Consider the following 54,769-nt stretch of genomic DNA (forward strand, 5'->3'; position numbering starts at 1 on the left):
TGGCCGGGAACCGCGTCGGATGCTGACCCCTCACCCATAAGCGGATCTTGGGGAGGGCTCAACAACCTGTCGTTGGACGTGATGGTGCGGGCGGCAGGACGCTGCCGCCATGACCACCCCGACCGCGTATCCGTCCTCCCGTCTTCTCACGGCACGCCTCGGCGCGTTCGTCGGCGACGTCCGCGAGGCCGTCGGCCGGGGTCTGGCGCCCGATGTGACCGCCTATCTGGTCGGTGAGCGGCTCGCGCCCCACCTCGGCGCGGACGATCTGCTCACCCCCGGGCAGCGCGAGGGCGACCCCGACCGCTACCGCCAGCACATCCTGCACGCCGAACCCGACGGCAGCTTCTCGATCGTCGCGCTGGTGTGGCTGCCCGGCCAGCGCACGGCGATCCATGACCATGTGTCCTGGTGTGTGACCGGCGTCCACGAGGGCGAGGAGCACGAACGGCGCTACCGCCTCGTCCCGGACGGCCCGGGCTCGCGGCTGATCGCGGTGGAGGACGTGATCAACCCGCGCGGCGCGGTGTGCGGATTCGCGCCGCCCGGAGATATCCACAGGGTGTGGAACGCCTGCGGGACGAAGGCGATCTCGATCCATGTCTACGGGGCGGACATCGCCCGCCTGGGCAGCAGCGTCCGGCGGGTCTACGACCTCCCGACGGCGGACGATCATCTTCCGGTAGCGGACGGCCACCTTTCGACCGCAGACGGCCACCTTCCGACCGCGGACGGCCACCTTCCGACGGCGGACGGTCAGTGACGCTGACCGCCGCGCCCGGCGGGGCGCGGCAGGCCACCGGATGGCGGCCGCCCGCCCCGGCGTACGGGCTCGGGCTGGCCGTGGCCGGGGTCGGGGCCGCCTGGGGCGTCCACCGGCTGCTCCCCGCCGTCCCCCTGCTGACCGCCGCCGTGGTGCTGGGCATCGTCGCCGCGCATCTGCCGGGGGCGCGCGGCCTAGTCCGGGGCGTCTGCCGGGCCGGGCTCTCGCTCGCCGGAAAGCGGCTGATGCGCCTGGGCATCGTGCTGCTCGGCCTCAAGCTCAGTCTGAACGACGTGCTGGGCCTGGGCTGGGCCACTGTGGCGATGGTCCTGGGCGTGGTCGCCGCCACCTTCTGCGGCACCTGGTGGCTCGGCCGCCGGATGGGGCTGAGCGGCGACCAGCCGCTGCTGATCGCGACCGGCTACTCGATCTGCGGGGCGTCCGCGATCGGCGCGGTGGGCGAGGTGTCGGACAGCGATGAGCGCGATGTGGCCACCTCCGTGGCGCTGGTGACGCTGTGCGGCACGCTCGCCATCGCCGTCCTGCCGCTGCTCCAGCACCCCTTGGGGCTCGGCGACGAGGCGTTCGGCCGGTGGGTGGGTGCCAGCGTGCACGACGTGGGCCAGGTGGTGGCCACCGCGCAGACCGCGGGGCCGTCGGCGCTGGGCGACGCGGTGCTGGTCAAGCTGGTGCGGGTGGCCCTGCTCGCGCCGCTGGTCGCGGTGCTCGCGACGTCCGTACGGGCGCGGGGGCGCGCCAATGGGGCGGGGGGCGGGGAGGCGGAGCGGCGGCGGCCGCCGCTGGTGCCGCTCTTCGTCCTCGGCTTCCTCGCGATGACGGCTCTGCGCAGCACGGACGTGCTGTCCGCCACCGTCCTGGACGGCGCCGCCACGGCCCAGGAACTCCTCCTCGCCGCCGCCCTCTTCGGCCTCGGCAGCGCCGTCCACCTCCCCTCCCTCACCCGCACCGGCGCCCGGGTCGCCGCGCTGGGGCTGTGCGCGTGGGTGGTGATCGCGGGCGCGTCGTACGGGGGCGTCCTGCTCACCACGTAGGCCGTCAGCTGTACCTAGGCCCAGCGGCCGAGCGCGGCTCCGTCCCGCGACAGGTGTGACGGCCCGGGACGCCACTTACCCTGACGCCATGACCCCTCGCGACCCCCTCGATGTCGGTGCCACCGACGCCGCCGTCGCGGACAGCGCCCTGCCGCCCCAGGCGGCCGCCGCCTCCGCCGTCCACCCCGAGCCGGCCGCCGGAGACCTCGGCCCGGCTGCCGCCGGTGACCTGGACCTGGCGGGCGACGGCGACGACGGCGGCACCGGCGGCACCGTACTGGGGAGGCGCTACCGCGCCCTCACCCTCGGCATCGTCACCGTCGTCTCCCTCATCGCCTTCGAGGCGAGCGCGGTCAACACCGCGATGCCGGTCGCGGCCCGCGCGCTGGACGGGGTCGAGCTCTACGCGTACGCGTTCTCCGCCTACTTCACCGCGAGCCTGTTCGCGATGGCCCTGTCGGGGGAGTGGTGCGACCGCAAGGGGCCGCTGGCGCCGCTGTTCGCCGGGATCGCGGCGTTCGCCGCCGGGCTGCTGGTGGCCGGTTCGGCACAGCGGATGTGGATGTTCGTGGGCGGGCGCGCGGTGCAGGGCATAGGCGGCGGGCTGGTGATCGTCGCGCTGTACGTGGTGGTGGGCCGCGCCTATCCGCAGCGGCTCCAGCCCGCCGTGCTGGCGGCCTTCTCCGGCGCCTGGGTGCTGCCGGTCATCGTCGGCCCGCTCGCCGCCGGGGCCGTCACCGAACACGCGGGCTGGCGCTGGGTGTTCCTCGGCATCCCGGTGCTGGTGCTGCCGCCGCTCGCGGTGATGCTCCCCGCGCTGCGCGCACTGCCCCCCAGCGAGCTCTCCGCGGGCATGAACCGCCGCCGCATCCTGCTCGCGCTCGCCGTCGCGGTGGGCGCCGGACTGCTGCAGTACGCGGGCCAGGACCTCAACTGGCTCTCCCTCGTCCCGGCCGCCGCCGGGCTCGCCCTGCTCGTCCCCTGCGTGCTGCGGCTGCTGCCCAAGGGCACCTTCCGCGCCGCCCGCGGCCTGCCGTCGGTGATCCTGCTGCGCGGGGTGGCGGCGGGGTCCTTCCTGGGCGCGGAGAGCTTCGTCCCGCTGATGCTGGTGACCCAGCGCGGACTGTCCGCGACCGCCGCCGGGCTCTGCCTCACCGGCGGCGGCCTCACCTGGGCCCTGGGCTCCTACACCCAGAGCCACCCCCGCCTGGAGCCGCACCGCGAACGGCTGATGGGTCTCGGCATGCTCCTCATGGCCGTCTCCATCGCCATGGCGCTCCTGGCCCTCATCGACTCCGTACCCGCCTGGATCGTGGCCGTGGCCTGGGTGATCGGCGGCTACGGAATGGGGCTGGCCATCTCCAGCGGGAGCGTGCTGCTGCTGAAGCTCTCCCGCCCGGAGGACGCGGGCAGCAACTCCGCCTCCCTCCAGGTCTCCGACGCGCTCGGCAACATCACACTGGTCGGCCTCAGCGGTGTCCTCTTCGTCACCTTCGGCGGCGGCGAGATCGCCCCCACCGGCACCGCGGCCAGCCACCAGCCGGCCGCCTTCGGGGCGGTCTATGTGGCGATGACGGCGGTGGCGCTGGCGGGCGTCTGGGTGACGACGCGGTTGCGGCCCGAAAGCCGATAGCACCATGTGGTACCACGCGGTACCATCGGCTCATGGCAGCACTGAACCTACGCTTTACGGACGAGGAGCTCGACGCCTTGCGCAAGCGCGCGGAGGCGGAGGGCCGGAGCATGCAGTCGTTCGCCCACGACGCGGTGATCGCTGCGATCAACGAGCACTCCCGGCTGTTCAACGAGGCCGCCGCCCATGTGCTGCGGGCGAGCGAAGAGCTCAACCGGAGGCTCGCCTGATGCACTACCTCACCCTGCCCGAGCTGCTGAACCTCGCGGAGCGGCTCGGGGCCGACGAGGTGCGCGACTACGGGCTGCTGGAGTCCGCGCTGGCCCGTCCGCAGGCGAGCGTGTTCGGACAGGACGCCTACCCGGACGTGTGGCAGAAGGCGGCGGCGCTGATGGAGTCGCTGGCCCGCAACCACGCCTTGGTGGACGGCAACAAGCGCCTGTCCTGGTACGCGACCTGGGTTTTCCTCCACATCAACGGACACCCGCTGAACGCGGACTTCGACGTCGACGAGGCCGAGCGCTTCGTGCTGAGCGTCTGCCAGGGCGAGCTGGACGTGCCGAAGATCGCGGAGGGGCTGACCCGGTTCACCAACGGAATGTGAGCCTGGTCCCACCCTCGGGTGGGATCAGGGCGTACCCCCGAAGCGTGAGGACGGCACCGGTAGGCTGACGCGGTTCCCGATCGACCCCGCCGAGCCAGCCCGACGGAGACCGTGAGTACTACTGCCGCCTCCACCAGCCATCACCTCTCGCCCGCCTTTCCCGGCCGGGCGCCTTGGGGTACCGCGAGCAAGCTGCGCGCCTGGCAGCAGGGCGCGTTGGACAAGTACATCCAGGAGCAGCCGCGGGACTTCCTCGCGGTGGCGACCCCCGGCGCGGGGAAGACCACCTTCGCCCTGACCCTCGCCTCCTGGCTGCTGCACCACCACGTCGTCCAGCAGGTGACGGTCGTCGCGCCGACCGAGCACCTGAAGAAGCAGTGGGCGGAGGCCGCCGCGCGGGTCGGCATCAAGCTGGACCCGGAGTACAGCGCGGGCCCGCTGAGCCGCGAGTACCACGGCATCGCCATCACCTACGCGGGCGTCGGCGTACGGCCCATGCTGCACCGCAACCGGATCGAACAGCGCAAGACGCTCGTCATCCTCGACGAGATCCACCACGCCGGCGACTCCCGCTCCTGGGGCGAGGCGTGCCTGGAGGCTTTCGAGCCGGCCACCCGGCGGCTGGCCCTCACCGGCACCCCGTTCCGGTCCGACACCAACCCCATCCCCTTCGTCACCTACGAAGAGGGCAACGACGGCATCCGGCGCTCCTCGGCCGACTACACCTACGGCTACGGCAACGCGCTGGGGGACGGCGTCGTGCGCCCCGTCATCTTCCTCTCCTACAGCGGCAACATGCGCTGGCGCACCAAGGCGGGCGACGAGATCGAGGCGCGGCTCGGCGAGCCGATGACCAAGGACGCCGTCTCCCAGGCGTGGCGCACCGCGCTCGACCCGCGCGGCGACTGGATGCCGAACGTGCTGCGCGCCGCCGACCAGCGGCTGACCGAGGTCCGCAAGGGCATCCCCGACGCGGGAGCGCTCGTCATCGCCTCCGACCAGGACTCGGCCCGCGCCTACGCCAAACTGATCCGCGAGATCACCGGCACCAAGGCGACGCTCGTACTCTCCGACGAGGCGGCGGCCTCCCAGCGGATCGAGGACTTCACCCACTCCGACGACCGCTGGATGGTCGCGGTCCGCATGGTGTCGGAGGGCGTGGACGTTCCCCGGCTGGCGGTCGGGGTGTACGCGACCACCATCTCCACCCCGCTCTTCTTCGCCCAGGCCGTCGGCCGCTTCGTACGGTCCCGGCGGCGCGGCGAGACCGCCTCCGTCTTCCTCCCCACCATCCCGAACCTGCTCGGCTTCGCCAATGAGATGGAGGTCGAGCGCGACCACGTCCTGGACAAGCCGAAGAAGGACGACGAGGAGGAGAACCCGTACGCGGAGGAGGAGAAACTCCTCGAGGAAGCCGAGAAGCAGCAGGACGAGGACACCGGCGAACAGGACCAACTGCCCTTCGAGGCACTGGAATCGGACGCGGTCTTCGACCGGGTGCTGTACGACGGCGCCGAATTCGGCATGCAGGCGCATCCGGGCAGCGACGAGGAGCAGGACTACCTCGGCATCCCGGGACTCCTCGAACCCGACCAGGTGCAGATGCTGCTCCAGAAGCGCCAGGCCAAGCAGATCGCGCACAGCCGCAAGAAGCCGGACACGGAGGCGGATCTGCTGGAGCTTCCGGCGGAACGGCGGCCGGTGGTCACCCACAAGGAGCTACTTGAGCTCCGCAAGGAGCTCAACTCGCTGGTCGGGGCGTATGTCCACCAGAGCGGAAAGCCGCATGGTGTGATCCACACCGAACTGCGCCGGGTGTGCGGTGGGCCGCCGAGCGCGGAGGCGACGGCGGGGCAGATCCGCGAGCGGATCAAGAAGGTCCGGGAGTGGGCAACCCGCATGCGCTGACGCGCGCACCTTTCCCCTCCCCGACGCCTGACGCTATGCGACTACGCCACACGGCAGGGACTCCGCCCCGGGATCCGGGGGCGGGCCCGGACGCCCCCTGGCGCGCTGGCCTCCTGGTGCGCCGGGGCGGCGGGCCCTGGTGACTGGGGTGGCGTGTCTTTCCCCTTCCCGCCCCTTCCCGTAACAGGGGCTTCGCCCCTGGCCCCTGGGCTCGGGGGTGGAGCCCCGGCCGCCCCCTTGCGCGCTGGTGCGCCAGGACGGGGCCCCGCCCCTTCCCGCAGCGTCGATATGCGGCTCAGCCGCGTGGCAGGGGCTTCGCCCCTGGGTCCCGGGGGTCGGGGGCGGGGCCCGGACACCTTCTGGCGCGCTGGCCCGCCCGGGGCTTCGCCCCAGGTCCCGGGGTCTGGGGCGAAGCCCCAGTTACGGGGAGGGGCGGGGAGGGGAACAGCCCGCCGCAGGCGTCCCGCCCTCCGCAACCCCCTTTCGAAAAATTTCATGAACCGGTCGCAGACCCCCCTCATGAAACCGGGCAAACCGGGATGGTTTGGGGCGCTCCCGCGCCGCATCCTTTGGCAGCTCCGCTCGTATTCTGGACAAACCCTTCCGCAAAACGGACCAGCTCGCTAGCGTTCGGGCACGCACACGCCCCGTGGCAGCGCCGCCGCGGAGCGCAGCCGGTGCGTGACCACCGCGACCGGCGGCCTCTTCGCGCGCCGTCGTCGGGACCGGCGGGGCACCGCACGAGGAGCCGCCACTCATCACCGAGGAGGGGGCGTCGTGACCGCGGAGACCTCTCAGACGCTCGATCGGGGACTGCGCGTCCTCAAACTGCTCGCCGACACCGACCACGGGCTGACCGTGACCGAGCTGTCCAACAAGCTCGGCGTCAACCGCACCGTGGTCTACCGGCTGCTGGCCACCCTCGAGCAGCACTCCCTGGTCCGCCGGGACATCGGCGGGCGGGCGCGCGTCGGGCTCGGCGTGCTCCAGCTCGGCCGCCAGGTGCATCCGCTCGTACGGGAGGCGGCGCTGCCCGCGCTGCGTTCCCTCGCCGAGGATGTCGGCGCGACCGCCCACCTCACCCTGGTCGACGGCACCGAGGCGCTCGCCGTCGCGGTCGTCGAGCCGACCTGGACCGACTACCACGTGGCCTACCGGGCCGGATTCCGGCATCCGCTCGACCGGGGCGCCGCCGGGCGCGCGATCCTCGCCGCCCGTGCCGGCCGCCCCGACGACCCCGGGTACGCCCTCACCCACGGCGAACTGGAGGCGGGCGCGAGCGGCGCGGCCGCCCCGCTCATCGGGGTGACGGGGATAGAGGGCAGCGTCGGGGTCGTGATGCTCTGCGACTCGGTCCCGGAGCGGGTCGGCCCCCGGGTGGTCGACGCGGCCCGAGAGGTTTCGGACGCCTTGAGGTGAGGGCGGGCCGCCGCCCGGCGGCCCGGTGGTGGCGCTGGGCCCGTGCCCGGCGCGGCCGGGGGCACGCACCCCCTGAACCCGCCCGCCCGCGCGGGGCCCCGCGCGGGCCCGTATCGGGCGGCCGGGCGCCACGGTCGGGTCAACGCCGCCCCCGGGCGGCCCCGTGGGGCCGGGGTGGCGGCTCGTGCCTCCCGGCGGTCAACTAGATTCGCACCATGCCTGCCGTCTCCCGCCGCGCCCGCACCCTCGCGCTCTGCTCCGCGCCCGTGCTCGCCCTGCTCGCGGTGGCCGCGTTCGCGCCGCTGCCGTTCACTGTCGCCCAGCCCGGTTCGACCGTGAACGTCCTGGGTTCCGACCGCGGCAAGCAGGTGATCAGCGTCTCGGGGACCGGTACCCGCAAGACGGCCGGGCAGCTGCGGATGACGACGATCCTGGCGACCGGCCCGGAGGCCACCGTGCGGGTGAAGGACGTGGTCAGCGGCTGGTTCGCCACCGACCGCGCCGTCATGCCGCATGACTCGGTCTACGTCGGCGGCACCACCAAGGAGATCGAGCGGCACAACTCCGAGGAGATGCGGGAGTCCCAGTCCTCGGCCACCAGCGCCGCGCTCGGCTATCTCCACCGCTCCCCGCGCGACGTCAAGGTCACCCTGCGCCTCGCCGACGTCGGTGGTCCGAGCGCCGGGCTGCTCTTCTCCCTCGGCATCGTCGACAAGCTGGATGGCGACGGCCGCGGCGGCGACCTCACCGGCGGCCGGACGATCGCGGGCACCGGCACCATCGACGCCAAGGGCAAGGTCGGGGCCGTGGGCGGGGTCCCGCTGAAGACGCAGGCCGCCAAGCGGGACGGCGCCACGGTCTTCCTGGTGCCGAAGGCCGAGTGTGCCGACGCCACGGCCGAACTGCCCAAGGGGCTGCGGCTGATCCCCGTCACGACCCTCAAGGGTGCGGTGACGGCTCTGCGGGCGCTGCGGTCGGGCGGCGCGGTCCCGCACTGCTGAGCGGCGCCACGGCCCCCTCCTCCACCGAAATCGCCGTCCCCTCGTCCATCCCGCGCCAGGCCGGGAAGACCAGCGGGCTGAGCGTGGCCAGGAAGTAGACACCGCCCGTCACCAGGAAGGCGGCGGTCAGCCCCACCCCCTCCACCAGGCACCCGGCCGCGAGCCCGCCGAGCGGCATCACCACCCACACCCCGGCGGTGAGCGCCCCCGAGACCCGGCTGCGCAGCTCGTCGGGAACGGCCTCGTACGTCACCGTGGTCAGGATCGGGTTGAGCATCCCCGCCGCGACCCCGCTGATCGCCATCGTCACGGCGAGCGGGGACACCCCGGGCACGAACGCGGCGATCAGGAACCTCGGCAGCCCGCACACCAGGAAGCTCACCGCGAAGACGGTCCGGCGCGGAAAGCGGTCGCCGACCGCCCCGTACAGCAGCGCCCCCACCAGCGCCCCGCCGCCGAACAGGGCCGTGAGCAGGCCGAGTTGTACGGACCCGCCCAGGTGCCGCTCGGCGTGGACCGGCAGCAGTACGGAGGACAGACCCTGGTCGAGGCCGTTGGTGACCATGACCATCAGCACGATGGCCAGCAGCAGCCGGTGGCGCAGCAGGAAGCGGTACCCCTCGCCCAGCTCGGCGCGGTAGGCGCGGGCGGACACCGGGACGACGGGCTTGCGCGGCGCGGCGGCGGGCAGTCCGCGCAGCCCCGCCATGATCAGCACCGCGGACGCCGCGAACGTGGCCGCGTCCAGCAGCAGTACGGACGGCGGGCCGAGCAGCGCGATCAGCAGCCCGCCGAGCGCGGCGCCCAGCATCCTGGCCCCGCGCGAGGCCCCGTCGTAGAAGCTGGCCGCACGGCTGAGGGTGGTGCCCGCCCGTTCGGCCAGCGCGGGGACGAGCACCTGGCGGGCGGTCTCGCCCGGCGCGTGGAGCAGCCCGCAGAACGCCATCAGCGCACACAGCTGCCAGAACCGCAGCAGCCCGGCGAAGTGCAGCACCGGAATCGTGGCGACGGCCACCCCGCACAGCGAGTCGGAGGCCATGGAGACCCGCCGGCGGCCGATCCGGTCGATGACCGGCCCGCCGATCACGGCGGAGACGACCACCGGCAGGGTCGCGCAGAAGGAGACCAGCCCGGCCTTGGCGGCGCTGCCCGTGGTCTCCAGGACGAACCACGGGACGGCGATCAGGGTGAGGGAATTGCCCGCTATGGAGACGGTGTTGGCGGCGAGGACGAGTAAGAGTGGTCTTCGGCCGTCCCCGCTGTTCCCCCGGCGCTCTCTGTCTCCTGTGTCGTCAGAGCTCATATCAGTGGTCGAACCGGGCGGTCAGACCGGATTGCGGCAGCCGCGGCGTGGCCAGCCGCAGCCCGACCTCCACCAGCGTCCAGCCGACCCGGGCGCGCAGCACCCGGGCGCGGGCGGGACGGGAGCGGCGGGGCGGCCGGGACGCCTCGCGGGCCTCGCGGGCCTCGCGGCGGAGACCCTCGGCGCGTATGTGGTGCAGCCACAGATGGATGTCGTCGCCGTACATGTGGTTCCCCCCAGGGATCGGTCAGTCCTCGTCGCGCGGGAAGGCGTGCAGATGGACGCGGTACGGGGCGGAGCCCTCGGTCTCCCGGTCCACCTCCTTCTCGCGGTAGCTCTCGATCAGTTCGTGCACCTTGTCGCGCATTTCGCGGGCGAGTTCAGGGGTGAGACGAAGGTGGAAGTCGCTCATGTCCGAGGCCGACACCCACTTCTCCGACCACTCGTGCAGAGTGCCCAGCCAGGTGGACATCTGCTCCGTGTGCTGGGTGGCCACCTCGTGCAGCACGGTGTTCACCGCCCCCCGTACGGCCGGGTCGGGGTGGGCCAGGAACTTGTCGGCGTTCCAGCGCGTACCCCTGTGCGTCGCCTTCCACCACCGCTCCCGCCCCTTGCCCCGCCCCGGGTCGTCCTCGACGAAGCCATAGGTGGCCAGCTGACGCAGATGGTAGCTGGTGGCGCCGCTGGACTCCCCCAATCTGTCGGCCAGTTGGGACGCGGTGGCCGGTCCGTACTCGCGCAGCGCTCCAAGCAGGCGCATCCGCAGCGGATGCGCGAGCCCGCGCAGGGTGCGTGGGTCCAGCACCCGTACTTCGTCGGACGCAGGCTCTTCGTTCTCTGCCATGAGCGGCAGCGTAAGCATGCAAAGACTCAGTTGCAACACTTTCTTTGCAACGGAGTCTTTGGATCCGCTTCAGGGGTCCAGGCCCAGTGCTCAGTCCCGCGCCGCCTGCCGCACCAGCGGGATGATCCGCAGCGGCACCGGGTTCTCCATCACGATCGCCGTCGAGGCCCGGACGATCCCCCCGAACCCCACCACCAGGTCGATCACCCGCTGGAGGTCGGCGTTGGACCGGGCCACCAGTCGGCACAGCATGTCCCCGTGGCCCGTGGTGGTGTGCAGCTCCAGCACCTCGGGAACGGTCGCCAGATGGGCCCGTACGTCCGGCCCCTGCCCCTGCTCGATCTCCAGCGTCGCGAAGGCGGTGACCGGGTAGCCGAGCGCCGCGGGGTCCACCTCGGGGCCGAAGCCCCGGATCACCCCCTGCGCCCGCAGCCGGTCCAGCCGCGCCTGCGCCGTGCCGCGGGCGACACCGAGGCGGCGCGACGCCTCCAGCACCCCTATCCGCGGCTCCTCGGCGAGCAGCTCGATCAGGCGGGCGTCGAGCCCGTCGATTCCCATGCGGTCCCCCTCCAGGTCCCGGGCTTTTCTCCAGGTGTCCTCTGTGACGGTGGTCACCCTGTACAGGATGCGCTGTCGGGTGCAGCCGCGGCTATACACACTGACCAGCGATTTCGTGAAGTGTTGCGCACCTTGAGCCACCGAGGGACGCTTCGAAGTATGACTGAGACGACAGAGATGCTGCAGCAGGGGGACGCACGGCACGCCGACCCGTTCCCCGTGAAGGGGATGGACGCGGTCGTCTTCGCCGTCGGCAACGCCAAGCAGGCCGCGCACTACTACGCCACCGCGTTCGGCATGAAGCTCGTCGCCTACTCCGGCCCGGAGAACGGCAGCCGGGAAACGGCCAGTTACGTCCTCGTCTCGGGCAGCGCCCGCTTCGTGTTCACCTCCGTCATCAAACCGGTGAGCGCCTGGGGCCGCTTCCTGTCCGAGCATGTCGCGGAGCACGGCGACGGGGTGATCGACCTCGCGGTCGAGGTGCCGGACGCGCGCGCCGCGTACGCGTACGCCCTCGAGCACGGCGCCACCGGGATCGAGGAGCCGCACGAGCTCAAGGACGAGCACGGCACGGTGATCACGGCCTCGATCCGTACCTACGGCGACACCCGCCACACCCTCGTCGAGCGCACCGGCTACTTCGGCCCGTACCTCCCCGGCTACGCCGAGGCCGAGCCGATCGTCGCCCCGCCGGCGCGCCGGAACTTCCAGGCCGTCGACCACTGCGTGGGCAATGTGGAGCTCGGCCGGATGGACGAGTGGGTCGGGTTCTACAACAACGTCATGGGCTTCACCAACATGAAGGAGTTCGTGGGCGACGACATCGCCACCGAGTACTCCGCGCTGATGTCGAAGGTCGTGGCCGACGGCACCCGCAAGGTGAAGTTCCCGCTCAACGAGCCCGCGGTCGGCAAGAAGAAGTCCCAGATCGACGAGTATCTGGAGTTCTACGGCGGCCCCGGCGTCCAGCACATCGCGCTCGCCACCAACGACATCGTCGGCACCGTGCAGGCGATGCGCGCGGCCGGGGTGAGCTTCCTGGACACGCCGGACTCGTACTACGACACCCTGGGGGAGTGGGTCGGCGACACCCGCGTCCCGCTGGAGACCCTCCGAGAGCTGAAGATCCTCGCCGACCGGGACGAGGACGGCTATCTGCTCCAGATCTTCACCAAGCCGGTCCAGGACCGGCCGACCGTCTTCTTCGAGCTGATCGAGCGGCATGGCTCGATGGGCTTCGGCAAGGGCAACTTCAAGGCACTGTTCGAGGCGATCGAGCGCGAGCAGGCCAAGCGCGGCAACCTCTGACCTCTGACCGCCCCGCACGCCGGTGGGGCGGTCCCCCCAATTCCGTGCACATGCGCCCACACTCCCGTACCCATGCGCCGCTGGTGCCAGAAAATGCGAACACCTGAATGGGAGCGCTTTCTCACCGTCTACACTCACGGCGATCTGTTCACTCCAACACGGCGTGATCACACGGGAGTTGTTGAGTATCAATGCACACGGAAAAGTACACTGCGGGCCGTTTGACCAGGCGTAGGTTCACCCTCGGCGGGGGAGTCGCCGCGGCCGGCGCGCTCGGTGCCTTCGCCGCCCGCGCGGGGGCCACCACCGTGGCGGGCGGCCGGTTCGACCTGTCGGTGCCCTCCACCCAGCTGATCCGCGAGAAGACCCCGCACAACTCCACCGTGCTGCAGTCGTTCGCGTTCGACGACGTGGGCGGGCACGTCTACACGATCCAGCTGATGGAGGGCGGGATCCGGCTCAGCGGGGAGTCCGCCCCCGTCTCCGGCGCCGACCGCGCCGCCGATGGCGATCTGTGCGTCACCAAGCTGTCCCTGGCCGGGGCGGAGCTGGGCTCGATGTACCTCAAGGGGTTCGGGCACGGCGTCGCCATGGGCTGTGAGCCGGTCGGCTCCACGGCCTATCTGTGGACCGAGTCGGACGCCAACCCCGACTCCGGCTACGGCCGTGCCATCAGCCGCTTCAAGTTCGCCGACGGCACCGTGCTGTCGTCCGGTTCGTCCTCACCGGCCAAGCACCGCCCGGTGGCGGGCTCCACCAGCAATCAGCCCGCCGTCGACATGCTCAACCGCCGGCTGCTGCTGCGCTACCGCCTCGACGGCGAGGTCCGCTACCGGCTGATGAGCCTGTCCGGGGTCAGCGCGGGTGACTACACCGCCGTGTACGACGACATACCCCAGACCGGTGTCGAGGACGGCGAGGTCTTCCAGGGCTTCACGGTCCTCGGCGACTACGTGTACCAGCTGACCGGTACCGCCTACACCGGCGAGGACGGCGCCAACCCGCCCTCCGGCCACGGCAACACCTATGTCTCCTGCGTCGATCTGCGCACCGGCGAGCTCGTCCAGCGCGCCCGCACCCAGGCCGCCTACTCGCTGAGCTACCGCGAGCCCGAGGGGATGGCCGTCCAGCTGTCCAGCCCGCGGCGGCTGTGCATGGGCTTCGCCTCGGGCGCCGCCGGGGACCGTAAGGCCAGCGTCTACTACAAGGCGCAGTAGCGCCCACGACGCCCGCCACTGCACGGCCCTCCCGGCGGTTCCCCGAGGTAATCCGTACGCTCCCGCGATCTTCCCCGGGCGCTCCCCGGGTGCGAGTCTGGAGATATGACGGACCTCATCGAGCTGCTGCGGGAGGGCCTCCCCGAGGAGGCGGTGCTCACCGACCCCGATGTGACCGGGGCCTACGCCAATGACATGGCGAGCTTCTGCGAGGCGGGCGCGCCCGCCGTGGTCGTTCTCCCGCGCACGGTGGAACAGGTGCAGCACGTGTGCCGCACCGCCACCGCGCTGCGCGTCCCGATCGTGCCCCAGGGCGCGCGCACCGGGCTGTCGGGCGCGGCCAACGCGTCCGACGGCTGCGTCGTGCTGTCCCTGGTCAAGATGGACCGGATCCTGGAGATCAACCCGGTGGACCGGATCGCGGTCGTCGAACCGGGCGTGATCAACGCGACCCTGTCCCGCGCGGTCATGGAGAAGGGCCTCTACTATCCGCCGGACCCCTCCAGCTGGGAGCAGTGCACGATCGGCGGCAACATCGGCACCGCGTCCGGCGGGCTGTGCTGTGTGAAGTACGGCGTCACCGCCGAATACGTCCTCGGGCTCGATGTCGTCCTCGCCGACGGCCGGCTGCTGAAGACCGGCCGCCGCACCGCCAAGGGCGTCGCGGGCTACGACCTGACCCGGCTCTTCGTCGGCTCCGAGGGCAGCCTCGGCATCGTCGTGCGCGCGGTCCTCGCCCTCAAGCCCGCCCCGCTCGAACAGCTCGTGCTCGCCGCCGAGTTCCCCTCCACCGCCTCCGCCTGCGACGCCATCTGCCGGATCATGGAGCGCGGCCACGCCCCCTCGCTGCTGGAGCTGATGGACCGTACGAGCGTCCGCGCGGTCAACGCGATCGGGAACATGGGCCTGCCGGAGTCCACCGAGGCCCTGCTGATGGCGGCCTTCGACACCCCGGACCCGGCCCCCGACCTCGCCGCCGTGGCCGAGCTGTGCACGGCGGCCGGTGCCACGGAGGTGGTCCCGGCCGAGGACGCCGCCGAGTCCGACATGCTGCTCCAGGCCCGCCGGATGACGCTTCCGGCGCTGGAGGCGGTCAAGGGCGTCACGATGATCGACGACGTCTGTGTGCCCCGCTCCCGGCTCGCCGAGATGATCGACGGCACGGCCGCCATCGCCACGAAGTACGGCCTGACCATCGGCGTCGTCGCCCACGCCGGGGACGGCAACACCCATCCCACGGTGTGCTTCGACCCCGCCGACCCCGATGAGTCCCGCCGCGCCCGGGAGTCCTTCGACGCCATCATGGCGCTGGGCCTCGAGCTCGGCGGCACCATCACCGGGGAGCACGGCGTCGGCGTCCTCAAGCGGGAGTGGCTGGCGCGTGAACTGGGCCCGGTGGGCATGGAGATGCAGCGCGGCATCAAGCAGGTCTTCGACCCGCTGGGCCTGCTCAACCCCGGCAAGCTGTTCTGAGGCCGCCCGGACCCGGGGGTGGTCCGGACGGCCTCGGTCTCAGCGGCTGATCGCGCCTGAGTAGCCGATCACGCCTTGAGCGAGGCGATGTCGATCACGAAGCGGTACCGCACATCGCTGCTCACGACGCGGTCGTAGGCCTCGTTGATCCGCTCGCCGTCGATCACCTCGATCTCCGCGCCGAGCCCGTGCTCGGCGCAGAAGTCGAGCATCTCCTGGGTCTGCCGGATGCCGCCGATCTTGGATCCGGCCATCGACTTCCGGCCCATGATCAGCGAGAACTGGTTGAACGCGCTGGAGTTCTCCGGCGCGCCCACGTGCACCAGCGTGCCGTCCAGCTTCAGCAGCGACAGATAGCCGTCCAGCGGGAGGTTCGCCGAGGTCGTGTTGACGATCAGGTCGAAGATGCCCGCCAGCTCGGTGAAGGTGGACTCGTCGCTGGTGGCGTAGAAGTGGTCGGCGCCCAGCCGCAGCCCGTCGTCCTTCTTGCGGAGCGTCTGGCTCAGCACCGTCACCTCGGCGCCCATCGCATGGGCGATCTTCACGCCCATGTGGCCGAGGCCGCCGAGGCCCACGATGGCGACCTTCTTGCCGGGACCGGCGTTCCAGTGGGCCAGCGGGGAGTAGAGGGTGATCCCGGCGCACAGCAGCGGGGCGGCCACGTCCAGCGAGATCCCCTCGGGGATGCGCAGTACGTAGTTCTCGTCCACCACGGTGTGGGTGCTGTAGCCGCCGTAGGTGGGGGCGCCGTCGTACTCGTTGCCGTTGTACGTGGGCACCTCGCCCTTGAGGCAGTACTGCTCCTCGCCCGCGAGGCAGTTCTCGCACTCGCGGCAGGAGTCGACGAAGCAGCCCACGCCGACCCGGTCGCCGACGGCGTACTTGGTGACGGCGGAGCCGACCTCGGCGACCACACCGGCGATCTCATGGCCGGGCACCATAGGGAAGAGGGCGGTGCCCCACTCCTCGCGGGCCTGGTGGATGTCGGAGTGGCAGATACCGGCGTAGGCGATCTCGATCAGCACGTCGTGCTCGCGCAGGGCACGGCGCTCGACGGTGGTCCTTTCCAGCGGGGCCTTCGGAGCGGGGGCTGCGTAGGCGGTGACGCTGGTGGTCATAAACGTGTCTCCCTGTGACGAACTAGGAAAAAGAGGGTGGGTGAAGGGAAGGGGGAAGTAAGGAGGGGGAAGGGGGAAGGGTGTGCGGGGGAAGGGGGGAAGGGTGCGCGGGGAAAGGGGTGGGATCAGGGGGAGACGTCGGAGGACGGTCCCCCCGAAGGACGCGCTTCGGACGAGGGCGCGGACGGATCGGCCGAGGGAGTCGCGGTCCAGCTCGCCAGCAGCCGCAGGGCCGCCTCGGAGGGGGAGCCGGGCACGACCGTGTAGATGCACAGCGCCTGGTCGGGATCGCCGGGCACGGTCACGTTCTCGTAGGCCAGCGTCATGTCCCCGACCACCGGATGGTGGTAGAGCTTGACGCCGTGGGTCTTCTCCCGCACGTTGTGGTCGGCCCACCAGGTGCGGAACTCAGGGCTCTTGATGGTGAGCTCGCCCACGAGCTCGGTCAGCCGGGGATCGTCGGGATGGCGCCCGGCCTCCAGCCGGAGGGACGCCACCATCTCCGCCGCGACCGTCTCCCACTCCGGCCACAGCGAACGGGCCGCCTCGTCGAGGAACATGAAACGGGCCATGTTCCGCTCGTGGTACGGGAGCGCCTCGAAGTCGATGATCAGCGCCCGGGCCAGCTGGTTGGAGGCCAGCACATCGCCCCTGCGCCCGAGGACGAAGGCCGGTGAGACCCCGTCCAGCATGCGCAGCAGCGCGTGCACCCCGGGTCGCACCCGCTGGGGGCGGGGCGGCCGGCGGCGCGCCGTGCGCCGGGGGCGCGGCCGGGTCAGCTCGAAGAGGTACGCACGTTCGGTTTCGTTCAGCTGAAGAGCGCGGGCCACGGCGTCCAGCACCGTCTCCGACACATTGATGTGACGGCCCTGCTCCAGGCGCGTGTAGTAGTCCGTACTCACGCCTGCCAGCTGCGCCAGCTCCTCGCGGCGCAGCCCCGGCACCCGACGGGGGCTGTCGTTGCTCACGCTCACGCCCGCGTCGCCGGGGCCCAGACGTGCCCTGCGGCTCCGCAGGAACTCACTGAGCTCGGTGTTGCGGTCCATGGGTTCCAGTATTGGCAATGGAAAAGGCATCTGAGCGTGCCAAAGTAGGTCTGCTGAACCTAGGCCGGGCGGGGCCATGCGGGCCGTCGCCGCTCGTACGGCTTCGTGGCGCTCGCACGGGAGAGTGGTGGCGGGAGCGGTGGGCTGGTGCCGGTGGGCCGGTCTGATAGACCTTGACCGCGCGCTCCGGGTTGCACTGCGGCTCCTGTACGGCAAACTGCTTACGCCCCACCCTCACCGCGAGGCACCGCAAAGGCGCAGCGCAGTACAGCACGGCCGAGCAGATATGGGACATCGGAGATCATGAGCGCCCCTACCTCAGGATCCGCGGACGGCAGCTCCATTCCTGGCTTTTATCCTGATCCGTCCATCCCTGGCTACATCCGTTACTGGAACGGTGCCGCCTGGGTGCCCGGCACCAGCCGTCCCGCCCCGGCCGAGGGCGAGGCCATGCCCGCGCCGCCGCCCGGGGTCACCCACACTCAGGTGATCAGCCCGCCGCCGGATGAGACGGGCCCGATGTTCCTGGACGAGGATCCGGCGCCGCGGGCCGCCGAGGAGACCGGCAGCGCACTGCCCGAGCTGCGCCGCAGGGCCGAAATGGACGTCCGGGGCGCGGGCGGGCCGCCCGAGGCGCCGGGCGGTGGCATGGGGACCCAGCCGGTGCCGCCCGGCGGGGTCTCGGCGTCCGTGGATTGGAACGACCCCCAGCGGCTGCACGGCACCCACCCCGACGCCGGTACGGCCTGGCACGCGGACGCCGCCCAGCAGGGCGGATTCGGCGGTGAGCAGGACCGCCGGGTCTCCTGGGGCTCGGAGCCGGGCGCGCCCGGCGACGCCCAGTCCGGTGGGGGACAAGCCGGTGGTGGGCAAGCCGATGGTGGCGGACAGTGGCCCGGGGTGCCCGACCCGCGGCGCGCGGGCCCGGGTGAGGACGCCGGGCGCGATGACGGCACGCTGACCATGCGCGCGGGCGGCGGGCGCACGGCGGACCGCTCGACGCAGGCCCTGCCGCCCGTCCGCCGGGCCCCGGAGCTGCCCCCGGCGGACGACGGCGAGACCCCCGCCCCGGCGGGCGACGGGACGATGACCTTCCGCACGGTGGGTCGCGGCGGCGGAGCGGCACCCACGACCGGCCAGGGGCAGGGGCAGGGGCAGGGGCAGGGGCAGAGCCAGGGTCACGGGCAGGACCAGGGCCGGGGCCAGGCGGCCGGCCGGGACGACGGGACGATGGCGATCCGGGCGATCGGCCGCGGCGGCGCGCGCAAGGGCGCCGAGGCCGCACCCCCGGCCCAGTCCCCGCACCAGCCCCAGCATCCCGCGCAGACACACCAGCCCCAGCAGCCCGCGCAGCCGCACCAGCCTCAGCAGCCCTTCGGCGGTATCCCCGTCCAGGGCGGCGGCCCGGCCTGGCAGCCGCAGGGGCAGTTCGCCCAGCGGCCCGGCCCGCCGCAGAGCCCGCCGCAGGCCGCCCCGCACGCTCCCCAAGCGGCCCCGCAGGCGGCCCCGCACGGCGCTGGCCCGGGCGCGCCCGAGGGTGTCATCCCCTGGAAGCCGCCCGTCGACAACCCCTTCCTCCTGGCCGCCCAGGCCGAGGGCCGGCCCGCCTCGCTCGGCCGCCGCCTCGCCGCCCGGCTGATCGACTCGGTCGTGCTGCTCGGCGTCGTCGGCGCCGTCGCGTTCCCGCTGTGGAGCAAGGCGAGCGACCACATCGACGAGAAGGTCGAGGCGGCCAAGCAGAGCGGCGAGACCGTCACGGTCTACTTCCTGGACGGCACCACCAGCGGCTATCTGGGCATCGTCCTCGGTCTGCTGCTCGTCCTCGGCGTCGTCCTGGAGACGCTGCCGACCGCCAAGTGGGGCCGCACGCTCGGCAAGAGGCTGTGCGGGGTGCGGGTGCTGGACATCGAGGAGCACGACACCCCGTCCTTCGGCACCGCGCTGCGCCGCTGGCTGGTCTACTCGGTGCTGGGGCTGCTCGTCATCGGCGTGCTGAACGTGCTGTGGTGCCTGTTCGACCGCCCGTGGCGGCAGTGCTGGCATGACAAGGCGGCCCGCACCTTCGTCGCGTCGGCCGACTGAAGCAGCGGCCGACTGAAGCAGGGGCCGACTGAAGCGGTGGCTGACTGAAGCAGCGGCCGACTGAAGCGGCAGCCGACCCGGCCGCCCGCCGCCGAACCGTCCATCCGCCCCGGCTGCGGCGGATGGACGATCCCGGTCGCCCGAACGGGGCGCGCCGGATGCGGCGGTCCCGGCTCCGGGGTCGACTCGGGCCATGAGCACCGACCAGCCGCCGCCCGGGCCCGATGAGCCCCGGGACCGGGACAGCAGCGATCCGTTCGCGAAACAACCGCGTGCGAACGGCTCCCCGTACGGGGACCACGGGGACCACACCGCGGGGCCCGAGCCATACGCCGGGATGCCCCCGCTCGCGCACCTCGGCCGCCGTCTGATCGCCCGGATCATCGACGCGCTGCTCATCGGCATCCCGGTCGGGCTCGTGGTGACCGCGATCGCCGGGGGCTATGACCCGATCGAGGGCAGTGCGCGTTCGACCACCGTCACGCTGGTCTACGTCCTGGTCTACTTCCTCTACGAGGGGCTGATGCTGACCCGGGACGGCCAGACCGTCGGCAAGAAGGCGATGAAGATCCGGGTCGCCATGCTGGAGAACGGGCGGCCGCCGGCCGGCCAGGCGGGCTGGCTGCGCGCCGGGGTGTACGCCCTGCCCGAGATCGTGCCCTGCTGCGGCTTCCTCTTCTGGCTGATCAATGTGTTGTGGTGCACCTGGGACCGGCCCTACCTGCAGTGCCTGCACGACAAGGCGGCCAAGACCCTGGTGGTCTCGGCCGTACCCTGAGCCCCCGAGGAGCCGCCCGGAGGCCCCGGAGGAGCCACCCTGAGCTTCCGGTCCTCCGGGAGCGCTGATGTAATCGGGGGCATGGCCCCCGACCCGCTGTCCTCGCCCCCGCCTGTGATCCCCCCAGGGATGCCCCCGCTGGCCACCCCTGGTCAGCGCTTCACCGCCCGGCTCATCGACATCGTCATCCTCGGCGCGATCTGGACGGTGGCGCTCACGGCGACCGGCGCGCTCCAGTACACGATTGATCACCCGGGCGAGCAGGACATGGGCAAGGTGACCCTCGCGCTCATCATCACGATGGCGCTCTACTTCGGCTACGAGGGCGTCATGCTGGCCCGCAGCGGACAGACGCTCGGCAAGAAGGCGCTGCGCATCCGGGTGGCGATGCTGTCCGACGGGAATGTGCCGGCCGGTCAGGGCTGGGTCCGCGCGGCGGTCTACGTGCTGCCGGGGATGCTCATCCCGCTGCTGGTCGGCACGGTCTTCTGGCTGGTCAACTCGGCCTCACTGCTGTGGGACAAGCCGTTCCAGCGCTGTCTGCACGACAAGGCCGCGCGGACCGTCGTGGTGTCAGCCGTGCAGTGAGTCGGCGTGCGCCCGGGTGTGCGCCCGTGCCGGGTCGGCCGGTCCGGACCCCGCCACGGGGCGGCTGGCGCGGACGGTGCGGCCGGGGCGGAACACCCGCACCCGGGCCACCGGCACGGTGACGGCGACGAGGAGCCCGAGAACCAGCCCGACCACGGTCACCACCGCCACCCCGAGCCCCGATCGGGTCTGGGAGAGCAGCAGCATGGCGAAGGTCGAGAGAACGACGGTGGCCGAACCATAGGCAAGCTGTGCAGGAGTCGGACGCGGCATGGCGGGATCCGTCCTCGGGGGCGATATGCAGGGGGCATGAACCAGGCTGAAGTGCACCGTCAGTCCTGACTCTACGGTCCTGCATGCCCGTGGGGAACGGAAGTAAGCGTGACCTCACCCACGGCGCCGTTGCACAGGGGGCGCACGGAATCATCGGGTGTGCCAACCGGCGTGCATGGCGCGCCCGTTGCTGTCCGTTAAACGGAACGTCGGGATCGCAGAACGTACTTGTCTCATCAGTCCAAGTCAAGGTCTGTCTTTTCTCCTGCCACTCCGGTCAAATGTCCGGCACTGGTGTGGAAAGGGGAGGACTGAGCGAGTGAACAGCCAACGGAGGACGGCCAGATCGGCCGCCATAGCCACAGTGGTGGCCGCGCTCGGAGCGGCGGCACTATCGACCGGCATGGCCCAGGCGGACGCACCGTCTACGCGTGTCGAGCGCCATGATCCGGCGCCCGCGAAGACGGATGTCCGGCACGACCTCGAGGGTCCCTACAGCAAGCAGCGGGAAGCGCAGCGCCAGGAGGCGCTGCGGCAGGTCATCTCCGGCGACACCAAGGCGACCACGCGCGGGGCGTCCAAGGTCGTGAAGCTCGGCAAGGGCAAGTACGTCGAGCTGGCCCGGGAGAAGACCGACAAGATCTTCACCATCCTGGTCGAGTTCGGCGACAAGGTGGACGACACCACCATGTACGACCCGGACGGGGACGGTCCCAAGCCGCCGGTGAAGAAGTACGGCGGCGACCCGGGCCCGGCGCACAACACGATAGGCCGGCCGGACCGCGCCGACGACAACAGCACGGCCTGGCAGAAGGACTACAACCGCCAGCACTTCCAGGACCTCTACTTCTCCAAGGACAAGAAGAAGGAGTCCCTGAGGAAGTACTACGAGAAGCAGTCCTCGGGCCGCTACTCGGTGGACGGCGAGGTCTCCGACTGGGTCAAGGTCGACTGGAACGAGGCCCGCTACGGCTCCAACTACTGCGGCGACACCAACTGCGCCAACGCCTGGGACCTGATCCGCGACGGCGTCAACCAGTGGGCCAAGGACCAGAAGGCGGCCGGCCGCACCGACGCGCAGATCAAGGCGGACCTGGCCAAGTACGACCAGTGGGACCGCTACGACTACGACGCCGACGGCAACTTCAACGAGCCCGACGGCTACATCGACCACTTCCAGATCGTCCACGCCGGTGAGGACGAGTCCGCGGGCGGCGGGGTCCAGGGCGAGAACGCCATCTGGGCGCACCGCTGGTACGCGTACGGCACCGACGCGGGCAAGTCCGGCCCCGGCGGGAACAAGTCGGGCGGTACGCAGATCGGCGACACCGGCATCTGGGTCGGCGACTACACCATGCAGCCGGAGAACGGCGGCCTCGGCGTCTTCGCCCATGAGTACGGCCACGACCTGGGCCTGCCGGACGAGTACGACACCACCGGCAAGGGGGAGTCGTCCGTCGCCTACTGGTCGCTGATGTCCGCGGGATCCTGGCTCGGCACCGGTAAGGACGCCATCGGCGATCTGCCCGGCGACATGAACGCCTGGGACAAGCTCCAGTTGGGCTGGCTGAACTACGCCTCGGCCAAGGCCGGTAAGAAGTCCACCCACACCCTCGGGGTGGCCGAGTACAACACCAAGAACAAGCAGGCGCTGGTGGTCGAGTTGCCCGCCAAGGCCGTCACCACCGAGGTGGTCGCCCCCGCCGAGGGCTCCAAGCAGTGGTGGAGCGGAATGGGTGACGACCTCAAGAACACCCTGACCCGGTCGGTGGACCTCACGGGCAAGTCCAAGGCCAGCCTGGACCTCCAGGGCTGGTGGGACATCGAGGAGAACTACGACTACCTCTACGCCGAGGTCTCCACGGACGGCGGCGCCAACTGGACGCCCGTCGACGGCACCGCGGACGGCAAGGCCATCCCGCGCGACGCCGGTGACAAGCCCGCGCTGACCGGCACCTCCGGCGCGTACAAGAAGCTCTCCTTCCCGCTGGACGCCTACGCGGGCAAGAAGATCGACCTGCGCTTCCGCTACCAGACCGACGGCGGTGTGGCGCAGAAGGGCTTCGCGGCCGACGCGATCACCCTGACCGCGGACGGCGCCCCGGTCTTCAGCGACGGCGCCGAGGGCGACGACAACGGCTGGACCGCCAACGGCTTCTCCCGCATCGGCGGCTCCTTCACCAAGGACTACCCGCAGTACTACCTCGCCGAGAACCGCCAGTACGTGTCGTACGACACCACCCTCAAGACCGGTCCGTACAACTTCGGCTGGGCCTCCAGCCGGCCCAACTGGGTCGAGCACTTCCCGTACCAGAACGGGCTGCTGATCTGGCAGTGGGACACCTCGCAGCCGGACAACAACGTCGGCGTCCACCCGGGCAGCGGTCTGATCCTGCCGATCGACGCGCACCCCGCCGCCGAGAAGTGGGCGGACGGCGCGCTGATGCGCAACCGGATCCAGGCGTACGACTCGCCCTTCAGCCGGCTCCCCTCGGACGGCTTCACGCTGCACAACGACGGTAAGGCCGCCAAGGTGAAGCCGAAGCCGGGCATCCCGGTCTTCGACGACCACAAGGGTACGTATTGGGACAAGAGCAACCCGACCGGCAGTGTCGAGACTGCTGACACCAACACCCGGATCAAGATCCTCAAGGAGCTCCCGGGTGGCTCGACGATGACCGTCCAGGTCGGACCGTCCGCCTCCTAGATCCACACCAGTCTGCGTTTTCGCAGGTCAGAGCGGTAGCGGCCGTCGCCCCCTAGCGGGCGGCGGCCGTTCGCGTTTAGATGCCCCTTAGACCTTCTTGTTGACACGACGTCTCACGGGGGACATGACCCGCAATGGCCGACGGAGGATTTACCAAGCTGCCGGGCGGAAGTGTGGTGGTCGCACTGACGCTGCCGCGCCCGCTGGGCGAGGGCGGCGTCCGCGTACTGGTACACGCCGCGAACCGCCAGCGAGCCCTGACCAGGCTCCGCAATCTCGGGCTCCGCGCTGTCTATCTGCGCGGCAACACCGCGCCGCCGACACCCGACGAGGTGACGGCGGTGCTCCACCATCCCGACGGGGTGGTCTGGCGCACCGCGCCGGATCGCGGAGGGGAGCTCTGGCATCCCATGGCCGCCCTCCTCAGACCTCCGGCCCCGGCGCCGTAGAGCGCCTGCGGCGGGCTGTTCCCCTACCCGCCCCTCCCCACAACTGGGGCTCCGCCCCAGACCCCGCTCCTCAAACGCCGGAGGGGCTGAAATCAGCCCGTCCGGGGTCCAGGGGCGAAGCCCCTGGTATCGGGAAGGGGCGGGTAGGGGAACACCCCGCAGCGTCACGATCCGTCGGACACCGTAGCGCCGGGGCCCGGAAGGGCGGCCGGTCAGGTCAGGCCGGTCAAGCCGTCGGGAAGGGGGCTGGGAGGCGCTGTGAGGGCCCTCGGCGCCCTCAGACGACCGGCTTGCCGCTGAGCTCGACCCCGGCCGCCCGCAGCTCCTCCAGGGCGCGCTCGGTCGTGCCCGCGGAGACGCCCGCGGTCAGGTCCAGCAGGACGTGCGCCGCGAACCCCTCGCGGCGCGCGTCCAGCGCCGTGGCCCGCACGCAGTGGTCGGTGGCGATGCCCACCACGTCGACCTCGGTCACCCCCCGCTCGCGCAGCCACTGGGCCAGCGGGGTGCCGTGCTCGTCGGCGCCCTCGAAGCCGCTGTACGCCCCCGTGTACGCGCCCTTGTCGAAGACCGCGTCGATCGCGCCGGAGGCGACGGCGGGCGCGAAGTTCGGGTGGAACCCGACGCCCTCGGTGCCCGCGACACAGTGCACCGGCCAGGTGTGCTCGTAGTCCGGGTTGTCCGAGAAGTGATCGCCCGGATCGATGTGGTGATCACGGGTGGCGACGACATGCCGGTAACCGGGCGTGGCCTCCCCGATCAGATCGGTGATCGCGGCGGCGACGTCGGCGCCCCCCGTCACCGCGAGGCTTCCGCCCTCGCAGAAGTCGTTCTGGACGTCGACGACGATCAGTGCCCGGTGCATGTCACCGAGGGTAGACACTCCGCGCCGATTGCGGCAGTGGGCGTGCCCCGTGTTCCCGCTCATGACCCGCCCGCCTCAGGCCCGCGCGTACTCGGTGGGCAGGACCGGCTCCCCGCGCGAGAGCTGGGTCGCCGACAGCGGCAGCCCGGCCCGGGCCGCGATGTGCCGGTCCCGGGCCGCGTCCAGCGGCTCGCGGGCCACGATCTCGCCGCCGCGCACCAGCTCCACCAGCAGTTGATGGCCCGCCAGCTGCTCGGGGACCGCGCCGGTGCCGATCACCTCGGCCTCGGCCACACCGTGCTCGTCCACCCGCCGCGCGGCCCATTTGCGGCCGCCCACCGAGGTCTTGGCGCCCATGGACTTCTTGGCCACCGGCAGCAGCGGCGCGTCCGCGTCGTCCGAAACGGCCCGTGCCACCAGCTTGTAGACCATCGAGCTGGTGGGGTGGCCGCTGCCGGTGACCAGCTGGGTGCCGACCCCGTACGCGTCCACGGGGGCCGCGGCCAGCGAGGCGATCGCGTACTCGTCGAGGTCGCTGGTCACCACGATCTTGGTGTTCTTGGCGCCCAGCTCGTCCAGCTGCTGGCGCACCCGGTGGGCGAGCAGCAGCAGATCGCCGGAGTCGATCCTTACTGCGCCCAGGTCCTTGCCGGCCACCTCCACGGCGGTGCGTACCGCCTCGGCGACGTCATAGGTGTCCACGAGCAGGGTGGTGTCGCTGCCGTGGGCCTGGACCTGCGCCGTGAAGGCGTCCCGTTCGCTGTCGTGCAGCAGGGTGAAGGCGTGGGCGCTGGTGCCCACGGTGGGGATGTTGTAGCGGAATCCGGCCGCGAGGTCGGAGGTGGTGGTGAAGCCGCCGACGTAGGCGGCGCGGGCGGCGGCCACGGCGGCCAGCTCATGGGTGCGGCGGGCGCCCATCTCGATGAGCGGCCGGTCGCCGGCGGCGGTGGACATCCGGGACGCGGCGGCGGCCACCGCGGAGTCGTGGTTGAGGATGGAGAGGATGACCGTCTCCAGCAGCACCGCCTCGGCGAAGGTGCCCTCCACCCGGATGATCGGCGAGCCGGGGAAGTAGACCTCGCCCTCGGGGTAGCCCCAGATGTCGCCGCGGAAGCGGTAGTCGGCGAGCCAGCCGAGCGTGGGCTCGTCCACGATCCGCTGCTGGGCGAGGAAGTCCAGCACGCCGGCGTCGAAGCGGAAGTTCTCGACGGCGTCCAGCACCCGCCCGGTGCCCGCCACGACGCCGTAGCGCCGGCCCTCGGGGAGGCGCCTGGTGAAGACCTCGAAGACCGAGCGGCGGTCGGCGGTGCCCGCCCGCAGCGCGGCCTGAAGCATGGTGAGTTCGTACCGGTCGGTGAAGAGTGCGGTCGACGGCACGTCCACCGGCAGTCCCAAGTCCGCAGTGTCCATGGTTGACGATGCTACCTCCCGTACTCGTCAGAGTGACGAGATCTGGGTGCCGGTTTAGGCGGCGGCCCGTGCCGGGTGGCAGCATGGGACGTGTGAGTGTCGCGCCCGTGGAGATCGAACGTCCTGAATCCCGTGAAGCACCCTCGTCGGTGCCGGAACCCGACGTTCCGTGGGTGACGGTGGTCCATAACGACCCCGTCAATCTCATGAGCTACGTGACCTACGTCTTTCAGAGCTACTTCGGCTACTCCAAGGACAAGGCCAACCGTTTGATGCTCGACGTCCACCACAAAGGCCGCGCGATCGTCTCGAGCGGCACCCGCGAGGAGATGGAGCGCGACGTGCAGGCGATGCACGGCTACGGCCTGTGGGCGACCCTCCAGCAGGAGCGCTGATGTCGGGACGTTTCGAACCCCTGCCGGGCGGCGGCGCCGCCATCGCCCTGGACGAGGTGGAGGTCTCCATCCTGCGCAGCCTGGCCATGCAGCTCGCCGAGCTGATCGGCCCGGGTGACCAGCCCGCCGGGGGCGAGGACCCCTTGGCCGCGCTCTTCGCGGACGGCCCCAGCAAGCCGCCGGAGGATCCGGCGCTCGCCCGGCTCTTCCCGGACGCCTACTCCCCGCCGGACCGGGAGCTCGGGGCGCGGGAGGGGAAGGAGGCCCGGGAGGCGTCCGCGGAGTTCCGCCGCTTCACCGAGAACGACCTGCGGGCGCGCAAGCGCGACGACGCCCTGACAGTGGTGCGCGACCTGGACGCGCTGGGCTCCGGCGCCTCGGGCGGGACCCCGGGGGTGCTTCAGCTGGCGCCGGAGAAGTCCGGGCAGTGGCTGGGCGCGCTCAACGACCTGCGGCTGGCCATCGGCACCCGGCTGGAGGTCACCGACGAGGACGACGGCGGTGAGCTGCTGGGGCTGCCGGACTCCGATCCGCGCAAGCCGATGGTGATGGCGTACTTCTGGCTCGGCGGGCTCCAGGAAACCCTGATCGAGACCCTCATGCCGGAATGATTCCCTCCGGCAACTACTGAGTGTTCGTTTAGAGGATGCTCAACTCCGGATAACGATCGCATCACTGCGATCGTTAACTTTATTGCGCAGCATAACTTTTGTCCGCTTCTTCCTGTGGTGTGCGCCACACGCGGCGCGGTCGATCAGTGTGGCGGTCGTGATAAATCTTCACGATCGCAGCCAGCCGCCACAGGGAGAAAGGCGCAGCAATATGACCTCAGCGGCTCCTGAAGAGGGCTATGAGCGCGGCCTGGGCAGTCGCCAGGTCCAGATGATCGCTATCGGCGGCGCCATCGGCGTCGGCCTGTTCATGGGTGCCGGGGCGAACATCGCCAAGGCGGGCCCGAGCATCATCCTGATGTACGCCCTTGCGGGCGTGATCGTCTTCTTCATCATGAGAGCGCTCGGTGAGCTGCTCCTCTACCGGCGGTCCACGGGCTCCTTCGCGGAATACATCCGGGAGTTCCTGGGCCCGTTCTTCGGCTATGTGACCGGCTGGACCTACTGGCTCCTGTGGGTGGTGACCGGCATGGCCGAGCTCACGGCCGCCGCCATCTACATCAACTTCTGGTTCCCCTCGATCCCGCAGTGGGTCAGCGCCCTGGTCTTCCTGGTGGTGCTCTTCGGGGTCAACCTGATCTCGGTCAAGGTCTTCGGTGAGGTCGAGTTCTGGTTCTCGATGGTCAAGGTCACCGCGATCATCGGCATGATCGTGATCGGCCTCGGTGTGCTCACCCTCGGTTTCTCCGACGCCGGTGACACCGCCGCCGCCTCGAACCTCTGGTCCCATGGCGGGTTCTTCCCCAACGGCATCGGCGACAGCCTGATGACCCTCCAGGGCGTGATGTTCGCCTACATCGCCGTCGAGCTCGTCGGCGTCACCGCGAGCGAGTCCGAGGACCCGGAGAAGACCCTGCCCAAGGCGATCAACACGCTGCCGTGGCGCATCATCATCTTCTACGTCGGCGCCCTGGTGGTGCTGCTCGCCGTCGTCAAGTGGACCGAGTTCTCGGCCGGTGAGAGCCCCTTCGTGCACGGCTTCTCCAAGATCGGCATCCCCCTCGCCGCCGGTATCGTCAACTTCGTCGTCCTGACCGCGGCCCTGTCCTCCTGCAACTCCGGCATGTACTCCACCGGCCGGATGCTGCGCGACCTGGCGACCAGCGGTGAGGGGCCGAGGATCTTCGCCCGGCTCAACCTCCGCAAGTCCCCGGCCATCGGCATCACCTTCTCCGTCCTCTTCATGGCCATCGGCGTGGTCCTCAACTACGTCGTCCCCGAGAAGGCGTTCACCTACGTCACCTCGGTGTCCACGGCCTGCGGCATCTGGACCTGGCTGATGATCCTGTTCGCCCACATCCGGTACCGCCGCGCGTTCCGCGCCGGCCGGCTGCCCGCCTCGTCCTTCCCGGCTCCCGGCGGCTCGGTCTTCAGCTGGGTGGCGGTGGTCTTCCTGCTGTTCGTGACCTGCCTGGTCGCCTACGACAAGGACGGCCGGGTCTCCCTGTACGTCGGCGCCGGGTGGGCCGTCTGCCTGGTGATCGGCTGGTACGTCCTCAAGGCCCGCGGCGGGGCTCAGCCGCTCGACCAGAGCGAGGCGGCGGAGCCGGAGTACGCGCGGAAGTAAGCCGTATCGCCTTTCGGGCGCAGCATCTCAGCAGGCGGGCTCCGGACCTCTGTCCGGAGCCCGCCCGCCCGTCTCCCGCCACCACCCTCAACGGAGGCTCCCCCAGACTCCGTCCGGGAGGTGCCCCCTGCGCGCCGCCCCCTTTTTCTTTCCTATTGTGTTGCCATGCTGACCATCACCCAGGCGCTCCACGATCAGATCGTCGCGCACGCCCGCGCCGACCACCCCGACGAGGCATGCGGCGTGATCGCGGGCCCAGCGGGAAGCGGCCGCCCCGAGCGGTTCATCCCGATGCTGAACGCGGCCCGTTCCCCCACCTTCTACGAGTTCGACTCGGGTGACCTGCTCAAGCTCTACCGCGAGATGGACGACCGGGACGAGGAGCCGGTGGTCGTCTACCACTCGCACACCGCCACCGAGGCGTACCCCTCCCGCACCGACATCTCCTACGCCAACGAGCCCGGTGCCCACTACGTCCTGGTCTCCACGGCCGACTGCGGCAATGACGAGGGACCCTTCCAGTTCCGGTCCTTCCGGATCGTGGACGGCGAGGTCACCGAGGAAGAGGTGGAGATCGTCCCGGGTGGCTGAATCGCCGCCCTGTCTCGTATCGCGGTCACTACCCGTCCGTATCGCGGGAAGACCTACCCGAGTCCGGTTCGGGAATCGATACGATGAGTCCATGGTTTTCGATGACGTGAGCGAGAAGACGCCGGGCATGCTGCTCGTGGCGCGGCTCCACGTCGACCTGTGCCGGCTCGCCAGCGCGATGTGTCCGCGCCGCGCCGTGGCCGCCTGAACGCGCGCCCGAGACGCCCGACGCCCTTCGACGACGCCTTCCCGGCCGCTCCCGGTCCGGGATCCACCCCGCCCTCCGACAGGAGCCCAGACATGGCCATCGAGGTCCGCATCCCGACCATCCTCCGCACCTACACCGACGGCCAGAAGGCGGTCGAGGGCAGCGGGGCCACGCTCGCCGAGCTCTTCGCCGACCTGGAGAGCCGGCACTCCGGGATCCAGGAGCGCCTGGTCGACGGCGGTGAGCTGCGCCGCTTCGTCAACGTCTATCTGAACGACGAGGACGTCCGCTTCCTCGACGGCATCTCCACCAAGGTCTCGGACGGCGACAACGTGACGATCCTCCCGGCCGTGGCCGGTGGGGCTCTCGGGGCGGAGCCCCGTCCTGCTGGGGTGGTGGCCGGGCGACGGGCGGGCATGCTCTGATGCGGTACGACAGCCCCCTGGCCGCGGTCGGCAATACGCCGCTCGTCGGGCTGCCGCGGCTCTCGCCCTCCTCCGACGTACGGATCTGGGCCAAGCTGGAGGACCGCAACCCCACCGGTTCGGTCAAGGACCGCCCCGCGCTCCATATGATCGAACAGGCCGAGAAGGACGGCCGGTTGACCCCCGGCTGCACCATCCTCGAGCCCACCTCCGGCAACACCGGGATCTCGCTCGCGATGGCGGCCAAGCTCAAGGGCTACCGCATCGTCTGCGTGATGCCGGAGAACACCAGCGAGGAGCGGCGCCAGCTGCTCGCCATGTGGGGCGCGGAGATCATCTCCTCGCCCGCCGCCGGTGGCTCCAACACCGCCGTCCGGGTGGCCAAGGAGCTGGCGGGGCAGCACCCGGACTGGGTGATGCTGTACCAGTACGGAAACCCGGACAACGCCGGCGCCCACTACGCCACCACCGGCCCCGAGATCCTGGCCGACCTGCCCTCCATCACCCACTTCGTCGCCGGTCTGGGCACCACCGGCACCCTGATGGGCGTCGGCCGCTTCCTGCGGGAGAACAAGCCGGACATCCAGATCGTCGCCGCCGAACCGCGCTACGACGACGTCGTCTACGGACTCCGCAACCTCGACGAGGGCTTCGTCCCCGAGCTGTACGACGAGTCCGTCCTGACCACCCGCTTCTCCGTCGGTTCCGAGGACGCGGTGTCCCGCACCCGGGAACTCCTCGCCCAGGAGGGCATCTTCGCGGGCGTCTCGACCGGGGCCGCGCTGCACGCCGCTCTCGGTGTCGCCCGTAAGGCGGTCACGGCCGGGCAGAGCGCCGATGTGGTCTTCATCGTCGCCGACGGCGGCTGGAAGTACCTCTCCACCGGTGTCTACACGGCGGCCACCACCGAGGAGGCGATCGAGACGCTGCACGGCCAGCTCTGGGCCTAGGGGGACCCCAGGGGCCGAATCGGCCTGCGGGGGGCATGGCCGGGCGGCACCCGGCTCCGTCCTGGTGATTCCGCCCACAACGCGGCCCCGTGGAGGAGCTGCCTGGGCTTTTGCGCCTTACGCTCGTGGGCACCGCATGACCCCCCGCACCCGCCCATGGCCCTCGGCATGGGGACCCCTCAAGGAGGTTCCTGCTTCATGAAGCTCACCGTCGTCGGATGCTCAGGGTCGTTCCCGTCCGCGGAATCGGCCTGCTCGAGCTACCTCATCGAGGCCGACGGCTTCCGGCTGCTCCTCGACATGGGCAATGGCGCCCTTGGCGAGCTGCAGCGCCACTGCGGTCTCTACGACCTCGACGCTGTGCTGCTGTCCCATCTCCACCCCGATCACTTCATCGACATGTGCGGATACTTCGTCGCGCGCTACTACCGGCACGACGGTGGCCGCGCCGAGGCGATCCCCGTCTACGGCCCCGAGGACACCGAGCGGCGGCTGGTCCAGGCGTATGACGACGTGCCCGACGAGAAGTCGATGCGCGAGGTCTTCGACTTCCGCACGCTCACGCCCGGCAGCTTCGAGATCGGCCCCTTCACCATCCGCGCCGAGCGCGTCTGCCATCCGGTGGAGGCGTACGGCTTCCGGATCGGGTACGGCGGCCGCTCGCTGGTCTACTCGGGCGACACGGGCCCCTGTGAGGCCCTGGTGGACCTGGCCCGGGGCGGCGACCTCTTCCTGTGCGAGGCGGCCTTCACGCACGGCAAGGAGGACATCCCGGGGCTGCATCTCAACGGCCGCGAGGCGGGCGAGCACGCGCTGCGGGCGGGGGTCGGGGCCCTGGTGCTCACCCATGTGCCGCCGTGGACGGACCCCCAGATCAACCAGCGCGACGCCCAGGCGGTCTTCGGCGGTCCGGTGGAGCTGGCGAAGGCGGGCGCGGTCTACGAGGTGTAGGTGGGCGGTCCCCGTACGCGCGAGGGCCCCGGAACCGGTTCGGTTCCGGGGCCCTCGCGCATGGTGCGGGCCGGTGGCCTACGCCTTGGTGAGGTCCTCGACCTCTTCCTCGGGTTCACGGCCCGGGGTGGGCAGGTCGAACTTGGTGATCGCGAAGCGGAAGACCACGTAGTAGACCACCGCGAAGACGAGCCCCACCGGGATGATCAGCAGTGGTTTGGTGGCATGGCTCCAGTTCAGCGCGTAGTCGATGAACCCCGCGGAGAAGTTGAAGCCCGCATGCACGCCCAGGGCCCAGGTGATCGCCATCGAGAGGGCGGTCAGCACCGCGTGGATCACATAGAGCAGCGGCGCGATGAACATGAACGAGAACTCGATCGGCTCGGTCACGCCCGTCACGAACGAGGTCAGCGCCAGCGAGACCATCATGCCGAGCACGGCCTTGCGGCGCTCGGGGCGGGCGGTGTGCGCCATGGCCAGGGCGGCGGCCGGAAGGCCGAACATCATGATCGGGAAGAAGCCGGACATGAACATGCCCGCGCTCGGGTCACCGGCCAGGAACCGGCTGAGGTCGCCGTGCACCGTCTCACCGGCCGCGTTGGTGAAGTCGCCGAGCTGGAACCAGGCCACGGTGTTCACGAACTGGTGCATGCCGATCGGGATCAGGGCGCGGTTGACGGCGCCGAAGAGGGCCGATCCCGCCGAGCCGAGCCCGGTCATCCACTCGCCGAAGTTGCTGATGCCGTCGCCGATGGGCTCCCAGACCAGGCCGAAGAAGACGCCCACCGCGATACCGGTGAAGGCCATGATGATCGGCACCAGCCGGCGGCCGTTGAAGAAGCCGAGCCAGTCCACCAGCCGGGTGCGGTGGAACCGCTGCCACAGCACCGCGGTGAGCAGCCCCATGATGATGCCGCCGAGCACCCCGGGGTCGTTGAACTTGGCCGGTATGTCCTCGCCCTTCTGGATCACCGCGTCGGCGACCGGGAACGCCTCCAGCACCTTGCTGTAGACCAGGAACCCGACCACGGCGGCCAGCGCGGTCGAACCGTCCGACTTCTTGGCGAACCCGATGGCCACGCCGACGCAGAACAGCAGCGGAAGGGCGCCGGTGAGCGCGCCACCGGCATTGCTGAACACGGCGGCGACCTTGTCCCAGCCCAGTCCGTCCGCGCCGAACACATCGGGCTGTCCGAGCCGGACCATGATGCCGGCGGCGGGCAGGACCGCGATCGGCAGCTGAAGGCTGCGGCCGACCTTCTGCAGCCCTTGGAACAGACCGGCACCCCGCTTCTGGGCGGGCGCCGCCTGGGCGGTGGCCGTACTCATCGGATTCCTCCTGGTGAGGCGGGCTCTCGGGGGAAGGGGCGGCCCGCTTTATGGTCTAAACCACATGTGGTGTAGACCTGTTGTAGCACGGAGGGATCCGATGAAGGAATCTATCGTTCCAAGTGACGTGTAACGTCTTCGCCCGGCATAATGGTGTAGACCACTTGCCGCACGGCGAACGGACGACAGGGAGCGAACATGGCCAGCAAGGCTGAGAAGATCGTCGAGGGGCTCGGCGGAATCGACAACATCGTCGAGGTCGAGGGCTGCATCACCCGCCTCCGCACCGAGGTCAAGGACGTCTCCCTGGTCGACGAGGCCCTGCTGAAGGCCGCGGGCGCCCATGGCGTGGTCAAGATGGGCACCGCGATCCAGGTGGTCATCGGCACCGACGCGGACCCCGTCGCCGCCGAGATCGAAGACTTGATGTGACCCGCTGAGCCCATCGCCGCCCCCCGGAACACGGCCCCGCCGCGGACGCGGACCGGGGGCCCGTGCGATGCCGATAGGCTCATCCCATGTCTCGTATCGACGGCCGCACCCCCGACCAGCTCCGCCCCGTGACCATCGAGCGCGGTTGGAGCAAGCATGCCGAGGGCTCGGTCCTCGTCTCCTTCGGCGATACGCGGGTCCTGTGCACCGCGAGCGTCACCGAGGGCGTGCCGCGCTGGCGCAAGGGCAGCGGCGAGGGCTGGGTCACCGCGGAGTACGCCATGCTGCCGCGTGCCACCAACACCCGGGGCGACCGCGAGTCGGTCCGCGGCAAGATCGGTGGCCGTACGCATGAGATCTCCCGGCTCATCGGCCGCTCGCTGCGTGCCGTCATCGACTACAAGGCGCTCGGCGAGAACACCGTCGTTCTGGACTGCGATGTCCTCCAGGCCGACGGCGGCACCCGCACCGCCGCCATCACCGGCGCCTATGTGGCCCTGGCCGACGCCATCGGCTGGGCCCGGGGGAAGAAGCTGATCAAGGCCACCCGGCAGCCGCTGACCGGCACCGTCTCCGCCGTCAGCGTCGGCATCGTCGGCGGCGTCCCCCTGCTCGACCTCTGCTACGAGGAGGACGTGCGCGCCGAGACCGACATGAACGTGGTCTGTACCGGTGACGGACGCTTCGTCGAGGTGCAGGGCACCGCCGAGGGCGAGCCCTTCGCCCGCGAGGAGCTGAACGGGCTGCTGGACCTCGCCGTGGCGGGCTGTGGCGCCCTGTCCGGAATCCAGCGCGCGGCACTGGCCGAGGACAACTGACGGCGGCATCGGGCAACCACCGCGCGGCGCCTGGCGTTTAGTCAGGTATCAGCACCTTTTCCCGGGGAAGGACCCACTCCATGGCGCCGCGCCACCGTCACCGCCGTACCACCGCCATCACCGCCCTCGCCGCCGTCGCGCTCGCCGTGCCGGTCACCGTGGGCTGCGGCGCGGTGGAGAAGGCCCTGGACTGCGCCCAGCTCGCGGTCGAGATATCCAACGACGTGGACAACCTCCAGGACGCCCTGGCCGGCGCCGCCGTCGACCCGCAGCAGGCCGACAAGATCCTGGACTCGCTCGACAAGGACATCGACAAGGTGGGCGACCGCACCGACAACGCGGACGTCGGCAAGGCCATCGACGACCTCCAGAAGGCCGTGGACAACGTCCAGAAGTCCGTCGACAGCGGCAAGGACCCCGATCTGACCCCGGTCAAGGACGCGGCGGGCGAGCTGACCAACGTCTGCTCGCCCTGACCGCCCCCCGATCGGCACGGATCACCCACCCTCGATAATCGAGAGCTATGCAGCAACACACTGAGGGACACCCTCCGCACCCCCGCCGTCTCATCCTCGCCACCCGCAACGCCTACAAGATCACCGAGCTGCGCTCGATCCTGGGCGAGACCGGCCTCGACGTCGAACTCGTCGGCGCCGACGCCTATCCGGAGGTCCCGGACGTCAAGGAGACCGGCGTGACCTTCGCGGAGAACGCCCTCCTCAAGGCCCACGCCCTGGCCCGGGCCACCGGCCACCCCGCCATCGCCGACGACTCCGGGCTGTGCGTGGACGTCCTCGGCGGCGCCCCCGGCATCTTCTCGGCCCGCTGGTCGGGCCGGCACGGCGACGACCGCGCCAACCTCGATCTGCTGCTGGCCCAGCTCGCCGACGTCCCCGACGAACACCGCGGCGCCCACTTCGCCTGCGTCGCCGCCCTCGCCCTCCCCGACGGCACCGAGCGCGCCGTCTCCGGCCGGCTCACGGGCACCCTCCGCCACGAGCCCGTGGGCGGCGGGGGGTTCGGCTACGACCCGATCCTCCAGCCCCACGGCGAGACCCGCACCTGCGCCGAACTGGCCCCCGACGAGAAGAACGCCATCAGCCACCGCGGCAAGGCGTTCCGTGCCATCGCCCCGGTCGTCCGCGAACTCCTGGGGTGACAAGCGGAGGGGCGCCTCCCTGTGTTTAGGAGGCGCCCCTCGCGATGTGCGGCCGGTGGGACTCGAACCCACACGGGATTTCTCCCACGGCGACCTAAACGCCGCGCGGCTGCCAATTTCGCCACGGCCGCAGTCGCAGGACCATGCTACCGGGATGGCCTCTATGAGGATATTGCAGTACGCGGCTACGCCGCAGTGCCAGCTCGCCTCTTCTGGACGCTCTGACGGTTCCGACACCATGTGTCGGTGATCGCGTGGCAGTTCGGGCACAGGTACCGCAGATTCTCGGGGCGATTGTCGAGCCAGTCGCCGTTCACGTGATCAATCTGGAGCGTCATGCTCACTCCTTGCCACTGCCCAGTGTTGCCGCACCGCGCGCACCTGTACGGGCGGCCGATTTCATCCAGGGCTCTACGAAGCCGGGAGTGGTTGGTACGAGGAGAACCCGGCGGGCGGACCCGGAGCACCTCATCCGCCACGGGCTTCGACGCCACCGCTCGGGCCTGGCGCCGAGTGCGCCGCCTGAAGTGTGTGGTGTCCAGGCCCAATCGGACCGTCTGGCGGTGCACACGGCGGTGATTGGCATCGTTCACCGGTAGGCCCAGGGCGCGCACGACGTCCGCGTAACTCGTGCTGTCCGCGACGGCAGCGCGAAGGGGGCCTTCGGGGATGGTGACGCGGGCGTGGGAGAAGTGCGAGGTGTCTATCCCGTGCTCGTTCAGCATGCGGCGCAGGGTGGCCCGTGACCGGCCGTCGTCGGAAACTCCCAGGAGTCGCGCGACGGACCGGACGCTGTCCCCAGAGAGGGCGGCTTCTCTCAGCTGTTCGCGGCTGAAGGGCAAGTCGATGTGCGGTCGGTTCAGCCCGGAGATGTGGCTGATATCGATGCTGGATGCCGCGATTCGTCTGCGGATGTGTGAAAGCGTCCCCGTCGCTGGGCGTGCTCCCAGCTTCTCGACCACTTCGCGCAACGTAGTCGACGTCGCCACGGCTTCCGCGATCGCCATGTCGGAGTACTTGCTCCACGGGCTGCGCTGCTTGAAGTGGCTGGTGTCGATGGCATGTGCTGCCGCGAGTTGCTGCAGGGCCCGACGTCTGCCACCGCTGGCCTTGACCTCTAGTAAGCGCATGAGTTCGGCCCAGCTCGATGACCGGGTCACCGCTTCGGCAAGGGCTTCGCGCGTGTATTCGGCTCGCATGGTCCCCCTCACGGTGCGACCGTATGCCGCGTCATCGCACTGAGTAACGAATTGCTCGCCCATCGGTTACGCGCGACAAGCCCGAGGTCCCGCACCTCGGGCGCGGGACCTCGCAGGCGGAGTCCGATCGTCCCGGCCGGGCCGACGCCCTGAGGCTGGCTACGAACAGGTTCCGGTCGAGGTCCAGCCGGTCCGCGTGTCATCCCGGACCGTGATCGGTCCAGGGCGTATCGGCTGGTGCCCCGGCCGGACTCGAACCTGTGACACCCGGCTTGCGGCTTAGGAGAGCGGGTGTCACAGCCCCAGGTCTTTGATGATCTTGGCGACGTGGCCGGTGGCCTTCACGTTGTACAGGGCGCGCTCGACCTTGCCCTGCTCGTCCACGATGACGGTGGACCGGATCACGCCCGTCACCGTCTTGCCGTAGAGCTTCTTCTCGCCGAACGCGCCGTACGCCTCCAGGGTCTCCTTGGAGGGGTCGGCGAGCAGGGTGACCTTCAGATCCTCCTGGGCGCGGAACTTGGCCAGCTTCTCCGGCTTGTCGGGCGAGACGCCGATGACGTCGTAGCCGTGGCCGGAGAGGAACTCGAGGTTGTCGGTGAAGTCGCACGCCTGCTTGGTGCAGCCGGGAGTGAGGGCCGCGGGGTAGAAGTAGACGATCACCTTGCGGCCCGCGTGGTCGGCGAGCGAGACCTGCTTGCCGTCCGCGTCGGGGAGGGTGAAGGCGGGGGCGGTGTCGCCGGGCTGCAGTCGCTCGCTCATGGTCTGGTGCTCCTCGTGGCATCGGGGGTACACACCCGACATTAGCCAGCTTCCCGTCCGGGGGTGCCGTGGGGCGGTGAGGAGAGCGAGCTGACAGACTGTCCACTACGAATCATCGAGACTGACGACGGAGGCAGCGCGGTGTCGGATGCCAGGACCCCTGCGCAGATCGAGGCGGACATCGCCCGCAGGCGGCAGCAGCTCGCCGTGACGCTCGACGAGATCGGGGTGCGGGTGCACCCGAAGACGATCATCGGAGACGCGAAGGCGAAGGCGGCGTCGGCCGTGGACCGGACCGCCGGGCGGGCCTATGTGTCCGTCAACCGAGTGGTGACGGGCGTGCGCGGCCAACTGGTGTCGGAGGAGGGCGGGCCCCGCATGGAGCGGATCGTGCCCGCCGCGCTCCTCGTGGCCGGGCTGGTCGGCCTGCTCGCGCTCTCGGCCAGGTCCTCCCGGTCCGCCAAGGCGTCCCGCTCCTCGTGGTGCGCCAAGCGGCGCCGGTGAGTAAGGCCGGCGGGCTCCGGCCCTGAGGCGTCATCCCGCCCTCCGGCCAGGTACGGTCATGGCGTGAGTGCGAACACGACCCATGACAAGCTGCCCATCCGGATGCTGCACGACCGCGTGCTGGTCCGCACCGACATCCCGGAGGGCGAGCGCCGGTCGTCCGGCGGAATCGTCATCCCCGCCACCGCGGCGGTCGGCCGGCGGCTGGCCTGGGCCGAGGTGGTCGCGGTCGGGCAGAACGTACGGACCGTGGAGCCCGGTGACCGGGTGCTCTACGACCCGGAGGACCGGGCCGAGGTCGAGGTCCGCGGGGTCGCCTACGTACTGATGCGGGAGCGCGATCTGCACGCGGTGGCCGCGGAGCGGCTGGAGGGCGCGGACGACTCCACGGGCCTTTACCTGTAGGACTGCCTGCAGGACCGCCCAGGGGCGCCCGCCGGGCCTCGGCGCCTGCGGCGGGCCACGCGGCGGAGCCGCATATCGTTGCTTCCCCCTCCCCGCCCCTTCCCGATACCAGGGGCTCCGCCCCAGGACCCCCGGGCCCTGGGGCGGAGCCCTGCCACGCGGCGGAGCCGCATATCGATGCTGCGGGAAGGGGCGCGGCAGCCCCGGCCCGGGGTCTGGGGCGGAGCTCCAGTTGAGGGAAGGGGCGGGGAGGGGATCAGTCCGCCGCAGGATGTGCCCCGACCCCGACCTGCCGACGATCGTCCGCGGCGCCGTCGTGGCTGGTCGCGCAGTTCCCCGCGCCCCTGCGGGGCGCCCCCAGCCGCACATCGACACAGCCCCGCGCCCCTTTAGGCGCCCTCTCAGCCGCCCACCGGGCCTCCTGGGTCGCCGGGATCGCCTGGGTCGCCGCCCGGGTCGCCGGGGCCGCCCGGTCCTGGCTCGGTCGTCGGACCGCCGGTGGGGAAGTCCGTCGGCGGGGTGGGGATCGTCGGCTCGTCCGTCGGCGGCGTCGGCGGGGTGTAGGTCGGCGCCGTGGGGACCGAGGTGTCCGGCGGCGCGCCGGTCGGGGGAGTGGTGACCGCCGGCGGCGGGGAGCCCGGAGGCTGCTGGGTCTCGGAGCCGTCGGGGGCGCCCGCGCCGTCCTCCAGCCGCAGATCGAACTCGGCCGGTTCCTTGCCGTCCAGCGCCCCCGATGTGTACTGCGCCCAGATCTCGGCGGGGTAGCCGCCGCCGTTGATCCGCTCCAGGCCCGTCGCCCCGTACAGCGACTTCTGTACGCCCGTATTGGAGTCCTGGCCCATCACCGCGACCACGGTCGCCAGGTCCGGGGTGTAGCCCGCGAACCAGGCGGCCTTGTCCTCCTCCGCGGTGCCGGTCTTGCCCGCCGCCGGGCGCTCGGCGGCCTGGGCGGCGGTGCCGGTGCCGCCGTCGACCACGCTCTGCAGTATCGAGGTGGTGGTGTCGGCGGCGCCGCGCGGGATGGCCTGGCGGCTCTCCCGCTCCGGGAGCTTGATCCGCTCACCGTCCTTGGTGACCTCCTCGACCAGGCTGTACCGGCCGTGCTCACCGTGGTTGGCGAGGGTCGCGTACGCCTCGGTCATGTCCAGCACGCTCGCGGTGGCCGGGCCGAGCGCGATCGAGGGGGAGGCGTGCAGATCGGGGGTGCTCTTGGGGACGCCCAGGTCGATGGCGGTCTGCTTGACCTTGGAGGGGCCGACGTCCTCGGCCATCTGCGCGTATACCGAGTTCACCGAGTTGTCGGTGGCCGTGGTGACGTCGATGTCGCCGTAGTCCACGTCGTCCTCGTTGGCGGGGGCGTAGCCGGTGGGCCCGTCGGAGCCGATGACCTCGCGCTTGTTGTCGCCGTTGTAGAGGGTGTCCGGGGTGATCGTCTGGCCGTCCTGGGTGGTGGCGCCGTAGCGCACCGCCGAGGTGAAGACGAATGGCTTGAAGGTGGACCCCACCTGGTAGTCACGGCGGGTCGCGTTGTTGACGAACTGCTTGGTGTAGTCGATCCCGCCGTAGAGGGCGACCACCTTCCCGGTCTTGGGGTCGATCGAGGCGCCGCCCGCGCGGACGTAGGCGTCGACCTTGCGGTCCTTGCTGAGCTTGCTCATCAGCCGGTCGCGCACGGCCTCCGTGAAGGCGTCCTGCTTGTCCTTGTCGATCGTGGTGGTGATGCGGTAGCCGCCGCGCGCCAGGGTCTGCTCGTCGATGACCCCGTTGCTGGTGAGGTAGTCCTCGACGGCCTCGATGAGGTAGCCGCGCTGGCCGGACATGCCGGAGGGGGCCTTGGCCTCGGAGGGCCCGGGGAAGGTCATCTTCTGCCGCTCGGCCCTGGTCAGCCAGTGCTTCTTCACCATGCCGTCGAGCACGTAGTTCCAGCGGGCCACGGCCCGGCCCTTGTTCTGCGGATGGGCGACGATGTCGTAGGAGCTGGGGGCGTTCAGCAGGGTGGCGAGATACGCGCCCTGGGCGGTGTTGAGCTCGCCGATGTCCTTGCCGTAGTACGCCTGGGCGGCGGCCTGGATCCCGTAGGCGTTGCGCCCGAAGTAGCTGGTGTTGAGGTAGCCCTCGAGGATCTTGTCCTTGCTCACCTCGCGGTCCAGCTTGATCGCGATGAAGAACTCCTTGGCCTTGCGGGAGACAGTCTGTTCCTGGTCCAGGTAGTAGTTCTTCACATACTGCTGGGTGATGGTGGAGCCGGACTGTTTGCCCTTGCCGGTGGCGGTGTTCCAGGCGGCCCGGATCATCGCCTGGGGGTCGATGGCCGACTCCGAGTAGAAGTCCCGGTCCTCGGCCGCCAGCACCGCGTGCTGGATCCGCTTGGGCACCTGGCTCAGCTGCACGCTCTCCCGGTTGACCGTGCCCTCGCGGGCCAGCTGGGAGCCGTCGGAGTAGAGGAAGACATTGCTCTGGGCGATGGCGGCCTTGTTGGCCGGGGGGATGTCGACGAGCAGATAACCGGTGACGAGCCCGCCCGCGATCAGCAGGACGATCAGCAGGAAGCCGCCGAGGACCATGCGCCAGGTGGGCAGCAGACGGCGCCATCCGGTGCGCTGGGGACGCCCCTTTCTGCCCTTGGCCGGTTTGCCCGCGGGGAGGCCGTCCGCACGGTGCGGCGTGTCGTGGTTGCCATCGTCGGTGCCGGGCCGGTCACCCGTTCCGGCCGCGCCACCATCGATCAACTGGGGCTCGTCGCTCATGTCTCCTGAGACTCCTCGGCCGCCGTCGAAGGTTGCGCGGCGGCGGGATCGTGCACGGTCGGGCGATTCGCGTCGTACGCCCGATAAAACACTGTCGCATCATCCGTTCCGGGCCGAGGACGAGGCGCGCACCCGTGACTGGTCTGTGACCGGTCGAATGGATGATTCCGCTCACACCATCCGGTGAATAATGCCTGGCCGTCTCTCCCGTCACCCCGCTAGGCTCCGGATTTTGGCGCCGTTCGGGGCGGTGCGGCCAGGCCGGTCGGGCGGTGCGGTCGGGGAGGGAGGCAGGGGCGGATGCGGCTGTACGCGGCCGTCGCGGTCAGCGGCTTCAAACGCTACGCGACATATCGAGTCGCCACGGTGGCCGGGGTCTTCACCAACACGGTTTTCGGCTTCATCCTCGCCTACACCTATGCCGCGCTGTGGGACGAGCGGCCGCACCTCGGCGGCTACGACCTCGCCCAGGCGCTGACCTTCGTCTGGCTCGGGCAGGCGCTGCTGGCGGCCGTCGGGCTGCTGGGCGGCGGCTTCGAGGAGGAGCTCCAGGAGCGCATCCGCTCCGGTGACATCGCCGTGGACCTCTACCGCCCCGTCGACCTCCAGACGTGGTGGCTGGCCACCGAGCTCGGCCGGGCGCTGTTCCAGCTGCTGGGGCGCGGTGTGGTGCCGATGGCCGTCGGGGCGCTGGCGTTCGAACTCCGGCTGCCCGCCTCGCCCTTGACCTGGCTGTGGTTCCTGCTCGCCGTGGCGCTCGCGGTGTGCGTCAGCTTCGCGCTGCGCTATCTGGTGTCGCTCGCCTCCTTCTGGCTGCTCGACGGGACGGGGCTGTCCCTGCTGAGCGGGCTGCTGTGCCTGTTCTTCTCCGGGATGACCCTGCCGCTCAACGTCTTCCCCGGGCAGCTGGGCGAGATCGCCCGCGCGCTGCCCTGGGCGGCGATGCTCCAGGTGCCCGCGGACGTCTTCCTGGAGGAGCGCCGGGGCTCGGGGCTGCTGGGGGCGTTCGCCTTCCAGACGGGGTGGGCGGTGGCGCTGCTGACGGCCGGGCGGGCGCTGCAAGCGGTGGCTACCCGGAAGGTGGTGGTCCAGGGTGGCTGAGTCCGCCGCGTCCACCGGGCTGCGGGCCTACGGCCTGATCGTCGCGATGTGGGTGCGCTCCACGATGGCGTACCGCACCTCGTTCCTGATCATGACGCTGGGGAACTTCCTCGCGACCGGTCTTGACTTCGTCGCGATCGCGCTGATGTTCACCCACATCGGGGAGCTGGGCGGCTTCACCCTGGACGAGGTCGCCTTCCTCTACGGCACCACCAGCGTCGCCTTCGGCCTCGCCGATCTCGTACTGGGCAGCATGGGCCGGCTGGGCCGGCGGGTGCGCGACGGCACGATGGACACCCTGCTGGTGCGGCCGGTGCCGATACTCGCCCAGGTGGCCGCCGACCGCTTCGCGCTGCGCCGGCTGGGCCGGATCACCCAGGGGGTGGTGGTGCTCGGCTGGTCGCTGGCCAGGCTGGACATCGACTGGACGGTGGACCGGGCGCTGCTGATGCCGGTGATGCTGCTGAGCGGGGGCGTCATCTTCGGGGCGCTGTTCGTGCTCGGCGGCGCCTTCCAGTTCTGGGCCAAGGACGCCTCCGAGGTGCAGAGCGCCTTCACCTTCGGCGGGACCACGCTGCTGGAGTACCCGCCGACGGTCTTCGGCAAGGAACTGCTGCGGGGCGTCACCTTCGTCGTCCCGCTGGCCTTCGTCAACTGGCTCCCGGCGCTGCACATCCTGGGCCGCCCCGATCCGCTGGGGCTCCCGGCCTGGATCGGCTTCGCGGCACCGCTGGTCGCGGGCGGCTGCTGTGCGGTGGCGGGGCTGGCGTGGCGGGCGGGGCTGCGGGCGTATCAGAGCACGGGGAGCTGAGGGGAGTGGCCGTGGGGAATGGCGTGGGGAGTGCCGTGGGGAGTGCCGTGGACGATCTGATCGAGCTCGACGGCGTCGAGAAGGTGTTCCAGGTGCGGCGCAAGGCCGGGCTGATGCGCCGTGAGCGCCGCGAGGTGCGCGCCGTGGACGGCATCAGCTTCCGGGTGCCGCGTGGCGAGATGGTGGGCTACATCGGCCCGAACGGCGCCGGGAAGTCCACCACCATCAAGATGCTGACCGGGATCCTGGTGCCCAGCGGCGGACGGCTCAGGGTCGCCGGAATCGACCCCTCCAGGGACCGGACGAGGCTCGCGCGCCGGATCGGGGTGGTCTTCGGGCAGCGCACCACCCTGTGGTGGGACCTGCCGCTGCGCGACTCGTACGCGCTGGTGCGGCGGATGTACCGGATCCCCGACGACCGCTACCGGCACAACCTGGACCGCTGTGTGGAACTGCTCAACCTCGGCGCGCTGTTGGACGTGCCGGTGCGTCAGCTCTCGCTCGGCCAGCGGATGCGCGGCGACATCGCGGCCGCCCTGCTGCACGACCCCGAGGTGCTCTATCTCGACGAGCCGACCATCGGGCTCGACGTGATCAGCAAGGCGAAGGTGCGGGAGTTCCTGCGCGATGTGAACGCCGAACAGGGCACGACGGTGCTGCTCACCACCCACGATCTGACCGATATCGAGCTGCTGTGCAAGCGGGTGATGGTCATCGACCACGGGCGGCTGGTCTACGACGGCGGGCTGGACGGGCTGCACGCGGTGGGGGAGAGCGAACGCACCCTCGTGGTCGACCTGGAGCGGGAACTGCCGCCCATCGAGGTCCCCGGCGCCCGGACGGTGCGGGTCGAAGGGCCCCGGCAGTGGCTGGCCTTCCCGGCGACCAGCAGCGCGGCGCCGATCGTCGCGGCGGTCGCCGACGGCTGTCCGCTGGTGGACCTCTCGGTGCGCGAACCCGAGATCGAGGACGTCATCGCGAGGATGCTGCACGGGGCGGAGGACCGGGCGGGGCGGACCTTGTGAGAGGGGCGGACCTTGTGAGGGGGCGGACCTTGTGCGAGGGCAAGGGCACGGTGTGCGAGAACCACGAGGGCACGGCACGGTGTGTGAGAGGGGCCAGGGCCGGTGCCCGCCATTAGTCTGTCCGTATGACGAGCGCTGGTTCTTCCCAGGGGGCGAGCCCCGACCTCCCGGACCCGGCCGGGATGCGGGCATCCGACGCCGAGCGTGAGCGGATCGCCGAGGTCCTCCGCGAGGCGGTCGCCGAAGGCCGCCTGGACATGGAGGAGTTCGAGGAGCGGCTGGGCGCGGCCTACGCGGCGCGCACCCACGGCCAGCTGGAGCCGCTGGTGCGGGACCTCCCGGTGCCCGGCAGCGCCGCTCCGGCCCCGCCGTCCCCCGCCGACCGGACCGACCGCACCGGCTGGGCCGAGCGGATCGGCGGCACCCCGACCTCGAAGTGGGCCGTGGCGATCATGGGCGGCTTCCAGCGCAAGGGGACCTGGACCGTCCCGCGTGCCTTCACCGCCTTCACCATCATGGGCGGCGGTGAGATCGATCTGCGCGAGGCCCGGTTCGAGGGCCGCGATGTGGTGATCCGCTGCTTCGCCCTCATGGGCGGTATAGAGATCACCGTCCCGCCGGACCTGGAGACGCACGTCAGCGGCATTGGCCTCATGGGCGGTTTCGACCACACCGGATCCGCCGACGGGGACCCCACCGGGCCCCGGGTGACCGTCACCGGCCTCGCGCTCTTCGGCGGCGTCAGCGTCGAGCGCAAGCTCCGCAGGGAGGAGCACAAGCGCATGAAGGAGGAGCGCCGCCGGCTGAAGGCCGAGCACCGGGAGGAACTGCGCGCCGAACGCCGGGAACTGCGGGGCGCACGGCGCGATGAGCGTGAGGAGCGCCGGTTCTCCCTGGAGAAGGAACGCCGCGAGGACTAGGGGCGACGGGCCGTGGCGCCTGCGGCGGGCGCGCGGCGGAGCCGCATATCGATGCTTTCCCCTCCCCGCCCCTTCCCGAAACTGGGGCTTCGCCCCAGGCCCCGGGGTGCGGGGGCGAGCCCCGGGGAAGGCGGGCTGAGCATCGGTAGGCGGCTCTGCCGCGTGGTGGGGTTCCGCCCCAGACCTCGGGGTCCAGGGGCGTAGCCCTTGCCACGCGGCGGAGCCGCATGTCGATGCTGCGGGAAGGGGCGGGGAGGGGAATGGCCCGGGCCGTAGCCCTAGCCCTTTACAGCTCGGCCGCCGTGCGGCCTCGCAGGTGATCCAGGTTCAGCGCCCGCGCCATCGCGCGGTAGCCGTCGTCGCTGGGGTGCAGATGGTCGCCCGAGTCGAACATCGGGCGCAGTCGCAGCGGGCTGATCGGGTCGCGCAGCGCCTTGTCGAAGTCGACGACCTCGTCGAAGACCCGCCCGGCGCGGATCTGCGTGTTGACCTGCTCGCGCACGGCGTCCAGCCGGGGGGTGTAGCCGCGGTGCCCGTAGAAGGGCGTCAGGGTGGCTCCGATGACCCGCAGGCCCCGGGCGTGGGCCTGCTCGGTCAGCCGCTTCAGGCCCCATACGATCCGGTTGGGGTCGGTCTGGTGGGGGATGCGGAGTATGTCGTTGACGCCCAGCTCGATGATCACGGCCTTGACGCCCGTACGGGACAGCACGTCGCGGTCGAAGCGGGACAGCCCGCTGGGGTTGTTGGGCGGGAACTGCGTGCCGTCGCTCAGTACGCGGTTGCCGCTGATGCCCTGGTTGAGCACGCCGAAGCGGGGCGCCCCGGGCTCGCTGCGCAGCCGCTCGGAGAGGAAGTCGGTCCACCGGTGGTTGGCCCCGGCGGTGGAGGTGATGCCGTCGGTGATCGAGTCGCCCAGCACCGCGACGGCGCCCTCGGCCTGCTTGGACCACACGTCCACACCGGTCAGATAGCGCCAGTACGGGCTCTGCTGGGTGTAGGCGGAGCCCGCGGTGTCCTCCGTACGGTCGCCACGCGCCATGTACGACGTCTGGCGGGCGTGCGGGTGGTACGTCACGGACCCGGACGCCTGCGGGGTGTAGGTGGTGACCAGCAGATCGGCCGCGTCCGGGACGGCGAGCCGCACCGGGTCGCTGGTGGCGGCCTTACCGGGCGGGATCGTCACCCAGGTGCGGTTGTTGAAGCTGAGGCGGCGCATGGTGCCGGCGGCCGCGGTGGGGTTGCTGGGCGCGGCGGCCAGCGCCACCGAGGCATGTGTGATCGTCAGCGGACGGCTGCTGTAGAAGTTCGAGAGCTGGATCCGGGTGCTGGTGCCGCCGATGCTGGTGTGCACCACGTTCCGTATCGACATGCCCGAGGGGCCGCCGCGCAGCGTCCTCGGCTCGGCGGCCGCGGCCGACGTGGACCAGGTGCCCACCCAGGCACCTGCCGAGGCCGGGGCGGCCGAACCGCGGGCTCCCTGCGCACGGGGGTCCGAACCGCCCTTGTCACCACCGAGCCCGATGAATATCGCGGTGGAGACGAGGATCACCACAGCCGCCAGCGCAGCGAGCACGGCATACCCCGTGCGTCTGGGCATTGGGGGCATGCTCATGGGCGGGTTGTCTCCTCGGGCAGACGGAGCCCGAGGCTCCGGAAGTGGACGGGAACGGCGGGTGGTATCCGGCAATGCCGATGCGGTCCGGTCGGTCTCCCATGATCCCATGGTGGGACCCGGCTCCGCCCGTCGGCCTGCCCCCAATGTGCTGGGTCGCTCCCCCAGACAGACGACGGGAACTCACCGTTCGTTCCACACATGGGCGACTGAGACCGGAAAGAGACAATGCATGGGGAGACGGGTCGACCAGGTGGAGCGTATGGAGCGAAGAACGACTGGTGAGATGGCGTCCCCGCCGTCTCGGGGCGCGGCTGTGCCCTTCGTCGCGGACAGCCCCCTCGACGTGGAGCGGCGGCGCGGGGTGCGCCGGATGAAGGCGTTCGCCACCGGACTGCTGCTCGGCGTCGCACTGGTGTACGCGCTCGCCACCTGGGCGCGGTCCTCCGGTATCGGCGGCTGGCCCGGCTATGTGGCCGCGGCCGCCGAGGCGGGCATGGTGGGTGCCCTGGCCGACTGGTTCGCGGTCACCGCGCTCTTCCGGCGGCCCATGGGGCTGCCCATTCCCCATACGGCGATCATCCCCACCAAGAAGGACCAGCTCGGGGCCAGCCTCGGGGAGTTCGTCGGGGAGAACTTCCTCTCCGGCGACGTCGTACGGATGCGCCTGCGCGCGGTCGGCATCGGCAGTCGGCTAGGCACCTGGCTCGCCGAGCCCGAGCACGCCGACCGGGTGACCGCCGAGCTGGCCACCGCGCTGCGCGGCGCGCTCACGGTGCTGCGCGACTCCGATGTGCAGGCGGTGGTGGGCGAGGCGATCACCCGCCGGGCCGACAGCCAGGAGATCGCGCCGGGCCTGGGCAAGCTGCTGGAGCGGGTGGTCGCGGACGGCGGCCACCGCCGCGCCGTGGACGTGGTGTGTCTGCGCGCCCACGACTGGCTGGTGGAGCACAACGACTCGGTGATGCAGGCGGTGACCGGCGGCGCCCCCGGCTGGACGCCGAGGTTCGTGGACCGCAAGGTCGGCGAGCGCGTCTACAAGGAACTGCTGCGCTTCGTGACCGAGATGCGGGACATGCCCGACCATCCGGCGCGCGGCGCCCTGGACCGCTTCCTCACCGATTTCGCCGGGGACCTGCAGTCCGACACCGACACCCGGCTGCGGGTGGAGCGGGTGAAGAGCGAGGTGCTGGGGCGCGGCGACGTTCAGGACCTCATCGCCTCGGCCTGGGCCTCGGTGCGGGCGATGATCGTCGCGGCGGCGGAGGACGAGCGCAGCGAGCTGCGGCAGCGGGCGCGGGCGGCGATCCTGTCGCTGGGCAGGCGGATGGTGACGGACCGACGGCTGCGGGACAAGGTCGACGGCTGGCTGGAGGACGCCGCCGTCTATGTGGTGACGACGTATCGGGACGAGATCACCTCGCTGATCAGCGAGACGGTGGCGAGCTGGGACGCGGACCACACCTCGCGGAAGATCGAGGCGCACATCGGCCGGGATCTGCAGTTCATCCGGATCAACGGCACGGTGGTGGGTGCCCTGGCCGGGCTGGTGATCTATACGGTCTCGCGGGCGCTGGGCGCATAGCGCGCGGGCGTCGGGCGTCAGGCGGTTGGCTTGCGGGCGGTTGGCTTGCGGGCGGCGGGCGGCGGGCGGCGGGCGGCGGGCGGCGGGCGGCGGGTGGTCGGCCCGTGGCGCCCGGCGGGCGGATTGCCGCGTCGTGGCTCTGGAAGGTGTGTGCGGCCTGGCCTATGGTGCGCGCGTGCGACGTCGTGGAGGGCGTGCCGTGCTCGCCCGGGGGCTGTGGACGGCCGGTGAGCTCGCCGTCACCCTCGGGGTCGTGGTGCTGCTCTTCGTCGTCCACCAGCTGTGGTGGACCAACCAGCAGGCGAGGGCGGGCGCACGGCACGAGGTGTCGGTGCTGGAGCGGCGGTGGCAGGACGGGTCGGCGGGGTCCGTGACGCCGACGCCTGGGGCGACGGGATCTCCCGGTTCCGCTCAGGGGGACGCACGCGACCGTGACCGTGACCGTGACCGGTCGGCCGGAAGCGGCGCCGGGGGCCAACGGCCGCGCCGGGACCAGGCGTACGCGGTGCTCAGGATCGCGCGTATCGGCCTTACGGTGCCCATCGCCGAGGGCGTGAGCCGCACGGCGGTGCTCAACAAGGGCTACGTGGGCCACTATCCGCGCACCGCCCAGCCGGGCCAGGCGGGCAACGTCGCCCTCGCGGGCCACCGCAACACCCACGGCGAGCCCTTCCGGCAGCTGGACGAGGTGCGCCCGGGCGACACGGTGCGCATCGACACCGCCGACGCCCGCTTCACGTACGTGATCGAGCGCACCCTGCCGCGCACCTCACCCGCCGACGGCACGGTGATCGCGCGGGTGCCGTACAGCTCCGCCCACCCCCGCTACCGCTACACCGAGCCGGGCTACTACCTCACGCTGACGACCTGCACCCCCGAATTCACCTCCCGCTACCGCCTGGTGGTCTGGGCCCGGCTGAAGGCCGCAGCCCCCCGGGATGTCGGCGGGGGCCACTAGGGCTAGGGGAAGTCGGGCGGTTGTGACGCCTGCGGCGGGCCGCGCGGCGGAGCCGCATATCGATGCTTTCCCCTCCCCTCCCCGCCCCTTCCCGTAACTGGGGGTCCGCCCCAGACCCCCGGACCGGGGCGCCCCTTCCCGCAGCATCGATATGCGGCTCCGCCGCGTGGCCGGCGATCTGCTTAGACTGGCGTAGCCAGGAGGGGAGACCGGCCGGGAGAGGGGGACGTGACGGTGTCGCGCCGACTCGAAGCGCTGCGGACGCATCTGGGCGTCTGTCTGTTCCTGCTGACCGGGGTTCTGCTGGCGCAGAGCGGTGTGGTCAGCGCCGTCGCCCTCGCCGCCACCGTCGCGACCACGACCGCCGTGGCCGCCGCGCTGGCCATGTGCGCGATCCTCGCCTCCCGTGGCCGAATGCCCGTCCCCGCCGGGCGGGTTCGCACCGCGATACGGGACCGGGAGCGCCGTACGGCGTTCCTGCCGCAGCGGGATCCCGACGCCGCTGGACGCCCGAGGCCCCGAGCGCCGGGCCGTCGCCCGCCGACGGCCGCGTAGGCGCACTGTTTTCAGCCTCTCCAGGGGGCACCTCCCAGCGGTAGCTGGGGGAGATCGAGGAGCGGGGTCCGGGGCCGAGCCCCGGAAGCTCCAAGGTCTGTACCGCCGCGCCACGCGGCTCGTCACGCCGATGTCTTCCTCACTCCGGCACGACGAGACCCGCGGAGGGCTCCCATGTCCCTTTTCTCTTCCCTCGGTTCCCTGTTGACCACCATGGCGGACGGCCTCGATCCGCTCTTCGGCGCGTCCGCGGCGGCGGCCGCCATCGTCCTGTTCACGCTGTGCGTCCGCGCCGCGCTGCATCCCCTCGCCCGGGCCGCGGTGCGCGGCGAGAAGGCACGGGCCGCACTCGCGCCGAAGATCACCGAGTTGGGCCGCAAGCACCGGGACGACCCGGAGCGGATGCGGCGCGCCATGGCGGAGCTCCAGACGAAGGAGGGCGCGTCACCGCTGGCGGGGTGTCTGCCGACGCTCGCCCAGCTTCCGGTCTTCTTCGTCATGTACCACGTGTTCTCCACCGGCAGCGGCGCCGGGGACCTCCTCGACCACACGGTCGCCGGGGCCCCGCTCGGCGCCCACTGGGGCGGGGTGCTCAGCGGTGGGCCGGGACTGGTCTACCTCGGGCTCTTCGCGCTGATCGCGGCCGTGGCGACCTGGACGTATCTCCGCGCCCGTAAGGCGACCGTCCCCGGGGCGCCCGGAGTGGCCCGGGCGCTGCCGCTGCTGTCTTTCGGCACCCTCGTCACCGCCGCCGTGGTTCCGCTGGCGGCGGCGCTCTACCTGGCGACCAGCGCGACCTGGACGGCGGTGGAGCGGGCCCTGCTGCACCGCTGACGGCGGCACCCGCCGCGGTCACGCTTGAGACCGATGTCCCAGTCCGTGAACGAGGTCTTGCGGGCTGGACGCCCCTGAAGGGAGGATCAATCGGCCGGTTGGCGCCTCGCACCGGCCTGTGACCTCGGGAGTCTTGGGATGAAACTGCTGCGAGTCGGACCGGCGGGCGCGGAACGCCCCGCGCTGCTCGATCAGAACGGCACCCTGCGCGATCTGTCCGCCCTGGTCCCGGACATCGACGGCGCCCTCCTCGCCGATGGGGCCGCCCTCGCGCGGGTGCGCGCGGCGGCGGCCGCCGAGGGGGACGACGCGCTGCCCGCGATCGAGGACGGCGGGGTGCGGATCGGCCCGCCGCTCGGCCGTATCGGCAAGATCGTGTGCATCGGGCTGAACTACCACGACCACGCCACCGAAACCGGCGCGAGCATCCCCGAAGAGCCCATCGTCTTTATGAAGGCCCCGGACACGGTCGTCGGCCCCGATGACACGGTCCTCGTCCCGCGTGGCAGCGTGAAGACCGACTGGGAGGTCGAGCTCGCCATCGTCATCGGCCGCACCGCCCGCTACCTCGACTCCGACGAGGCCGCCCTCGCCGCGGTCGCGGGCTACGCGGTGGCCCACGACGTCTCCGAGCGCGCCTTCCAGATCGAGCGCGGCGGCCAGTGGGACAAGGGCAAGAACTGCGAGACGTTCAACCCCCTGGGCCCCTGGCTGGTCACCGCCGACGAGGTCCCCGACCCGCAGGCCCTGGGCCTGCGCCTCTGGGTCAACGGTGAGCTCCAGCAGAACGGCAACACGGCGGACCAGATCTTCGGCGTGGCCCAGGTGGTCCGCTACCTCAGCCAGTTCATGACCCTCTACCCCGGCGATGTCATCAACACCGGCACCCCGGCGGGCGTGGCCATGGGCCGCCCCGAGCCCAAGCCGTATCTGCGCGCGGGCGATGTCGTCGAGCTCGAGATCGACGGGCTGGGCCGCCAGCGCCAGGAGTTCAAGGACGCCTGACGCGGGACCGGATGACCCTGTTCGAGCGGTTGACCGTGTTCGAGCGGTTGACCGTGTTCGATCGGATGACCCTGTCTGAACGGAGGAGGGGCGGCCCCGCCGGGGCCGCCCCTCCCTCGACTCGGCCCTGGGCCGTTCAGCCCCGGGCCGTTGACAGATAGCGCTCCAGCGCCTCCACCACCAGCGCGTGGTCCTCGGCCTGCGGCAGCCCCGAGACCGCGACCGCGCCGATGACGCCCGTGCCCGTCACATGGATCGGAAAGGCGCCCCCGTGCGCCGCGTACCGGTCGGGGTCGAGGCGCGAGGATTCCTCGAAGCTGCTGCCCTTGGCGCGGAAGCGGGTGCCGACCAGGAACGAGCTCGCCCCATAGCGCTCCACGACCCGGCACTTGCGCTCCAGCCAGGCGTCATTGTCCGGGGAGGTGCCCGGCAGGGCGCGGTGGAAGAGGCGCTGACCGGCCCGCTGGACGCCGATTGTCACGGCGGCGCCGCGCTCCTGGGCCAGGTCGGCGATGAGGCAGCCCAGCCGCCAGGCGTCGTCGTTGTCGAAGCGGGGCAGCCGCAGCCGGCGCTCCTGCTCCTCCAGCTCCGCCACGTGGGATATCGCGTCGGTGTGCTCGCTCATGCGGGGACCTCGATCCGGACGGTACGGCGCTCCGCGGCCGCCACCCGGGCCGCCTCCAGCACATGCAGGGTGGCCGCGGCCTCGGCGGCGGTGACCGGCGGCGGGGTGCCGTCGCGGAGGGCGGCGGCGACGGCGGCGTAGTACGCGGGGTAGTCGCCCCGGAGGGTCTCCACCGGAACGCCGCCGCCGGTCGTCGGGGACTCTCCCGCGCCCAGCCGGCCCCAGTCGCCCTCCGGTTCGCCGCCCCATTCGACGGACGGGTCGCCGGGGCGCAGCCCCTCGCGCAGGGCGGCCTCCTGCGGGTCGAGGCCGTACTTCACATAGCCCGACTCGCTGCCCAGCACCCGGAAGCGCGGACCGAGCTGGGCGGTGGTCGCGCTCATCCACAGATGGGAGCGGACCCCGCCGGTATGGGTGAGGGCGATGAAGGTGTCGTCGTCGGTCTGCGCTCCGGGGCGGCGCACGTCGACCTCGGCGTAGACGGACTCGACCGGGCCGAAGAGGGTGAGCGCCTGGTCGACGAGATGGCTGCCCAGGTCGTACAGCAGCCCGCCGACCTCGGCCGGGTCGCCGGACTCCCGCCAGCCGCCCTTGAGCTGCGGCCGCCACCGCTCGAAGCGGGACTCGAAGCGCTGCACCTCGCCCAGCGCGCCCTCGGCGAGCAGCTTGCGGAGGGTGCGGAAGTCGTTGTCCCAGCGGCGGTTCTGGAAGACGGTCAGCAGCAGCCCGCGGGCCTCGGCGAGCGCGGCCAGCTCCTCGGCCTCGGCGGCGGCCGCGGCCAGCGGCTTGTCCACGACGGTCGGCAGCCCGGCCTCGAGGGTGGCGCGGGCGAGCGGGACATGGGTGCGGTTCGGGGAGGCGATGACGATCAGGTCCAGCTCATCCGTCCGGGCCCACAGCTCATCGGCGGTGTCCACGAGACGGACGTCGGGGAACTCGGCGCGCGCCTGCCGCTGCCGCTCCGGGCTGGAGGTGACGATGGTGTCGAGGACCAGCCCCTCGGTGGCCGCGATCAAGGGGGCGTGGAAGACGGATCCGGCCAGGCCGTAGCCGATCAGTCCCACTCGGGTGGTGCTGCTGTCATCGGTGGCATCCATGAAGGCCACTTTGGCAACAGTGTTGCCAAAGTGCAAGCGGTGGCCACAATGGAGGGGTGAACAGCACGATGTCCGGAGCGGCCGGGCCCGGAGCCAATCTGACCGCCCTGCGCAGCCACAACGCGGCGCTCGTCCTGCGACTGCTGCGGGACGCGGGCGAGGACGGCGTCAGCCGGCCGGAGCTGGCCGGGCGCACCGGCCTCACCCCCCAGGCCGTCAGCAAGATCACGGCCCGGCTGAGGGCGGAGGGGCTGCTGGCTGAGGCCGGTCAGCGCGCCTCGACCGGCGGCAAGCCGCCCACCGCGCTCCGCCTGGTCCCGGACGCCCGCCATGCGATCGGGCTCCAACTCGACCGCGACGAGGTGACGGCGGTTCTGGTCGACCTCGCGGGCACCTCGGTCGCCGCCCGCTCGGCCCCCTTCGACTTCGGCGCGCCCGCGGAGGAGGCCCTCGCGGCGGCCACCGCCGAGGTCAGGGCGCTCCTCGCGGACGCGGCGGCGAGCGGCGTGACGGGCCGCGTGGCGGGCGGTACGGCGGCCGACGGCGTGGCGGGCGGAACGGCGGGCGCCGGTAGTGGCTTGGCGGCGGGTGGCGGGCTGCTCGGCGTCGGCGTCGCCGCGCCCGGACCGCTCGACCACGGCTCGGGCGTGCTGCACCGCGTCACCGGCTTCCCCCAGTGGGACGGCTTCCCGCTGCGCGACGCCCTCGCCGAGCGGCTCGCCCTCCCCGTCGTCCTCGACAAGGACACCAACGCCGCGGCGCTCGGGCTGGTGACCGCCGGGACCGCCGAGTCGGCCGCGTACCTCCACCTGGGCACCGGCCTGGGCGCCGGTCTGGTGCTCGGCGGGGATGTGTACCGGGGGGCGCGGACCGACGCGGGGGAGTTCGGGCACCAGGTCATACAGCTCGACGGGCCGCCCTGCGACTGCGGCAACTACGGCTGTCTGGAGGCGCTGTGCCTCGCCGCCGTCGCGCGTGGCGACCGTACGGACGCCGCGCGGCTGCTCGGCATCGGCGCGACCAACCTCGTACGGCTCCTCGACATCGACCGAGTGCTCCTGGGCGGCCGGATGGTGCTGGCCGACCCCGAGCCGTACGTTCGCGGTGTGGCCACGATGATCGCCGAGGACTC

Annotated in this window: 57 protein-coding genes and 1 tRNA gene (2 of these 58 cut by a window edge); 41 read left to right on the forward strand and 17 right to left on the reverse strand. The window is 71.2% G+C overall.

The features are described from left to right. From LIV37_RS30495 to LIV37_RS30535, 9 genes are all read left to right on the forward strand, one after another. A protein-coding gene (locus tag LIV37_RS30495; RefSeq protein ID WP_020870935.1) for a LysR family transcriptional regulator crosses the window boundary here: on the forward strand, positions 1 to 26 show its 3' portion. Its footprint begins 880 nt before the window's first position; 26 of the gene's 906 nt are visible here — the last part of the coding sequence; its start codon lies off the left edge, out of view; it ends in the stop codon at positions 24 to 26. Between the two features lie 83 nt (positions 27 to 109). Next, positions 110 to 763, forward strand: a complete 654-nt coding sequence (locus LIV37_RS30500; protein WP_020870936.1) for a cysteine dioxygenase family protein — start codon at positions 110 to 112, stop codon at positions 761 to 763. A gap of 2 nt (positions 764 to 765) precedes the next feature. Beyond that, a complete protein-coding gene (locus LIV37_RS30505) occupies positions 766 to 1,815 on the forward strand; it encodes a YeiH family protein (RefSeq protein ID WP_167525845.1) in 1,050 nt (349 codons plus the stop codon). 88 nt (positions 1,816 to 1,903) lie between these two features. After that, positions 1,904 to 3,448 (forward strand): MFS transporter, encoded by a 1,545-nt coding sequence (locus tag LIV37_RS30510; protein WP_020870938.1) that lies wholly within the window; start codon positions 1,904 to 1,906, stop codon positions 3,446 to 3,448. A gap of 32 nt (positions 3,449 to 3,480) precedes the next feature. Beyond that, a complete protein-coding gene (locus LIV37_RS30515; RefSeq protein ID WP_020870939.1) occupies positions 3,481 to 3,678 on the forward strand; it encodes an Arc family DNA-binding protein in 198 nt (65 codons plus the stop codon). Then, positions 3,678 to 4,052, forward strand: a complete 375-nt coding sequence (locus LIV37_RS30520; RefSeq protein ID WP_020870940.1) for a type II toxin-antitoxin system death-on-curing family toxin — start codon at positions 3,678 to 3,680, stop codon at positions 4,050 to 4,052. The genes LIV37_RS30515 and LIV37_RS30520 overlap by 1 nt, the downstream gene beginning before the upstream one ends. Before the next feature lie 111 nt (positions 4,053 to 4,163). Further along, entirely contained in the window at positions 4,164 to 5,960 is a 1,797-nt protein-coding gene (locus LIV37_RS30525) for a DEAD/DEAH box helicase (protein WP_121824322.1), read from the forward strand. A gap of 777 nt (positions 5,961 to 6,737) precedes the next feature. Beyond that, entirely contained in the window at positions 6,738 to 7,379 is a 642-nt protein-coding gene (locus LIV37_RS30530; protein WP_044574552.1) for an IclR family transcriptional regulator, read from the forward strand. Between the two features lie 215 nt (positions 7,380 to 7,594). After that, the gene (locus LIV37_RS30535) at positions 7,595 to 8,380 is read left to right on the forward strand and encodes a S16 family serine protease (protein WP_020870943.1); all 786 of its coding nucleotides are present in this window, start codon (positions 7,595 to 7,597) and stop codon (positions 8,378 to 8,380) included. Here the strand turns inward: LIV37_RS30535 and LIV37_RS30540 are convergent. The 4 genes from LIV37_RS30540 to LIV37_RS30555 all read right to left on the reverse strand — a co-directional run bounded on the left by LIV37_RS30540 (position 8,319) and on the right by LIV37_RS30555 (position 11,085). Next, positions 8,319 to 9,683 carry an MFS transporter gene (locus tag LIV37_RS30540; protein WP_020870944.1) on the reverse strand — a complete coding sequence of 455 codons (1,365 nt, stop codon included), beginning with the start codon at positions 9,681 to 9,683 and terminating at the stop codon, positions 8,319 to 8,321. The genes LIV37_RS30535 and LIV37_RS30540 overlap by 62 nt on opposite strands. Position 9,684: 1 nt before the next feature. After that, positions 9,685 to 9,909: a hypothetical protein gene (locus LIV37_RS30545; RefSeq protein WP_020870945.1), complete on the reverse strand. Its 225-nt coding sequence runs from the start codon at positions 9,907 to 9,909 to the stop codon at positions 9,685 to 9,687. Between the two features lie 21 nt (positions 9,910 to 9,930). After that, positions 9,931 to 10,527, reverse strand: coding sequence for a winged helix-turn-helix domain-containing protein (locus LIV37_RS30550; RefSeq protein ID WP_243146135.1), 597 nt, complete (start codon positions 10,525 to 10,527; stop codon positions 9,931 to 9,933). A 90-nt stretch (positions 10,528 to 10,617) separates the two neighbouring features. Next, a complete protein-coding gene (locus LIV37_RS30555; RefSeq protein WP_020870947.1) occupies positions 10,618 to 11,085 on the reverse strand; it encodes an Lrp/AsnC family transcriptional regulator in 468 nt (155 codons plus the stop codon). Positions 11,086 to 11,244: 159 nt separating this feature from the next. Here LIV37_RS30555 and hppD point away from each other — a divergent pair, with 159 nt between their 5' ends. The 3 genes from hppD (at position 11,245) to LIV37_RS30570 (ending at position 15,083) form a co-directional block, all read left to right on the forward strand. After that, entirely contained in the window at positions 11,245 to 12,393 is a 1,149-nt protein-coding gene (gene hppD, locus LIV37_RS30560) for a 4-hydroxyphenylpyruvate dioxygenase (protein WP_121824321.1), read from the forward strand. 221 nt (positions 12,394 to 12,614) lie between these two features. Continuing rightward, positions 12,615 to 13,610 (forward strand): phage baseplate protein, encoded by a 996-nt coding sequence (locus LIV37_RS30565; protein WP_020870949.1) that lies wholly within the window; start codon positions 12,615 to 12,617, stop codon positions 13,608 to 13,610. A 105-nt stretch (positions 13,611 to 13,715) separates the two neighbouring features. Continuing rightward, entirely contained in the window at positions 13,716 to 15,083 is a 1,368-nt protein-coding gene (locus LIV37_RS30570) for an FAD-binding oxidoreductase (RefSeq protein ID WP_020870950.1), read from the forward strand. A gap of 68 nt (positions 15,084 to 15,151) precedes the next feature. Here the strand turns inward: LIV37_RS30570 and LIV37_RS30575 are convergent, their stop codons facing one another. Both LIV37_RS30575 and LIV37_RS30580 read right to left on the reverse strand, forming a co-directional pair. After that, positions 15,152 to 16,201, reverse strand: a complete 1,050-nt coding sequence (locus LIV37_RS30575) for an NAD(P)-dependent alcohol dehydrogenase (protein ID WP_020870951.1) — start codon at positions 16,199 to 16,201, stop codon at positions 15,152 to 15,154. 125 nt (positions 16,202 to 16,326) lie between these two features. Continuing rightward, complete coding sequence (locus LIV37_RS30580; RefSeq protein ID WP_020870952.1) at positions 16,327 to 17,247, reverse strand: helix-turn-helix transcriptional regulator; 921 nt, start codon at positions 17,245 to 17,247, stop codon at positions 16,327 to 16,329. 303 nt (positions 17,248 to 17,550) lie between these two features. On the opposite strand from LIV37_RS30580, the gene LIV37_RS30585 reads away from it, so the two are divergent. The 3 genes from LIV37_RS30585 to LIV37_RS30595 all read left to right on the forward strand — a co-directional run bounded on the left by LIV37_RS30585 (position 17,551) and on the right by LIV37_RS30595 (position 20,695). Continuing rightward, positions 17,551 to 19,329: an RDD family protein gene (locus tag LIV37_RS30585; protein ID WP_121824319.1), complete on the forward strand. Its 1,779-nt coding sequence runs from the start codon at positions 17,551 to 17,553 to the stop codon at positions 19,327 to 19,329. Between the two features lie 193 nt (positions 19,330 to 19,522). Beyond that, positions 19,523 to 20,107 carry an RDD family protein gene (locus LIV37_RS30590; RefSeq protein WP_020870953.1) on the forward strand — a complete coding sequence of 195 codons (585 nt, stop codon included), beginning with the start codon at positions 19,523 to 19,525 and terminating at the stop codon, positions 20,105 to 20,107. 81 nt (positions 20,108 to 20,188) lie between these two features. Beyond that, positions 20,189 to 20,695 (forward strand): RDD family protein, encoded by a 507-nt coding sequence (locus LIV37_RS30595; RefSeq protein WP_121824318.1) that lies wholly within the window; start codon positions 20,189 to 20,191, stop codon positions 20,693 to 20,695. Here LIV37_RS30595 and LIV37_RS30600 read toward each other — a convergent pair. Next, a complete protein-coding gene (locus LIV37_RS30600) occupies positions 20,681 to 20,968 on the reverse strand; it encodes a hypothetical protein (RefSeq protein ID WP_020870955.1) in 288 nt (95 codons plus the stop codon). The two genes, LIV37_RS30595 and LIV37_RS30600, sit on opposite strands and share 15 nt — an antisense overlap. Before the next feature lie 319 nt (positions 20,969 to 21,287). On the opposite strand from LIV37_RS30600, the gene LIV37_RS30605 reads away from it, so the two are divergent. Further along, the gene (locus LIV37_RS30605) at positions 21,288 to 23,675 is read left to right on the forward strand and encodes an immune inhibitor A domain-containing protein (protein WP_121824317.1); all 2,388 of its coding nucleotides are present in this window, start codon (positions 21,288 to 21,290) and stop codon (positions 23,673 to 23,675) included. A gap of 134 nt (positions 23,676 to 23,809) precedes the next feature. After that, positions 23,810 to 24,124, forward strand: a complete 315-nt coding sequence (locus tag LIV37_RS30610) for a hypothetical protein (protein WP_020870957.1) — start codon at positions 23,810 to 23,812, stop codon at positions 24,122 to 24,124. A 277-nt stretch (positions 24,125 to 24,401) separates the two neighbouring features. Here LIV37_RS30610 and pncA read toward each other — a convergent pair whose 3' ends face one another. Further along, complete coding sequence (gene pncA, locus LIV37_RS30615) at positions 24,402 to 24,986, reverse strand: pyrazinamidase PncA (RefSeq protein WP_020870958.1); 585 nt, start codon at positions 24,984 to 24,986, stop codon at positions 24,402 to 24,404. Between the two features lie 75 nt (positions 24,987 to 25,061). Beyond that, positions 25,062 to 26,396, reverse strand: coding sequence for a nicotinate phosphoribosyltransferase (locus LIV37_RS30620; protein ID WP_020870959.1), 1,335 nt, complete (start codon positions 26,394 to 26,396; stop codon positions 25,062 to 25,064). An 83-nt stretch (positions 26,397 to 26,479) separates the two neighbouring features. On the opposite strand from LIV37_RS30620, the gene clpS reads away from it, so the two are divergent. The 8 genes from clpS to LIV37_RS30655 all read left to right on the forward strand — a co-directional run bounded on the left by clpS (position 26,480) and on the right by LIV37_RS30655 (position 32,154). Next, on the forward strand, positions 26,480 to 26,791 hold the full coding sequence (gene clpS / locus LIV37_RS30625; protein WP_037962133.1) for an ATP-dependent Clp protease adapter ClpS: 312 nt from the start codon (positions 26,480 to 26,482) through the stop codon (positions 26,789 to 26,791). Next, positions 26,791 to 27,402 carry a DUF2017 domain-containing protein gene (locus LIV37_RS30630; protein WP_020870961.1) on the forward strand — a complete coding sequence of 204 codons (612 nt, stop codon included), beginning with the start codon at positions 26,791 to 26,793 and terminating at the stop codon, positions 27,400 to 27,402. The genes clpS and LIV37_RS30630 overlap by 1 nt, the downstream gene beginning before the upstream one ends. Before the next feature lie 211 nt (positions 27,403 to 27,613). Beyond that, positions 27,614 to 29,029: an amino acid permease gene (locus LIV37_RS30635; RefSeq protein WP_121824316.1), complete on the forward strand. Its 1,416-nt coding sequence runs from the start codon at positions 27,614 to 27,616 to the stop codon at positions 29,027 to 29,029. 165 nt (positions 29,030 to 29,194) lie between these two features. After that, positions 29,195 to 29,620, forward strand: coding sequence for a M67 family metallopeptidase (locus LIV37_RS30640; protein ID WP_020870963.1), 426 nt, complete (start codon positions 29,195 to 29,197; stop codon positions 29,618 to 29,620). A 91-nt stretch (positions 29,621 to 29,711) separates the two neighbouring features. Continuing rightward, entirely contained in the window at positions 29,712 to 29,828 is a 117-nt protein-coding gene (locus LIV37_RS52160; RefSeq protein WP_014061047.1) for a putative leader peptide, read from the forward strand. Between the two features lie 92 nt (positions 29,829 to 29,920). Continuing rightward, on the forward strand, positions 29,921 to 30,253 hold the full coding sequence (locus LIV37_RS30645) for a MoaD/ThiS family protein (protein WP_020870964.1): 333 nt from the start codon (positions 29,921 to 29,923) through the stop codon (positions 30,251 to 30,253). Next, positions 30,253 to 31,203: a PLP-dependent cysteine synthase family protein gene (locus LIV37_RS30650; RefSeq protein ID WP_020870965.1), complete on the forward strand. Its 951-nt coding sequence runs from the start codon at positions 30,253 to 30,255 to the stop codon at positions 31,201 to 31,203. The genes LIV37_RS30645 and LIV37_RS30650 overlap by 1 nt, the downstream gene beginning before the upstream one ends. Positions 31,204 to 31,401: 198 nt before the next feature. Next, the gene (locus LIV37_RS30655; protein ID WP_020870966.1) at positions 31,402 to 32,154 is read left to right on the forward strand and encodes an MBL fold metallo-hydrolase; all 753 of its coding nucleotides are present in this window, start codon (positions 31,402 to 31,404) and stop codon (positions 32,152 to 32,154) included. Positions 32,155 to 32,232: 78 nt separating this feature from the next. Here the strand turns inward: LIV37_RS30655 and LIV37_RS30660 are convergent, their stop codons facing one another. Next, positions 32,233 to 33,483 (reverse strand): PTS transporter subunit EIIC, encoded by a 1,251-nt coding sequence (locus tag LIV37_RS30660; protein ID WP_020870967.1) that lies wholly within the window; start codon positions 33,481 to 33,483, stop codon positions 32,233 to 32,235. Positions 33,484 to 33,681: 198 nt separating this feature from the next. On the opposite strand from LIV37_RS30660, the gene LIV37_RS30665 reads away from it, so the two are divergent. The 4 genes from LIV37_RS30665 (at position 33,682) to rdgB (ending at position 35,892) form a co-directional block, all read left to right on the forward strand. Further along, the gene (locus LIV37_RS30665; RefSeq protein ID WP_020870968.1) at positions 33,682 to 33,915 is read left to right on the forward strand and encodes a PTS sugar transporter subunit IIB; all 234 of its coding nucleotides are present in this window, start codon (positions 33,682 to 33,684) and stop codon (positions 33,913 to 33,915) included. 86 nt (positions 33,916 to 34,001) lie between these two features. Beyond that, positions 34,002 to 34,733 carry a ribonuclease PH gene (gene rph / locus LIV37_RS30670; protein ID WP_020870969.1) on the forward strand — a complete coding sequence of 244 codons (732 nt, stop codon included), beginning with the start codon at positions 34,002 to 34,004 and terminating at the stop codon, positions 34,731 to 34,733. An 80-nt stretch (positions 34,734 to 34,813) separates the two neighbouring features. Continuing rightward, complete coding sequence (locus tag LIV37_RS30675) at positions 34,814 to 35,209, forward strand: hypothetical protein (protein ID WP_020870970.1); 396 nt, start codon at positions 34,814 to 34,816, stop codon at positions 35,207 to 35,209. A 47-nt stretch (positions 35,210 to 35,256) separates the two neighbouring features. Next, positions 35,257 to 35,892, forward strand: coding sequence for an RdgB/HAM1 family non-canonical purine NTP pyrophosphatase (rdgB, locus tag LIV37_RS30680; RefSeq protein WP_020870971.1), 636 nt, complete (start codon positions 35,257 to 35,259; stop codon positions 35,890 to 35,892). Positions 35,893 to 35,939: 47 nt separating this feature from the next. Here the strand turns inward: rdgB and LIV37_RS30685 are convergent. The 3 genes from LIV37_RS30685 to bcp all read right to left on the reverse strand — a co-directional run bounded on the left by LIV37_RS30685 (position 35,940) and on the right by bcp (position 37,853). Then, a tRNA-Leu gene (locus LIV37_RS30685) sits at positions 35,940 to 36,023 on the reverse strand. A 54-nt stretch (positions 36,024 to 36,077) separates the two neighbouring features. Further along, positions 36,078 to 37,091 (reverse strand): HNH endonuclease signature motif containing protein, encoded by a 1,014-nt coding sequence (locus LIV37_RS30690; protein ID WP_121825174.1) that lies wholly within the window; start codon positions 37,089 to 37,091, stop codon positions 36,078 to 36,080. Positions 37,092 to 37,385: 294 nt separating this feature from the next. Further along, positions 37,386 to 37,853, reverse strand: coding sequence for a thioredoxin-dependent thiol peroxidase (gene bcp, locus LIV37_RS30695; protein ID WP_020870973.1), 468 nt, complete (start codon positions 37,851 to 37,853; stop codon positions 37,386 to 37,388). 141 nt (positions 37,854 to 37,994) lie between these two features. Here bcp and LIV37_RS30700 point away from each other — a divergent pair, with 141 nt between their 5' ends. Next, positions 37,995 to 38,357, forward strand: a complete 363-nt coding sequence (locus tag LIV37_RS30700) for a DUF3618 domain-containing protein (protein WP_020870974.1) — start codon at positions 37,995 to 37,997, stop codon at positions 38,355 to 38,357. A 102-nt stretch (positions 38,358 to 38,459) separates the two neighbouring features. Beyond that, a complete protein-coding gene (locus LIV37_RS30705; RefSeq protein WP_044581870.1) occupies positions 38,460 to 38,762 on the forward strand; it encodes a GroES family chaperonin in 303 nt (100 codons plus the stop codon). Positions 38,763 to 39,163: 401 nt separating this feature from the next. On the opposite strand, the gene LIV37_RS30710 is transcribed toward LIV37_RS30705, so the two are convergent. Then, on the reverse strand, positions 39,164 to 41,509 hold the full coding sequence (locus tag LIV37_RS30710; protein ID WP_020870976.1) for a transglycosylase domain-containing protein: 2,346 nt from the start codon (positions 41,507 to 41,509) through the stop codon (positions 39,164 to 39,166). A gap of 300 nt (positions 41,510 to 41,809) precedes the next feature. On the opposite strand from LIV37_RS30710, the gene LIV37_RS30715 reads away from it, so the two are divergent. The 4 genes from LIV37_RS30715 to LIV37_RS30730 all read left to right on the forward strand — a co-directional run bounded on the left by LIV37_RS30715 (position 41,810) and on the right by LIV37_RS30730 (position 45,366). Then, positions 41,810 to 42,610, forward strand: coding sequence for an ABC transporter permease (locus LIV37_RS30715; RefSeq protein ID WP_020870977.1), 801 nt, complete (start codon positions 41,810 to 41,812; stop codon positions 42,608 to 42,610). Positions 42,611 to 42,656: 46 nt separating this feature from the next. Next, positions 42,657 to 43,421: an ABC transporter permease gene (locus tag LIV37_RS30720; RefSeq protein WP_243146277.1), complete on the forward strand. Its 765-nt coding sequence runs from the start codon at positions 42,657 to 42,659 to the stop codon at positions 43,419 to 43,421. A 5-nt stretch (positions 43,422 to 43,426) separates the two neighbouring features. Beyond that, positions 43,427 to 44,446 (forward strand): ABC transporter ATP-binding protein, encoded by a 1,020-nt coding sequence (locus LIV37_RS30725; protein WP_373920671.1) that lies wholly within the window; start codon positions 43,427 to 43,429, stop codon positions 44,444 to 44,446. 125 nt (positions 44,447 to 44,571) lie between these two features. Next, entirely contained in the window at positions 44,572 to 45,366 is a 795-nt protein-coding gene (locus LIV37_RS30730; RefSeq protein ID WP_243146134.1) for a DUF1707 SHOCT-like domain-containing protein, read from the forward strand. A gap of 286 nt (positions 45,367 to 45,652) precedes the next feature. On the opposite strand, the gene LIV37_RS30735 is transcribed toward LIV37_RS30730, so the two are convergent. Continuing rightward, positions 45,653 to 46,963 carry an SGNH/GDSL hydrolase family protein gene (locus tag LIV37_RS30735; RefSeq protein WP_020870981.1) on the reverse strand — a complete coding sequence of 437 codons (1,311 nt, stop codon included), beginning with the start codon at positions 46,961 to 46,963 and terminating at the stop codon, positions 45,653 to 45,655. 301 nt (positions 46,964 to 47,264) lie between these two features. On the opposite strand from LIV37_RS30735, the gene LIV37_RS30740 reads away from it, so the two are divergent. From LIV37_RS30740 to LIV37_RS30760, 5 genes are all read left to right on the forward strand, one after another. Further along, positions 47,265 to 48,563 (forward strand): DUF445 domain-containing protein, encoded by a 1,299-nt coding sequence (locus LIV37_RS30740; protein ID WP_243146276.1) that lies wholly within the window; start codon positions 47,265 to 47,267, stop codon positions 48,561 to 48,563. 175 nt (positions 48,564 to 48,738) lie between these two features. Continuing rightward, positions 48,739 to 49,521, forward strand: coding sequence for a class E sortase (locus tag LIV37_RS30745; RefSeq protein WP_121825173.1), 783 nt, complete (start codon positions 48,739 to 48,741; stop codon positions 49,519 to 49,521). A 234-nt stretch (positions 49,522 to 49,755) separates the two neighbouring features. Continuing rightward, positions 49,756 to 50,076, forward strand: coding sequence for a DUF6412 domain-containing protein (locus tag LIV37_RS30750; RefSeq protein WP_121825172.1), 321 nt, complete (start codon positions 49,756 to 49,758; stop codon positions 50,074 to 50,076). A 174-nt stretch (positions 50,077 to 50,250) separates the two neighbouring features. Further along, on the forward strand, positions 50,251 to 50,910 hold the full coding sequence (locus LIV37_RS30755) for a YidC/Oxa1 family membrane protein insertase (protein WP_020870985.1): 660 nt from the start codon (positions 50,251 to 50,253) through the stop codon (positions 50,908 to 50,910). A gap of 138 nt (positions 50,911 to 51,048) precedes the next feature. Next, complete coding sequence (locus LIV37_RS30760) at positions 51,049 to 51,915, forward strand: fumarylacetoacetate hydrolase family protein (protein ID WP_020870986.1); 867 nt, start codon at positions 51,049 to 51,051, stop codon at positions 51,913 to 51,915. A gap of 136 nt (positions 51,916 to 52,051) precedes the next feature. Here LIV37_RS30760 and LIV37_RS30765 read toward each other — a convergent pair whose 3' ends face one another. Continuing rightward, on the reverse strand, positions 52,052 to 52,540 hold the full coding sequence (locus LIV37_RS30765) for a heme-degrading domain-containing protein (RefSeq protein WP_020870987.1): 489 nt from the start codon (positions 52,538 to 52,540) through the stop codon (positions 52,052 to 52,054). Then, a complete protein-coding gene (locus LIV37_RS30770; protein ID WP_121825171.1) occupies positions 52,537 to 53,637 on the reverse strand; it encodes a Gfo/Idh/MocA family protein in 1,101 nt (366 codons plus the stop codon). The genes LIV37_RS30765 and LIV37_RS30770 overlap by 4 nt, the downstream gene beginning before the upstream one ends. Positions 53,638 to 53,705: 68 nt before the next feature. On the opposite strand from LIV37_RS30770, the gene LIV37_RS30775 reads away from it, so the two are divergent. Beyond that, positions 53,706 to 54,769, forward strand: the 5' portion of a protein-coding gene (locus LIV37_RS30775; RefSeq protein WP_121824314.1) for an ROK family transcriptional regulator. It continues 112 nt past the right edge of the window; only the first 1,064 of its 1,176 coding nucleotides appear in the window; its start codon is at positions 53,706 to 53,708; the stop codon falls past the right edge of the window.

The organism is Streptomyces rapamycinicus NRRL 5491, from assembly GCF_024298965.1.
GTDB classification, from domain to species: Bacteria; Actinomycetota; Actinomycetes; order Streptomycetales; family Streptomycetaceae; genus Streptomyces; species Streptomyces rapamycinicus.

Excerpts from the sequence above, each read along its gene's own strand:
- LIV37_RS30705 (WP_044581870.1), top strand. The coding sequence starts at position 38,460 with ATGCTGCACGACCGCGTGCTGGTCCGCACCGACATCCCGGAGGGCGAG.
- LIV37_RS30620 (WP_020870959.1), bottom strand. The coding sequence starts at position 26,396 with ATGGACACTGCGGACTTGGGACTGCCGGTGGACGTGCCGTCGACCGCA.
- LIV37_RS30595 (WP_121824318.1), top strand. The coding sequence starts at position 20,189 with ATGGCCCCCGACCCGCTGTCCTCGCCCCCGCCTGTGATCCCCCCAGGG.
- LIV37_RS30580 (WP_020870952.1), bottom strand. The coding sequence starts at position 17,247 with ATGGACCGCAACACCGAGCTCAGTGAGTTCCTGCGGAGCCGCAGGGCA.
- LIV37_RS30660 (WP_020870967.1), bottom strand. The coding sequence starts at position 33,483 with ATGAGTACGGCCACCGCCCAGGCGGCGCCCGCCCAGAAGCGGGGTGCC.
- LIV37_RS30690 (WP_121825174.1), bottom strand. The coding sequence starts at position 37,091 with ATGCGAGCCGAATACACGCGCGAAGCCCTTGCCGAAGCGGTGACCCGG.
- bcp (WP_020870973.1), bottom strand. The coding sequence starts at position 37,853 with ATGAGCGAGCGACTGCAGCCCGGCGACACCGCCCCCGCCTTCACCCTC.
- LIV37_RS30720 (WP_243146277.1), top strand. The coding sequence starts at position 42,657 with ATGTGGGTGCGCTCCACGATGGCGTACCGCACCTCGTTCCTGATCATG.
- rph (WP_020870969.1), top strand. The coding sequence starts at position 34,002 with ATGTCTCGTATCGACGGCCGCACCCCCGACCAGCTCCGCCCCGTGACC.
- LIV37_RS30545 (WP_020870945.1), bottom strand. The coding sequence starts at position 9,909 with ATGTACGGCGACGACATCCATCTGTGGCTGCACCACATACGCGCCGAG.
- pncA (WP_020870958.1), bottom strand. The coding sequence starts at position 24,986 with ATGCACCGGGCACTGATCGTCGTCGACGTCCAGAACGACTTCTGCGAG.
- LIV37_RS52160 (WP_014061047.1), top strand. The coding sequence starts at position 29,712 with ATGGTTTTCGATGACGTGAGCGAGAAGACGCCGGGCATGCTGCTCGTG.
- LIV37_RS30520 (WP_020870940.1), top strand. The coding sequence starts at position 3,678 with ATGCACTACCTCACCCTGCCCGAGCTGCTGAACCTCGCGGAGCGGCTC.
- LIV37_RS30635 (WP_121824316.1), top strand. The coding sequence starts at position 27,614 with ATGACCTCAGCGGCTCCTGAAGAGGGCTATGAGCGCGGCCTGGGCAGT.
- LIV37_RS30550 (WP_243146135.1), bottom strand. The coding sequence starts at position 10,527 with ATGGCAGAGAACGAAGAGCCTGCGTCCGACGAAGTACGGGTGCTGGAC.
- LIV37_RS30655 (WP_020870966.1), top strand. The coding sequence starts at position 31,402 with ATGAAGCTCACCGTCGTCGGATGCTCAGGGTCGTTCCCGTCCGCGGAA.
- LIV37_RS30540 (WP_020870944.1), bottom strand. The coding sequence starts at position 9,683 with ATGAGCTCTGACGACACAGGAGACAGAGAGCGCCGGGGGAACAGCGGG.
- LIV37_RS30600 (WP_020870955.1), bottom strand. The coding sequence starts at position 20,968 with ATGCCGCGTCCGACTCCTGCACAGCTTGCCTATGGTTCGGCCACCGTC.
- LIV37_RS30715 (WP_020870977.1), top strand. The coding sequence starts at position 41,810 with ATGCGGCTGTACGCGGCCGTCGCGGTCAGCGGCTTCAAACGCTACGCG.
- LIV37_RS30585 (WP_121824319.1), top strand. The coding sequence starts at position 17,551 with ATGAGCGCCCCTACCTCAGGATCCGCGGACGGCAGCTCCATTCCTGGC.
- LIV37_RS30665 (WP_020870968.1), top strand. The coding sequence starts at position 33,682 with ATGGCCAGCAAGGCTGAGAAGATCGTCGAGGGGCTCGGCGGAATCGAC.
- LIV37_RS30640 (WP_020870963.1), top strand. The coding sequence starts at position 29,195 with ATGCTGACCATCACCCAGGCGCTCCACGATCAGATCGTCGCGCACGCC.
- LIV37_RS30515 (WP_020870939.1), top strand. The coding sequence starts at position 3,481 with ATGGCAGCACTGAACCTACGCTTTACGGACGAGGAGCTCGACGCCTTG.
- LIV37_RS30590 (WP_020870953.1), top strand. The coding sequence starts at position 19,523 with ATGAGCACCGACCAGCCGCCGCCCGGGCCCGATGAGCCCCGGGACCGG.
- LIV37_RS30630 (WP_020870961.1), top strand. The coding sequence starts at position 26,791 with ATGTCGGGACGTTTCGAACCCCTGCCGGGCGGCGGCGCCGCCATCGCC.
- rdgB (WP_020870971.1), top strand. The coding sequence starts at position 35,257 with ATGCAGCAACACACTGAGGGACACCCTCCGCACCCCCGCCGTCTCATC.
- LIV37_RS30570 (WP_020870950.1), top strand. The coding sequence starts at position 13,716 with ATGACGGACCTCATCGAGCTGCTGCGGGAGGGCCTCCCCGAGGAGGCG.
- LIV37_RS30610 (WP_020870957.1), top strand. The coding sequence starts at position 23,810 with ATGGCCGACGGAGGATTTACCAAGCTGCCGGGCGGAAGTGTGGTGGTC.
- LIV37_RS30740 (WP_243146276.1), top strand. The coding sequence starts at position 47,265 with ATGGCGTCCCCGCCGTCTCGGGGCGCGGCTGTGCCCTTCGTCGCGGAC.
- LIV37_RS30760 (WP_020870986.1), top strand. The coding sequence starts at position 51,049 with ATGAAACTGCTGCGAGTCGGACCGGCGGGCGCGGAACGCCCCGCGCTG.
- hppD (WP_121824321.1), top strand. The coding sequence starts at position 11,245 with ATGACTGAGACGACAGAGATGCTGCAGCAGGGGGACGCACGGCACGCC.
- LIV37_RS30650 (WP_020870965.1), top strand. The coding sequence starts at position 30,253 with ATGCGGTACGACAGCCCCCTGGCCGCGGTCGGCAATACGCCGCTCGTC.
- LIV37_RS30730 (WP_243146134.1), top strand. The coding sequence starts at position 44,572 with ATGACGAGCGCTGGTTCTTCCCAGGGGGCGAGCCCCGACCTCCCGGAC.
- LIV37_RS30555 (WP_020870947.1), bottom strand. The coding sequence starts at position 11,085 with ATGGGAATCGACGGGCTCGACGCCCGCCTGATCGAGCTGCTCGCCGAG.
- LIV37_RS30510 (WP_020870938.1), top strand. The coding sequence starts at position 1,904 with ATGACCCCTCGCGACCCCCTCGATGTCGGTGCCACCGACGCCGCCGTC.
- LIV37_RS30710 (WP_020870976.1), bottom strand. The coding sequence starts at position 41,509 with ATGAGCGACGAGCCCCAGTTGATCGATGGTGGCGCGGCCGGAACGGGT.
- LIV37_RS30645 (WP_020870964.1), top strand. The coding sequence starts at position 29,921 with ATGGCCATCGAGGTCCGCATCCCGACCATCCTCCGCACCTACACCGAC.
- clpS (WP_037962133.1), top strand. The coding sequence starts at position 26,480 with ATGGGACGTGTGAGTGTCGCGCCCGTGGAGATCGAACGTCCTGAATCC.
- LIV37_RS30535 (WP_020870943.1), top strand. The coding sequence starts at position 7,595 with ATGCCTGCCGTCTCCCGCCGCGCCCGCACCCTCGCGCTCTGCTCCGCG.
- LIV37_RS30575 (WP_020870951.1), bottom strand. The coding sequence starts at position 16,201 with ATGACCACCAGCGTCACCGCCTACGCAGCCCCCGCTCCGAAGGCCCCG.
- LIV37_RS30500 (WP_020870936.1), top strand. The coding sequence starts at position 110 with ATGACCACCCCGACCGCGTATCCGTCCTCCCGTCTTCTCACGGCACGC.
- LIV37_RS30735 (WP_020870981.1), bottom strand. The coding sequence starts at position 46,963 with ATGCCCAGACGCACGGGGTATGCCGTGCTCGCTGCGCTGGCGGCTGTG.
- LIV37_RS30755 (WP_020870985.1), top strand. The coding sequence starts at position 50,251 with ATGTCCCTTTTCTCTTCCCTCGGTTCCCTGTTGACCACCATGGCGGAC.
- LIV37_RS30675 (WP_020870970.1), top strand. The coding sequence starts at position 34,814 with ATGGCGCCGCGCCACCGTCACCGCCGTACCACCGCCATCACCGCCCTC.
- LIV37_RS30770 (WP_121825171.1), bottom strand. The coding sequence starts at position 53,637 with ATGGATGCCACCGATGACAGCAGCACCACCCGAGTGGGACTGATCGGC.
- LIV37_RS30765 (WP_020870987.1), bottom strand. The coding sequence starts at position 52,540 with ATGAGCGAGCACACCGACGCGATATCCCACGTGGCGGAGCTGGAGGAG.